Genomic DNA, 48,055 nt, shown 5'->3' on the forward strand with positions numbered 1-48,055 from the left:
AACACGGGTTCGAATCCCGTACGGGTCATAAAAAAAAGAGTCAGCATATTGCTGACTCTTTTTTATTTTGTGGAATCCTCCTTTATCAACTGATTTTCCTGAAATAAATAAAGGGATTTAGGAAAAGCTATGGTATGTATAAAAAGGAGGAGACAAAAATGACACGAGTGAGAGACTTTATGAGTACTGATGTTGTACATTGTACACCGCTAGACAATGTATATGAGGCTGCTGTAAAGATGAAAGAAGAATCGATTGGATTGATTCCGGTTGTTGAAAATGAGCAAGTTGTTGGTCTTGTTACGGATCGAGATTTAGTTGTTCGAGGGATTGCTGAGAAACATCCTGGATCTAATAAAATTACAAATGTAATGACAACAAACATTGTTTCAGTTTCTCCAGATGAACCTATTGAAAAGGCTACAGAGTTAATGGCACAGTATCAAATTAGACGATTGCCAGTAGTTGAGAGTGGTCAACTCGTTGGGATGTTAGCACTAGGAGATTTAGCTATAAAAGAATCGGCAGATGATCAAGCGGGATTTGCTTTAAGTGAAATATCAGAGCATACGGAATGAAGTGAGACTTTAATTAGTGGAATAAGTTACGTATAAAAATCAGATACATTATTCTAGTATATATGGTTAAGCTAATATGTTAGCATGATGTATCTGAGCCATTATATAATAAGTATACAGTTAGTAATTTCAACAGTTTATTTAAATTTGTCATTCCTAATTTTAAATAAGAGAAAAAATGATATACTGATAGATATAAGTATTATGATAGATTTCGAATATAACAATATTTATTGTTAATGATGTAATAATGGATTAATATTTCCTATGTAGACAAAAGGGAAGGGGAATTATATGAGGGCTATACAGCGCGATCCAAATTGGAATTTGGTTACAGATACATATATAGAACCAAATAATTTCGCTGAATTATTTTCTTTACTTGTACCTTGTCATCCGAAAGGTGAAGGGAAAGAAAGAACTATATTAGTGTGGAAAGAAAAAGAATTTTATAAAGAAGAAAATTTAGCGGCATTTATCGTATATGGAATGGATAAAGCAAAAAATTTACCACAGTTTCATAAAGATGAAATTCCAACTTTATTACGTATTCTTCGTTTATGCCAAGAGATTGGCTGGTATGAAGAAGCAAATACTTTTATGGTAACTCAAGGCCTAGCTGAGTTTGTTCACACTTCATTGGAATATGAAACGTGGGATCTTTTGACACAAGCGGTTGCTTTAAACTATTTAATTATTAAATATCGTATTGGTGAATTAACTGATGAGGATGTAGCAATTTGGGATAGAGTTAAATTTAATGAGAAATGTATAACGGACTGTAAACATTTATTATCCCATAAAGAAGTATTAGAATTTACATTCTTTTATATGTGTAAGAGAGCTAAATCTCTATCAAAAGAGCAATTAAATAGTGATATGATGAGTCTAGCAATGTATTGTAATACTTTTGTATATGACTTATATACACATGACTTATTACGAAAATATCGTAAGTGTACAGACTTCCTATCATACTATGGACCTAGTCAAGCGGTGTTAGCTTGTCAAAGAGCTGTACTTTCTCAAATTTCAGATCGATTAGACCCACTCAAGACTACTCATGTAGATGATTATTTATATGTAATGAAAGATATGATGGAGCACATGACGATAGGAATAATGGATCGATATGATCATTTCATCGGAAAACTATTATCATATGTGCCATTTTTCGAAATGATTCAAGTTCCACAACATGCGTATTATTGTGAAGAATTATTGTATATTTGTAAGGGCATTGAATATAAAGAAGAAATATTACGCAATTATATATTTATACAATTACATGATTGTTTACCATCATTCTTTAAACTATTTCTTAAAAATAAGCGTTATGCAACAATTCATGATATTCTGTTCTATTGGTGTGATGATGAACAAAGAATGAGCTTAGAGAAAAAATATAATCTTAGCTTTATTTATGAAAAATATGCTTGCGGATAAAGAGCATTTTCTATATAAATTAAAAAGGATCTCAAGTTTATGTGAGATCCTTTTTTTATTAGTAAAGCAAGGAGAACGCAATTAAGACGAGAAATAACATTCCATAAAGGAGAAATTGTGCCGTATTACTTCCTTGTATACCAAAAAAAGTATTTATTTTTGTGTATAAATTCAATATATATTTTATCGGATTATCTTTGAAAGATCGGTACACAGTGTCTCCTCTTTCTAAGCTTCTTGTTCGTGTTTTTTGGTATTAGGGACATGAATGTATCTAGCTATGAATAATAAAACAGCCATAAAGAATACAGGAAATACGGTAGATAAATAAAAACCATTACTAATAATATTTGTTATTAGGGCACTTAATAGAAAGATGGCATTATATATATGAGCAATTTTTTGTTTTAGTTGTACTTGAAAGGATTCCATCATAATTTCTAAAGTAACAAAAGCAATGATAATAGATAAAAATACAGTGTTTGTATTGTAAATGATTAAACAACAGATTAAACCTAAAAAGGCGAAGTATTCAATTAAGAGAGGTATATTGATATTGCGTTGCATACAATTTACCTAACTAAATATGGCAGTGGGTTTACTGCATTTGTTTTTTCAAAATTCCATTCTCCATTGTGTAATTCAAAATGAAGATGTTGCCCGTATGAATGACCTGTGTTTCCCATATGACCTACTAATTGTCCAGCTTGTACTTGATCACCAGCTTGTACAGTGCGATCTTTCATGTGTGCATAGACTGTTGTATATAATTTCCCGTTTATTTGATGGGCGATGAACACAACATTGCCATAGCTAGCTGAATAATATGATTTCACAACTTTACCTGCAGCTGCCGCCTGGATTGAGACATTACCTTGAGCCGCAATATCTATACCATAATGCATTTGTTCCCAACGTATATCAAAGGTTGAGCTAATTCTTCCTTGAGTAGGGAATTTGAAAACTGCTGGAATGGAAGTAGGTTGAGCCGTTTGAGCTTGTGATTGCATTTGATTTTGCACCACATAATGTTTTGCCACGTATCCGTATCCTGTGCCAAAACGAATTTTATACCAAGTTCCTACAGTTTCCACTACTTGTATATGTGTACCATTTTGTAATGAACCAAGTAGTGCACCACTTGTACTAGCGTTGCCACGTACATTAAGTTTAGGTGTTGCAACTGTGTATTTCGTATTAGTTTGAACTGTGATGCCTTTTACTAAAGGCTGTGAACCATTAGATACGAATGCTTTTTGTACGTAACCTGTTTTGCCATTATGTAAAATTTTATACCACTCGCCTTGTTCTTCTTGAATGGTAACGAATTTCCCATTTGGTAATACATCTAAAATTGAAGATTCTAAATTAGGTTCAGAACGAACGTTTAATGCATTGGCATTAACGATGTATTGATTATTAGATTGAAGTTTGTTTTTTAGTAGAATAGCATCTTTTTGTACGTAACCTACTTTATTATTAACAGATACTTTATACCAGCCATTAGTTGTTTCAAGTATGTTTACCTTCGTATTAAAGCGAATTGTATCAATTGATGAGCTATTTGCGTTATCTTTTGTATGTAAGGCTACTTGATCGACTTTGACATATCCAGTTTTCACATTAGATAATTGTTCAGCGTTGGCTGTTTGTACATTTGTTTCTCCCATAGAAGGAAGTAAAGAGGCAATTGCGACAGTAGTTGCTGTTAAAGCAGTAGCTTTCATATTCATATAATAGAGACCTCCTCTAGTTGTATAGTTGTAATTTTATTATAGTATAAAGATATAATATAGTGGGTGTATTCACATAAATGTAATATGAAATCAATATAAAAATAAATTTTTTGAGGATAATGATTCCTTTTTATCCAATTAATTAGGATAATAATTTCTAAGATAGAATATAAGTATTATATAGTTTTGTTATTTTGTTGACAATTGGGAAAATTAAAACAGTTGATGATGTCTTATTACGATGTTATACTGACAGTGTTAATTTCATAGTTTGCTAGGAGAGCTGGTGTTGCCAGCTGAGAGTAGGCCGTAAGCCTTTGATCCTTTTCATTACCTGATCTAGATTATGCTAGCGTAGGGAAGCAATTCGGACACTAATAATGAGTCCCCGTTTCTTTGCGTATAGAAACGGGGCTTTTTTGTTTGAAAATTTCATATTGAAACCACTAGGGGTGCTTGTTGTGCTGAGAGAGGAATAATCCTTAACCCTTACAGACCTGATCTAGGTAATACTAGCGAAGGGAAGTGGAACAACGAATAAATTATAATTTTATTTGCTGTAACCACTTCTTATTTAGAAGTGGTTTTTTATTTAGATATATAAATTGAAAGGGGATAGAGAAATGAAATTTTGCGATAGATTATTAGAAACTGTACAACCAGTTTGGGAGATGAGTCATAATCACCCGTTTGTAGTAGGTATGGGAGATGGCACGTTAGAAAAAGATAAGTTTCAGTATTATATTATTCAAGATTATTTATATTTGTTAGATTATGCAAAGCTATATGCGATTGGTGTTGTAAAAGCAACGAATCCACAAGTAATGGGGAAATTTGCTGAACAAATTGATGGCATATTAAATGGAGAAATGACGATCCATAAACAATATGCAAAAAGACTTGGTATTTCTATAGAGGAGATAGAATCTGCAAAACCATCTGCTAAAAATTTAGCCTATACAAATTACATGATGTCTGTATCTCAAAATGGCACACTTGCGGAATTAATAGCAGCACTTCTTCCATGTATGTGGAGTTACTGGGAAATTGGAAAGCGTTTAAACGATATTCCTGGAGCAAGAGATCATGAGTTCTTTGGTGAGTGGATTCAAGGATATAGTTCAGAAGAATACGGTAGCCTTTGTATTTGGTTAATAGATTTATTAAATGAAATGGCAGTTGGAAAGTCTGACAAAGAGTTAGATCGATTAGAGGAGATATTTCTATATTCCAGTCGATTTGAATATTTATTCTGGGATATGTCCTATCGTAAGGAGATGTGGGGATTTGAGGAGCAAGAACATACTACAGTTTCATAATGTTTCTTTTCATTATGATGAGAAAACAATCATCAATGAATTAAATGCTTCTATACAAGATAAAGAGTTTGTAAGTATTATCGGACCGAGTGGATGCGGGAAAAGTACTTTATTTCGCCTTATTACAGGTTTAGAAGAGGTGAGTACTGGACAGATAGAGCTGACAGAAACAAAGAGCCATCCTGTAGGCTATATGCCCCAAAAAGATATGCTCCTGCCATGGAGAACGATTATTGAGAATGCTGCCCTGCCGCTAGAGTGCCAAGGTGTACAGAAGAAAGAAGCGCAAATAAAGGCAAAGGAACTGTTACATAAATTTGGTTTACAAGGGTATGAGACAAAATATCCGAAAGATTTATCTGGTGGTATGAGGCAACGCGTATCTTTCATTCGAACTTTATTAACAGGCGGGGAGATATTGTTGTTAGATGAACCGTTTAGCGCGTTGGACGCTTTAACGAAGGCATCTTTGCAAGAATGGCTGTTTGAACAATGGAAAGAGTGGGAAAAAACAATTTTATTTATCACTCATGATGTGGAAGAAGCGTTGTTTCTTTCTAATCGAATTTTAGTAGTAGAACAGCAACCGATAACTACTTTAACCGAGAGGGTTGTACCACTTGATTGTAATCGAACAAGAAAAGATTTATATAAGCCTGAAGTGTTAGCGCTTAAAGATGAGCTTCTTAGTATGTTACAAAGGCAGGTACTCGTATGATGAACCGGTTGAAGGAGCTATTACCTGCCCTTACACTTACTAGTATTTTACTTGCCTTTTGGGAAGTAGGCGCAAGAATCGTAGACGAAATGTACATTTTACCGTCACCGTCTGCAATTGTGATGAAGATATGGAAACTAAAAGATATATTATTTACGGTTCATTTGCCGGCAACCTTATCCGTCGTTTTAATAGGGGTGGCTATTTCTATCGTACTTGGGGTAGGGCTAGCGATGTTAATGAATGCGAGTAATTGGATGGAGAGAGCATTTTATCCACTATTAGTTGCCTCACAAACGATTCCGATTACAGCGCTTGCTCCGCTCTTCGTTTTATGGTTTGGATATACGATTTGGAGTAAGGTTGTTGTTACTGTTTTAATTACGTTTTTCCCAATTGCGGTCAATACGTATGATGGACTACGCAGTACGAAAAAAGAATGGGAGGAGCTATTAGTTACGTATGGGGCAACGAAAAAAGATGTTTTTCTTAAATTAAAATTGCCGTCTGCTCTTCCTTATTTTTTCTCAGCTTTAAAAATTGCAGTTCCGCTTAGTGTAATTGGGGCAGCAATTGGTGAATGGCTCGGTGCACAAGCTGGGCTAGGGTATTTCAGTAAAAGAATGATGACGCAGTTAGACGGCGCAGGTGTATTTGCACCCATTGTATTGTTATCATTATTAGCTATTTTCTTCGTCATACTTATTTCGATTTTAGAAAAGAAATTTATTAGTTGGAGGAAGCATGCATGAAATTTTTAAAACGCATCTTTGTGTTGACATTATTAGTTGCAATGATTACTGGATGTTCTAGTAATTCAGCGTCAGATAAGGGGAAAAAGGAAAAAGAAATAACGGTCATGCTTGATTGGTACCCAAATGCGGTACATAGCTTTATTTATGCAGCAATTGAAAAAGGCTATTTTAAAGAAGAAGGAGTAAAGGTGAATATAAAATTCCCTTCTAATCCGACTGATCCATTAACTTTAGCAGCTGCAGGAAAAGTAACGGTTGGCTTATATTATCAGCCAGATGTTGTCATGGCAAAAGCAAATGAACAAATTCCAGTGAAATCAATTGGAGCTGTCGTACGTTCACCATTAAATCATGTTGTATCGCTGAAATCAGCAGGCATTCAATCGCCAAAAGATTTAGAGGGGAAAACAGTTGGCTATTCTGGAACACCTTTAAGTGAGATGTATTTAAAAACGATGGTAAAAGAAGCTGGTGGTAATCCAGATACAGTGAAAGTAGTCGATGTTGGCTTTGATTTAGTACCGGCATTAATTACGAAAAAAGTGGATGCGGTAACAGGGGCATACATTAACCATGAAGTACCTGTTATGCGTCATGAAGGTCATGAACCAGCGTACTTTAACCCAGCAGATTACGGTGTACCGAATTACCATGAGCTTGTATTTGTAACAGGTGATAAAACGTTGAAAAAAGATAAAGAAGCGTTACAAGCCTTCTTACGTGGTACGAAAAAAGGCTATGATTTCATGAAGAAAAATCCAGATGAAGCATTAAATATTTTATTAAACCATCAAGAAAAAGAAAACTTCCCGCTTGTACCAGAAGTTGAAAAAGAGAGCATGAAAATTTTATTAGAGAAGATGGAAACGAAAGATGAGCCATTCTTATCGGATTCAAAAGAGTCATGGGAGAAACAAAATAAATGGCTGAAAGATAAAGGAATGACGAAAAAAATCGTTCCGGCCGATGAGTTATTCGAAAATATTTTAAAGTAGGCGAATGAATATGAAAAATGAGCTTCATGTAATCTCAAATGGTCACATGTCATTCGAAGAGTTAGTGAATGTAGCGATGCAAATTGAAAGTGAGGTTGACTATTTGCATATTCGTGAGCGTGAGAAAAGTACGAAGGATTTGTATGAAGGTGTGGAAAGTCTTTTGAAGAAAGGCTTTCCGGCATCAAAAATAGTGATAAATGATCGAATTGATATCGCTATTTTATTAAACATTCCACGCGTGCAGCTCGGATATCGAAGCGCAAATGTAAGGTCAGTGAAAGAAAAGTTTTCTTATTTGCATGTCGGCTATTCTGTACATTCTTTAGAAGAGGCGATCGATGCATTTAAGAATGGAGCGGATTCACTCGTCTATGGTCATGTATTTCCGACAGATTGTAAAAAAGGTGTACCAGCGAGAGGGCTTGAAGAGCTTTCAGACATTGCAAAGTGTTTATCCATACCGATTACAGCAATTGGAGGAATCACCACGGAAAACACTAGGGATGTTCTTGCTAACGGTGTCAGTGGTATTGCTGTTATGTCTGGGATTATAAGTAGTAGTAACCCGTATAGCAAAGCGAAATCTTATAAGGAATCAATAAGAAAGTGGGTGGAAAAACATGTGTAAGAAGTATGATGTAGCAATAATTGGCGGTGGTGTAATTGGTAGTTCAGTTGCACACTTTCTAGCAGAAAGAGGGCATAAAGTAGCGATTATAGAGAAGCAAAGAATCGCATCTGAAGCTTCGAAAGCAGCTGCTGGTTTACTCGGGGTTCAGGCAGAATGGGATGCATATGACCCGTTATTTGAACTTGCTAGAGAAAGCCGTGCTATATTTCCACAACTTGCAGCAGTTTTACGTGAAAAAACAGGCATCGATATTGGGTATGAAGAGAAAGGCATTTATCGCATTGCCCAAAATGAAGATGAGAAGGTAAGAATTCTTCACATTATGGATTGGCAGCAGAAAACAGGTGAAGATTCTTATTTTCTAACGGGAGACCTTTTACGAGAGAAAGAGCCGTTTCTATCGGAGTCAATTATAGGTGCTGTATATTATCCAAAAGACGGTCATGTTATTGCACCGGAGCTTACGAAAGCATTCGCACATTCCGCATCATTCTCGGGTGCTGATATATATGAACAGACAGAAGTGTTCGATATTCGTATTGAAAATAATAAAGTGACTGGGATTGTTACAAGCGAAGGTATTATCGCGTGCGAGAAGGTTGTGATTGCGGGTGGTTCATGGAGCACGAAGTTACTAGGTTATTTTCACCGCGAATGGGGTACATATCCAGTTAAAGGAGAAGTAGTAGCGGTAAGAAGTAGAAAACCACTTTTAAAGGCGCCTATTTTCCAAGAAAGATTTTACATTGCCCCAAAGCGTGGTGGACGTTACGTAATTGGAGCAACGATGAAGCCTCATACGTTTAATAAAACAGTGCAACCAGAAAGTATTACTTCTATATTAGAGCGTGCTTATACAATATTGCCAGCTTTAAAAGAAGCAGAGTGGGAAAGCACATGGGCAGGATTAAGGCCACAATCAAATCACGAAGCTCCTTATATGGGAGAGCATGAAGAAATAAAAGGTTTATATGCTTGTACTGGACATTATCGAAATGGCATTTTATTAAGCCCGGTTTCTGGTCAGTATATAGCTGATTTAATAGAAGGAAAGCAGGAGAATCATTTGCTAGATTCATTGCTTTCTAAACCGGTTTAGAAAGGGGATGGAAGTTTGAATTTAAAAATTAATGGTAATCAAATGAAAGTGCCAGAGAGTGTAAAAACAGTAGCTGAGCTACTTACACATTTAGAATTAGATAACAGAATTGTAGTAGTAGAGCGTAATAAAGATATTTTACAAAAAGATGATCATGCAGATACATCTGTTTTTGATGGAGACCAAATTGAGATTGTAACTTTCGTAGGAGGCGGTTGATTATGTTAAACATTGGACCATTTTCATTTCATTCTAGACTTTTATTAGGAACAGGAAAATTCCCTGATTTTGATGTACAGCAAAAGGCAATCGATGTATCTGAGGCTGAGGTTTTAACGTTCGCAGTACGTCGTATGGATATATTTGATGCAAAGCAGCCTAATTTATTAGAGAAACTTGATGTGAAAAAATATAAGTTATTACCGAATACAGCTGGAGCAAAAAATGCTGAAGAAGCTGTTCGTATTGCAAAATTAGCAAAAGCTTCGGGGCTTTGCGATATGATCAAAGTGGAAGTTATTGGTGATGATAGAACGTTATTACCTGATCCAGTAGAAACGTTAAAGGCATCTGAAATGTTACTAGAAGAAGGATTTATCGTTCTTCCGTATACATCTGATGATGTTGTATTAGCACGTAAATTACAGGAACTAGGTGTGCATGCAATTATGCCAGGAGCATCACCAATCGGTTCAGGACTTGGTATTGTAAATCCGTTAAATTTAAGTTTCATTATTGAACAAGCGACAGTGCCAGTTATCGTTGACGCTGGTATCGGTAGCCCGACTGATGCGGCATTTGCGATGGAATTAGGAGCGGATGGTGTGTTATTAAATACTGCTGTATCGGGAGCAAAAGATCCAATAAAAATGGCACAAGCAATGAAATTAAGTATTGAAGCAGGACGATTAGGATTTGAAGCAGGTCGTATTGCACGTAAACGTTGTGCAACAGCAAGCAGTCCTTTAGAAGGAATGAGCGTAGTTGAATAATCGATATTCTCGCCAAGAATTATTTTCTCCAATTGGAGAAGAGGGGCAACGAAAGATAAGAGAAAAGCATGTACTCATTATCGGTGCAGGTGCATTAGGTAGTGCAAATGCAGAGATGTTTGTAAGAGCAGGTGTTGGCACAGTAACGATTGTTGACCGAGATTATGTCGATTGGAGTAATTTACAAAGGCAACAATTGTACGCAGAGAGTGATGTGGAAAATAATCTTCCAAAGGCTGTAGCGGCCAAAAAACGTCTAGCAGAGATCAATCGTGAAGTAAGAGTAGAGGCTCTCGTTCAAGATGTAACAGCTGAGGAATTAGAAGAGCTTGTTACAAACGTAGATGTAATGATTGATGCAACTGATAATTTCGAAACACGTTTTATTGTGAATGATATAGCGCAAAAACATTCTATTCCATGGATTTACGGAGCATGTGTAGGGAGTTACGGCCTTTCTTACACAATTCTTCCTAGTAAAACGCCATGTTTATCTTGTTTATTACAATCGATTCCGCTGGGCGGGGCGACATGTGATACAGCGGGCATTATATCACCTGCTGTATCTCTCGTCGTTTCTCATCAAGTAACGGAAGCTCTTAAATTGTTAGTGGAAGATTATGAATCACTTCGAGATGGACTTGTGTCGTTTGATGTGTGGAAGAATGAATATTCATGTATGAATGTGCAAAAGCTTCGTAAGCATAATTGTCCTTCGTGCGGAGAGAATGCGATATACCCGTATTTAAATAAAGAAAATACATCGAAAACAGCAGTTTTATGCGGGAGAAATACAGTTCAAATTAGACCACCTCATAAAGAAGAAATGGATTTTGAACGATACAAAGAGCTACTGAATGATCGTGTGCATGATTTAAATGTAAATCCATATTTATTATCATTTTCTGTGGAAGAAAAGAGATTAGTTGCTTTTAAAGATGGTCGTGTACTTGTACATGGAACGAAAGATATAAGCGAAGCAAAAACAATTTATCATCGCTATTTTGGATAGAAAAGGATGAGTGGGATGAAAGTAAATAAAGCTTTAACAATTGCAGGATCTGATAGTGGCGGCGGTGCCGGCATTCAAGCAGATTTAAAAACATTCCAAGAGCTTGGTGTGTATGGGATGACGGCTATTACGGCAATTACTGCTCAAAACACGCTTGGCGTTCAAGGGGTATATCCAGTTTCGTTAGAAGGTATTACGGAACAGTTGAATTCAATTGGTACGGATTTAACACCAGATGCTGTGAAACTAGGAATGTTATTTAGCAGTGAAATTATTCAAATTGTAGCAGAACATATTAATAAATTTGGCTGGAATAATATTGTACTAGATCCTGTTATGATTGCTAAGGGCGGTGCATCATTATTACAACAAGAAGCAGTACAAGCATTAAAAGAATATTTATTACCAGTAGCAACTGTTGTAACACCGAATGTTCCTGAAGCAGAAGTGTTAACTGGAATGGAGATTCATAATATTGAAGATAGTAAGGAAGCTGCGAAAGTACTGCATGAATTGGGTGCAAAATATGTGCTTATGAAGGGCGGACATGCAGAGTATCAAGGTAATGAAGTAGTTGATTTACTCTTTAATGGTGAGCAGTTTATCGAATTTAAAAGTGAAAGAATTCCTTCAAAGCAAACGCATGGAAGCGGGTGTACATTTGCTTCAGCGGTTACAGCAGGGCTTGCTAAAGGATACTCAATTGAAGAGGCAGTTCAAGAAGCAAAACAATTTATTAGTATAGCAATTGAAGAGCCGCTGCATATTGGAAGTGGTCATGGACCGACGAATCATTTTGCATATAAAGTGAATAAAACGCGTGTATAAGTAAGTGGAAAGTCAGTTTTGTAACTGGCTTTTTTTCTGTTTACTTTTTCCAAATACAGGAGTAATATATCAGCCAGAATATATTTTTTGTAATACGCTGAGTCCAATTATATGGAGCGGAGGAACCAATTTGTGCAGTGTCACTAGGGGTGAATCTTTCAGTTTTGAAAGTAGGGCTACTCTCAAAGTCCGAATCCGACAGCTAACTTCGTAAGCGTCTTGAGAGAGGACGGTGCCATGATGGATACATCACTTCATCGATCTGATTAGTATAGGGGAATATCAATCTATGTTTGAGTTCTTTTATGCTAAGGAGGATGAGGTATATGGAATTAACACTTATTTGTGTTGGGGAAGAAAGCAAGGTAAATAGTTTAAGAGATTTAGTAGCATTTCAACATGAGTTAATTATTTTTACAGCAAATGAAGAGATAGCTGCTGAAGTTAGGAATTGTGGGTTTGATTGGACTTATAGCTGTAGTAAGGCACAAGATTTTACTAGTATTTGTGAGTGTATTAAGAAGGTGATTTTACTAGGGGATGAGCTTCCAATCATTAGTTTCTTCACAGAACACATTCGCTTTTCTTTTCAAGCACCTATTACTGTTGTTACAAAGAATAAACGATATCCAACGAGGCTCTATGAAACAATTGGAGCTACATTTGTCGTGTTTACGAATTGTGATAATATTTCTTTTTTATTTTTTGAATAGGGCGGGGGAAAAAGATGAAGGTGTTGTTACTAGGAGATATAGCGAATCGTTGGGCGGTATCAGTAGAGCGAGTTCAAGAATTGGTGGTGCTTGATCCCATTTTTCCAAGGCCCTATATCATATTGCCATCGAAAGACGCTTTATATTTAAAAACAGATGTTATCGAATATGAGCAGCTACATGCAGAATTGTCACAAGTTTATATTCGTGGGAGAAATTTGCGCGCGTTTTTGCGTGGAGAATAAATAGTGAAAAAAAAGAGCGAATGCTAAGTGCAACAAGCTATGCACTTCATGTCATTCGCTCTTTTTGTTTCGTATTTAAAAGATCATTTCTGTGAAAAAGAAAGAAAAGACGAGAAAACAGATGAAATAATATTAATAACACTCAATGTAAGCGTTTAAATAGATGGATATTTTCTTATTTTCATTAATTTGACTCTTTACAAGTTAAATATAGAGGAGTATATTTACTCTCATAAATCATTCATAAAATTTCCAAAAAAACCTAAAATCGCTGAGTTCCAGAAATGGAGCGGGGGAACCAATTTTGTGCATCGTCACTTGGGGTGAATCTTTCAGTTTTGAAAGTAGGGCTACTCTTTAGGCCCGAATCCGACAGCTAACCTCGTAAGCGTTTAGAGAGGAGGTTTACTTTGTGTTGTTCATTTCGAACACTAAGTAGAGCTTAGTGTTCTTTTTTTGATAATTTAATGTCAAATTTTTACAGAAAAGAGGGGTAGCTATGTTAGATGTTGTAATGATCGGGATTTTTGTTGTGTTAGTCGCATCGATGGTAAGTCTTGCAAGTTGGTCAGATAAAGTTGTGAAAGAAGGGAAGCAATCATGACGGTTGCCTTATCGGTTATTGTTGCAGCAATTACTGTGTACTTAGTGTATGCATTATTAAATCCAGAAAAGTTTTAATTAGGGGGAATCATTCATTATGATTTGGGTCGCAGTTGTTATTACCATGCTGTTGTTTATTCTTGTGGCAAAGCCAATGGGGATTTATTTAGAGAAAGCCTTTCAAGGTAGTAAAAAGTTAGATAAAGTATTCGGGCCTTTTGAAAAACTTATTTTTAAAATTACGGGTGTAAAAGAATACAATCAAACGTGGAAACAGTACGCATTGTCATTAGTTTTATTAAATGGATTTATGATTGTTGTCGTATATTTCATTTTCAGACTACAAGGAGTATTGCCATTAAATCCAGCGCATATTGAAGGGATGGAGCCTACGCTTGCTTTTAATACAGCAATTAGTTTTATGGCTGATACAAACTTACAGCATTATAGCGGTGAAAATGGTTTATCTTATTTATCACAATTAATCGGAATTACATTTTTAATGTTTGCAGCACCAGCAACGACTTTAGCACTTGTAATGGCGTTTATAAGAGGGCTTGCTGGGAAGGAACTCGGTAACTTTTTCGTTGATTTTACGAGAGCTTTAACGAGAGTATTTCTTCCTACTGCGTTTGTTGCAGCGCTAATCTTTGTCGCACTTGGTGTACCACAAACGTTAGACGGGGCAGTTACAGCACAAACAATTGATGGGGCAAAGCAAAGTATATTACGTGGGCCTGTTGCATCATTCGTGTCCATTAAGGAACTCGGAAATAACGGCGGTGGATTTTTCGGAGCAAACTCTACACATCCTTTCGAAAATCCAGGGCAAATGAGTAATATTTTACAAATGATGCTTATGATGTTATTGCCAACAGCACTACCATTTATGTACGGACGAATGGTAGGAAATAAAAAACAAGGTCGTATCCTTTTCGTATCACTATTCATGGTGTTTTTACTAGGATTTATAACGATTACTACATCTGAATTACATGGGAATCCAGCGTTAAATGGAATGGGCATCGAACATGTACAAGGGAGTACAGAAGGAAAAGAAGTACGATTTGGAACAGTATTTTCTTCCCTATACGCAACAGTGACGACAGCTGCTGAAACAGGAGCCGTTAATACGATGCATGATACGTTAACACCAATTGGCGGGTTAGTACCACTCGTAAATATGATGTTAAACACAGTGTATGGCGGCGTTGGGGCAGGTTTTGTGAACATTATTATGTATGCGATTATCGCAGTCTTTATATCTGGATTGATGGTTGGACGGACACCAGAGTTTTTAGGTAAGAAAATTGAAGGTAAGGAAATGAAATTAATTGCGGTAACGATACTATTTCATCCACTGCTTATTTTAGGGTTTTCAGCATTAGCTCTTTCAACAAGTTTAGGAACGGATGCCATTTCTCATTCTGGTTTCCACGGTTTAACGCAAGTGGTATATGAGTATACATCGTCAGCTGCGAATAACGGATCTGGATTTGAAGGGTTAGCGGATAATACACCGTTTTGGAATATTACAACTGGCTTAGTTATGTTTTTAGGGCGCTATTTCAGTTTAATTACGATGCTAGCTGTTGCAGCTTCATTGAAAGAAAAGACGGTAGTACCAGAAACAGTCGGAACGTTCCGTACGGATAATAGTTTATTTGGCGGCATTTTCATCGGAACAATTGTAATTGTCGGTGCATTAACATTCTTCCCGATGTTAGTACTCGGCCCAATTGCAGAATTTCTTACATTGAAGTAATGGAGGGTAAATGATGAGACCGGTAGTAGTAAAAGAAAAGAGAGTAAATGATTCACAAATACATGCTGTAGAAGATGAAGTTAGACAAGCGAAAACGATGGATCGTGATATCGTGAAACATGCGATGAAACAATCCTTTGCGAAATTGAATCCGAAAGTCATGATAAAGAATCCGATTATGTTTGTTGTAGAAATTGGATTTATCATTACGTTCATTTTATCGTTTCTTCCAAGTCGTTCTAGTAGTGTACCAGGATGGTTTAATATAACAGTTTCTCTCATTCTATTATTTACAGTTTTATTTGCTAACTTTGCAGAAGCGTTAGCGGAAGGACGGGGGAAAGCTCAAGCCGATTCTTTAAAACAGTCGAAGAAAGATGTGTTTGCAAATGTTGTAAAAGAAAATGGAGACATTGTTCAAGTTTCAGCAACTGATCTGAGAAAAGATGACGTTGTTATTGTAAAACAAGGAGAAATGATTCCGAGTGATGGGGAAGTAATTAAAGGATTAGCGTCTGTTGATGAATCTGCGATTACAGGGGAATCAGCTCCTGTAATAAAAGAAGCGGGCGGCGATTTTTGTTCCGTAACAGGCGGGACGATGGTCGTAAGTGATGAGATTACAATTGTCATTACGAGTAATCCTGGTGAATCATTTATTGATAAAATGATTTCGTTAGTAGAAGGAGCTGCTCGTCAAAAAACGCCGAATGAGATTGCTTTAAATACAGTATTAACGAGTTTAACGCTTATTTTCTTAATCGTTGTTGTGACGTTGCCGATTTTTACAAACTATTTAGGGTTTCAAATTGATACAGCTGTACTTGTAGCGTTGTTAGTTTGTTTAATTCCAACGACAATTGGTGGTTTATTATCAGCAATTGGTATTGCCGGGATGGATCGCGTGACAAAGTTCAATGTGTTAGCGATGTCGGGTAAAGCAGTAGAAGCTGCGGGTGATATTAATACAATCATTTTAGATAAAACAGGTACGATTACTTTCGGGAACCGAATGGCTCATACATTGCTTCCTGTAGGAAATGAAACGATTGAGCAAGTAGGAAAATGGGCTGCGATTAGTTCAGTTTTAGATGAAACACCAGAAGGTCGATCGGTTATAGAATATGTAAAAATGAAATCTATATCATATAATCGAGAAATTGCAGAACAAGGTGAGTTTGTTCCGTTTAAAGCAGAAACGAGAATGAGTGGTGTCGATTTACAGGACGGAACGAAAGTGAGAAAAGGTGCTGTAGGTAGCGTAATTGAATGGGTTAGGTCACAAGGTGGAACGATTCCGAAAGATGTAAATCAAAAAGCAGATTCCATTTCCAAAGAGGGCGGGACACCACTTGTAGTTGCAGTGAATAATCGTATTTACGGTTTAATTTATTTAAAGGATACAGTAAAGCCAGGTATGCGTGAGCGTTTTGAGCAATTGCGTCAAATGGGGATTAAAACGGTTATGTGTACAGGTGATAACCCGTTAACAGCAGCAACGATTGCAAAAGAAGCAGGGGTAGATGAGTTTGTTGCTGAGTGTAAGCCAGAGGATAAAATTGCGGTTATTAAAGCAGAGCAAGATAAAGGGAAACTTGTAGCGATGACGGGTGATGGTACAAATGATGCGCCGGCATTAGCGCAGGCTGACGTTGGATTAGCGATGAATAGTGGTACGACAGCTGCGAAAGAAGCAGCGAATATGATTGATTTAGATTCGAACCCGACAAAAATTATTGAGGTTGTAGGGATTGGTAAGCAATTGTTAATGACGCGTGGTGCGTTAACGACGTTTAGTATTGCGAATGATATCGCAAAATATTTTGCAATCATTCCAGCAATGTTTACACTTGCGATTCCGCAAATGGAAGCATTAAACATTATGAAACTAACATCACCACTGTCAGCGATTTTATCAGCATTAATATTTAATGCAGTTATTATTCCATTACTCATTCCATTAGCGATGAAAGGTATCGCATATAAACCGATGAGTTCGAATGCACTACTTAGCCGAAACCTACTTATTTATGGACTTGGCGGGGTTATTGTACCGTTCATTGGAATTAAAGTAATTGATATAATTGTCGGCTTGTTCATATAAGGGAGAGGGGAAAAAGATGGCGAAGAAACAAAGTATACTATCACCGATTGTCCGTATTACTTTTACATTTTTAGTGTTGTGCGGCCTTGTATACCCGCTTATTGTAACTGGTATTGCACAAGCGGTAATGAAGGATAATGCGGATGGAAGTCTAATATATAATGATAAAAATGAAGTGATTGGTTCTAAATTAATCGGTCAAAATTTCACAGATCCACGTTATTTTCATGGGCGTGTTTCTAGTATTGAATATAAGGCAGAAGCATCTGGTTCAAATAACTATGCACCGTCTAATCCAGATTTAGAGAAACGAGTAGAGAAAAGTATTGAAGAGTGGAAGAAACAAAATCGGGCTGTTCCGGTAACAGAAGTGCCGATTGATCTAGTGACGAATTCAGGTTCAGGGCTAGATCCTGATATTAGTCCGCAGGCAGCTTCTGTGCAGGTGGATCGTATCTCTAAATTAACGAATATTCCGAAAGAAAAGCTAAATCAGTTGATTAAAAATCAAACAGAAGGTGCTGCACTTGGCTTATTTGGAGAGAACCGCGTAAACGTTTTAAAGTTAAATTTAGAATTGCAGAAACTACTGAAATAGTAACAGTGCTACCTCAATCTAACGGATTGAGGTAGTGTTGTTTCGAAAGAAAGGTTGTGAGTGTGTTGTATGCGGATGACTATAAACCAACGTTTCAAAGGCGAACACCAGAAGAATATTTAGAATATATTCGTCAGCAAAACCGCGGGAAGTTAAAGCTATACGTAGGAGCGGCTCCAGGAGTAGGGAAAAGTTATAAAATGCTACTTGATGCTAGAGAGATGAAAAAGGACGGTATGGATATTGTAATTGGTTTAATTGAAACGCATGGAAGAAAAGAGACAGAAGACGCAATTGCTGATTTAGAAAAGGTTCCTTTAAAAGAAATAGATTATAAAGAGAAAGTGTTTTATGAACTCGATGTAGAAGGAATTATAAAACGTGCACCCGGGGTAGTTGTTGTGGATGAACTTGCGCATAGTAATATTCCTGGATCTAAAAATAAGAAACGTTATATGGATGTACAGGAATTACTAGACGCTGGTATATCCGTATTATCAGCGTTTAATATTCAACATTTAGAAAGCGTACATGACATTGTAGCTCAAATTACAAATGTTAAAGTGCGAGAACGTATTCCAGATTTTATTTTACAAAAAGCAAATGAAATTCAGCTCGTTGATGCAACCCCAGAAGTATTAAGGAAGAGATTAATAGACGGGAAGATATATAAGGAAGAAAAAATAGAGCAAAGCTTACAAAATTTCTTCACGCTTAATAATTTAGGGGCACTAAGAGAATTATCACTTCGGGAAGTTGCCGATGATATGGACGAGAAAATTAGCCAAACTGTTATAGAACCGATTGGTGTGAAAGAAAAAATTCTCGTTTGTGTACAATACAGTTCAACAGCAGAGAAGTTAATACGAAGAGGTTGGCGTATGGCGGATCGGTTAAATGCTGAATTGTATGTATTAAATGTTGAAAGGGAAAATATAGAGTCCCTTTCAGCAGGGAAAAAGCAAACGATTGAAGAGTGGAAGTTGCTAACGAATCAATTTGATGCGAGTTTTGTTTTAGAAGAGGCAAAAGGAAGAAAGCCAGCGGATGTTATTATTGAAGTCGCGAAAAGGCTACAAGTAACGCAAATTTTACTCGGACAATCAGCAAGAACAAGATGGGAAGAAATTCGAAAAGGTTCAATTGTAAATGAAATTATGAGGCAAACGAAGTATATTGATATTCATATTGTTGCGGATCAAAGAGTTTAGAATAGAGACCATTTGTAGGTCTCTATTTTGCTTTTTGTGTGGCAGCGAAGCGTAGCAGTTTCATCGCATATAAGATTATGAGTAGAAACATAATTGCACCTATGAAGAAAATCCAAAAGTAATTTTGATTAAATAAAAGAAATCCACCTACAAGTGGTCCTGTTCCCATACCGAGATAGCGAATAAAGTTGTACATACCGATAGCAGTTGCGCGTTCTTGTACGAATTCTTCTGTTAATAAAGTAGTGTGAGTTGGCATAGAAAGTCCCATACTAAAACCATATAAAGATGTAACGATAATGATGAATGAGATATTGATGCTATATGTGAAAGAGAATAAAGTGACACATATAATATTGAAGAAACTAGTGATGAATAAAGCTTGCTTTGTTGTGAGGCGTTTTTGCAAAAGCTTGTAGCAATAACTTCCTAACATAATAGAAAGGGACATCGGTACAAATATAAGACCAATTTCACTTGCAGTTAAGTGAAATAAATTTGTTAAAATGCTCGGTAAAAAAATGAGGAAGCAAAAGTAAATACAAAATTGAATAAAGCCAATAAGAGTAATAGAAAATCCAGTTTGATTTTTTAAGATAAACCAGTAATTCTTTTTTGCTTGCGGTTGCTTAATTACAGTGGGGTTTGTTTCTGGAAGTAGTGAAATGTTTATAATTAATAAGAGAATGCCAAGTGTAGATAAAAACAAAAATACGTATAAATGGCCATTTATATTGCCGAGATAACCACCTATAAGAGGGCCAATTGCAGGTGCGAGAGCAAGTAACATTTGATACAGGCTCATCGCTTCTCCGCGTTCTTTTCCTTCAAATAAATCACCGATAATCGTTGCTGCAACTACAGGTATAGCCGCTATTCCTATTGCTTGAACAGCTCTAAAAAATAGAAATAAATAAACGTTCGCCGAAAAAGCACATCCGATTGAACCAATTGTACTAATGATTAAACTAGGGATAAGGATAGATTTTCTCCCTTTTGTATCAATTAAAGGTCCATATATGAGCTGCATAATTGCAAGAACGAATGTGAATAGTGAAACTGTTAAATTTACTAGATAAAGAGAAGTGTGAAAAGAAGCTTGAATCATAGGCAAGATAGGTGTGTAAATATTTTGAGCGAAGGAACCGAGTAAGGCACTCATACAGACAACGTATAAAATGAAATGTAGTTTGGATTTTTTCATTATGTTAACCTCCTTGTAATTTAGTTTCCTCGGAAACTAAATTCATTTTAACATGTTTTTCTCACTTGTAAATATGAAAAAAAAAATTTAAAATGGTATATAGTTAAATTGTTTCTTTGGAAACTTAGGGGGCGAACGGATTGGATTATGCAACGAAACAAATGGAAATACTTTCGGACATTCGTACACTTTTGCATAAAAAAGAAGAACATTTGAAAGGGCAAAACGAGAAGTTTCTTCGTGAGACAGGTATAAGTGGTATGTCTTTATCTGAACTACATGTGATCGAGTGTATCGGAAAAAATGCTCTGATGAATGTAACTGCTATTACGACAGAAATGGGAATGACGAAGGGTGCAATCTCTAAAATTTGTACAAAGTTGTTTCAAAAGCAATTCGTTGAGAAGATGCAAATGTTAGATAATCAAAAAGAAATTTTCTTTCGCTTAACGGAAAGCGGAAATGAAATATATAAAGCTCATGATAAATTGCATAAACAAGCTGAAGAAAAGTGGCTACTATTGTTAGATGGATATACGGAAGAAGAGCAAGATTTTATTCAAAGGTTTATAAAGGATGTCTCCAAACATTTTGAAATATAATTGGAAGAAAAAACTCCTTTATTTCAAGCCTTTTGAATATAATTTCTAAAAAAACTCATATATAATAGAGAAAGATACTTAACATGGTGAATAATTAAAGAGTCAATATATAAAGAGGAGAGAATAACATGCTTGAAAATACGGGGTTAGTATTAGAAGGCGGCGGTATGCGTGGTGTATATACGGGCGGGATATTAGAATACTTTATGGAACAAGATTTATATTTTCCATATGTAATTGGTGTATCAGCTGGTGCTTGTCATGCAGCGTCGTATCTTTCCAGACAAAGAAATAGAAATAAAACGGTCAATATTGATTATGCATCACACCCACAATATTTATCGTATAAAAATTTATGGAGAAAACGCCAATTGTTTGATATGGAGTTCATTTTTCATGAAATTCCAGAAAAACATGTCCCGTTTGATTTTGAAACATATTTTAATAGCCCAGAGCGTTTCCTTGTAGGAACAACAGATTGTGAAACAGGACAGTCTGTTTATTTTGAAAAAGAAGGAACGAATGATGATGCACTAAATTTATTACAAGCATCTAGTTCATTACCTTTCATTGCACCTGTAGTAAATTACCGTGGTAAGCAGTTATTAGATGGTGGGATTTCTGATCCAATTCCAGTTCGTAAAGCACAGGAAGATGGGTTTAAAAAATCAGTCGTTATTTTAACGAGAAATCATGGTTACGCGAAGAAAAAGTCAAAGTTTGGATGGGTGGCAGCGAAAGCATATAAAAAATATCCGAACCTTGTGAACACGATGTTGAATCGTTATGAAGTATATAATGAAACACTTCACTACATTGAAAAAGAAGAGCAAGCCGGGAATTTATTTGTTATTCGCCCAGAAGTGCCGCTTCAAGTAGATCGTATGGAAAAAGATACAGCAAAACTACAAAATCTATATGAGCAAGGCTATGAAGATGCAAAGAGACAGTTTGCAGATTTACAGTCGTTTTTACAAAAATAAGTATTAGACTGCGGGGAAGAGTTTCTCCGCAGTCTTTTTTGTATTGCTTGCTTATCCGTTATTTTTTAAAAATGTATGAATGTTTAAGTGTTTAAAGAGTTTGTAAAACATATGGGTGTCTTATTGAGGAGAATTTACTTGAAAGGTATTATGACGATGTAGCGCTACAAAAAAACTATTTAATTTACGAGGTGATTGTTAATGAAGGGAAAGTTTTTTTCGATTACGACTTTAGTATTATTAGCAACATCAATCTCAACAAGTGCATTTTATCCAACTTTAAGTGGCCACAAAAGCGGTAACTTACTATCTTACAGAGCTCAAACGACTACGAATCAAAACGCATCCCGCTGTTCAGTAGCGATTTCTTTTATTAATTCAAAAGGAAGTTATTCATATATTGAAAGTGCTTCGGATAAATTAGGATCACATGAATCGGGAAGAGCATTAAATGCCACTGTTAGTAATGGCGCATATAACGCCTTTGGTGCAAAGGGGCTGTATTCTGAGCATTATGCTAATGAGAATAATGACTATCAAGAAGATACACACAAAGGTACTTTTGATAGTAACGGTAACTTACGATTACAGTGGTAAAAAATATTAAATAGTTGTCTTTATAAATATTTGGATAAGGAGAAGGGGATGTGCATCATCTCCTTCTTATCTAAAAGGAGCAGAGACATGTATTTAGCTTTTAAAAATATAAAAAACAACAAACGGTTTTCAGTCATTCTTCTTATGTCATTTTTTATTTCGTTTCTTTCTATATCAGTAGCTGCGCTTTTAACAGAATCTAAACGAAATTTCATAACTGCTTTTCAAATCGGCTTTCCAGAAAAGAATCAAACATTAACTGTTCCGATAGCGAATACAACTGAATTGGAAGCGATAATTCCTGTCATACAAGATGTTTTTGTAAAAAGTGATATTTACGTAGAGCATTTAAAAGCATTAAATAGTTCAGGTGCAATAAAAATTGTAGCTGTGAATTTAAAAGATGATTATTATTGGAAGCCATATATTTCTGAAGGACAATATTTTTATCGTGAAAATGTAAACGATATGGTTGTTGGCGATCAAACGAATGTAGAGGACTTATATGAATTTGATGATACATATAAAAAAATAGGAACTATATCGAGAAAAGACAGTGACGTCGGTGTATCAGACATATACATCCCACTTCAAAATTTACCTACTATATCTAAAAAAGGTATTATCGCGAGTAAACAATTACAATTAACAGTTGTTAATCCTACATCATCTATTCATAACGAAATAAAAAAATTTATGGGTAGGAGTAAAGAAATGCTTTCGGGAGATGTTCAAATACTGAATGAACGAGATCTTCAGGAACTACATGTGACACATATAGATCCAGCAAATAAGTATTATTATAAATTTATTCTTGTTGCAATTGTTTCTGGCATTTCTGCGGTTTTATTTTGGATTTATAAAAAAGAAAGAGAGATTTCATTAAAAAAAGCAGTAGGTGCTTCTAATATATCTATTTACTGCGAACTATATATTCAAATTTTGTTTATTTCTCTAGTAGCGATGTTCTCAGTTTTTTTTACGCTAGAAGTATTTTCGGGAACAATTCATACGTATTTTCAGACATACTTATTAAAACCGTTAACACTATATGTATTGATATATAATGTTGTTTTTATAATTTTTCTTACAATATTTGTTACTGTAATTCCAATCAAGCACATCATAAATATATATCCTTCAAAACATTTAAGAACGTAGGTGGTCGTCATGTTTTTTATATTTGATTCTATACGATCTATGAAAAAACGGTTGTTACCAAGTTTAATTATAGTAATGTCTTTAATTATTGCATTTTCTTCATCTATAGAATTTATTAGTAATCTGTCGGGATATCGAAAAATGATGACGGTAGCAAATCATTTTTCGACTCATAAAAATTTCTATGAACTTTATGCGACGCAAGATATAACATTGTTTAGCGAAGAAAAAGCGAGAAATGATTATCAACAATTCATTCAAGGGTTATCTAATACGATACCAATAACAAATACAACAAATTATTTGCTCCGTAACTATTCACTTAGCTTAAAAAAAGAAAATGGAACGATAAAGACTCTTATTATTGATAAAGATATTAATAAGTACTTTCATATCCGCCTTTCACAAGGAAGGTATTTTGAGGAATCGGAATTTCATAAATCAGTATTTGATATTAGACCTGTTATATTAGGGGCTAATTATAAAGAAAAGGTATCTATTGGTGAGGTTATACCATCTGGAAAAATGAAGCTAAAAGTAATTGGCTTTTTAGAAAAAAATTCACCATTTACATATCCTCGGAGCGGTGAAATATCGGATAATCGTATTACATTATTAGATGACATGGCAATTTTACCAATTGGAACGGAAGAAATAGAGTTCTATAGTGTAGAACTGTTATACAATGGGTTAATTATAGAAACAAATGAGAAGATAAATATAAATGAATTTCAAAAGAAAGTATTAAAGGTAACAGAAGGTAAGGGTTATTCGTATTATGTTACAAATCCGAATAAATTGTTAAAAAATGAAAAACAAGGTATTGATAATATGTCATACCCCTTATTATTAAGCGGTACAGTCTTATTTTTTTCATTTCTATCTATCGTATTAACATCAATGGCCGCACTTTATATGGAGCGTAAAAATATTTCTATTAAATCAGCGTTAGGTGCAAGTACTTTTCAAATATGTCTTCCATTTATTATTGAGTATATGGTGTTATTCATTTTATCGATATGTATAGGAATTACATATTTTCAATGGGAGAATAGCGGAGTAATTGAAATTCAAAAAGAACTAGAAAAGAGTACCATATCTTTTTTTGGAACGTTACAAGTCTCTATAGAATCATTGGTTGTTATAGGTGCTCTATCAATTGCAATGATCCTCGTTATATATGCAATCATTTATTTCAATGTGCTAAAAATAAAAAATACATATATGAAAGAGGTGTTATAGATGATTCAGCTTGCAAATGTGACTAAGGGATACGGAAAGAGTAATTTTAGTGCTTTAAAAGATATTAATCTTACAATAGAAAAAGGTGAAATGATAGCTATTATGGGACCATCTGGTTCGGGGAAATCTACTCTCCTTAACATTATTGGCTTAATCGATAGCCCCTCTGCTGGAAAGTATTTTTTAGATGGAATGGATACGAGTACATTAAAGGCCAACTATCATAAGTATAGAAACACGGAAGTGGGATTTGTGTTTCAGAACTTTTCGCTATTAGATGATTATACAGTTGTTGAAAATGTAATGCTTCCGCTTGTATATAGAAGAATTACTCATAAGAAACGTATGCAAATATCAAAAGAAATGCTGAAAATGGTAGGGCTTGAGAGGCATATTAACAAATATCCTTACGAGTTATCAGGTGGAGAACAGCAAAGAACAGCAATAGCAAGGGCTTTAGCACAAGATACTAAAATTATCCTCGCTGATGAACCAACCGGTGCTCTTGATCAAGAAAACGGAAAGAAAATTATGAGCATCTTAAAAGAGATCCATAAACAAGGGAAAACGGTGCTCGTTGTAACACACGATCAAAAGATAGCTGCATACTGCCAGAGGACAATACGTTTGCTCGATGGGTGTATGGTATAATATGGATAAAAGTATGTGAAGAGGTGATACATATGGAAAATGTATATAAAGGTCTTAGGCATACTGGATTTACTATGATGTTTATTTTTTGTGGCGTATTTTTATTGCGCTGGTTCATTCATGATGAAATGCTATTGGATCAGCTTATTGGTTTTAGTGTAGGGATGGTAATGGTTATTTCGTCAGTATTCATTCAAAAGTATAGTAAAGAATTACAAGTAAATGAGAAGTGTTAAAAGTAGTTCGTTTGATTGTTGCAAAAGGAAAATAGAGCATCGAAATTCGATGCTCTATTTTTTTATACATAAAAAAAATCCCTCTTTATGAGGGATTTTAATGTGGTAAGAAAATCAATTGATAAGCGAACAAGATTCCGAATACATACACAAGTGGGTGAACAGAACGGAATTTACCTTTTGCCACTTTCATAAGTGGGTATGAAATAAATCCAAGTGCGATACCTGTTGCGATACTTGATGTAAGTGGCATGCTTAAGATTACTAAGAATGCTGGGAATGCTTCATCAAATGCGTCCCAATCGATGTGGCGAACTGATCCCATCATAAGACTACCAACGATAATTAATGATGGTGCAGTAATAGCTGATACGCCAGAAACAGCACTTACTAATGGTCCGAAGAATGCTGCTAGTGCAAATAGAACAGCTACTGTAACAGTTGTTAAACCAGTACGACCACCAGCTGCAACACCAGCAGATGATTCAATGTACGCTGTTGATGGTGTTGTTCCGAACATAGAACCGATTGTTGCTGAGAATGAGTCAGATAGAAGAGCTCGTCCAGCTTTTGGAAGCTTTCCATCTTTCATAAATCCACCTTGTTGAGCAACTCCAAGTAATGTACCTGTTGTATCGAATAGTGTAACAAGGAAGAATGAAAATACAACGCCGTACAATCCGTAGTTAATTACATCAGATACAGCAGTAATTGGATTGGAAACGATGATTCCTTCTGGTAATCCAGGCATTGATGTAACGCCGTTTGAGAACGATAATTGTCCTGTGAAGTAAGCGATAATACCAGTTAATAGCATTCCGATAAATAGTGCACCATTTACATTTAAAGACATAAGGACAATTGTAATTCCAAGTCCAGCTAATGCTAGTAGTACTGGAGCAGAGTGAAGATCACCAAGTCCAACTAAGTTTGCTTCATTTTTTGTAACGATACCTGTTAAACGTAAACCGATAAAGGCGATGAAAAGACCGATACCAGCAGTAATTGCATGTTTTAAGTTTTCAGGAATTGCTTCCATTAATTTTGTACGGAAAGATGTGAATGATAACAAAATTAAAATCATACCTGCTACGAATACAGCAGAGAATGCAATTGCGAAAGTCATGCCTTCATGAGCTTTTACAACAGAGTAAGAGAAGTAAGCATTTAATCCCATACCTGGTGCGATTGCGATTGGTAAGTTTGTAAAGATTGCCATAAATAATGTTCCGACAACAGCAGCGATAATTGTTGCTGTAAATGCTTGTTCAAATGGAACACCTGCATCCCCAAGGATGACAGGGTTTACGACAATGATATATGCCATTGTTAAGAAGGTAATAATACCTGCCATAATTTCAGTTTTAATAGAAGTTTTATGTTTTGAAAGGTTAAACATATAAACATCCTTTCTGTTTACGAATAATTTTCACAACAGTTATATATAATATTCGTTTTTTAACTATTTTGCAATAGTTTTGCATAAAAAGTTTACAACAATTCATATTTTGTGTCTTAAATTCGAATATTAATCGTAAAACGATGTGTGAATTTCAGTTTTTATTGTGCGCATATTATAAGGAAAAGGAGTTGAAAGAAGATATGCCACAGCAAAAAAACTTTGTAACAATGCCGGCGCAACATCAAAATAAACAACCTGGTATTGAATCGTTAATGAATCCTCTACCACAGTTCGAAGACCCAAATTATAAAGGAAGCGAAAAGTTAAAAGGAAAAAATATATTAATTACAGGAGGAGATAGTGGGATTGGACGCGCTGTTTCCATCGCTTTTGCGAAAGAGGGAGCAAATATTGCGATTGCGTATTTAGATGAGGAGGAAGATGCAAATGAGACGAAACAATATGTTGAGAAAGAGGGGGGGAAATGTGTATTGTTGCCGGGTGATTTAAGTAATGAACAGCATTGTAAAGATATTGTAGAAGAGACCGTTCGGCAGCTAGGTAGTTTGAATGTTTTAGTAAATAATGTCGCGCAGCAATATCCGCAGCAAGGGCTAGAGTATATTACAGCAGAACAGCTAGAAAAGACATTTCGTATTAATATTTTTTCTTATTTTCACGTTACAAAAGCAGCACTTTCTCATTTAAAGCAAGGGGACGTCATTATAAATACGGCGTCTATCGTTGCGTATGAAGGAAATGAAATGTTAATTGATTATTCCGCAACGAAAGGAGCCATCGTAGCTTTTACAAGATCGCTTTCTCAATCGTTAGTGCAAAAAGGGATTCGTGTAAATGGTGTTGCACCGGGACCAATTTGGACACCACTTATCCCATCGAGTTTTGATGAGAAGAAAGTCTCTCAGTTTGGAAGCAATGTCCCGATGCAAAGACCTGGTCAACCATATGAATTAGCACCAGCATACGTATACTTAGCATCTGGCGATTCATCCTACGTTACCGGGCAAATGATACATGTAAATGGGGGCGTTATTGTAAATGGATAGTTTTCATTTATAAGAGCAAAGTAAAGTTAATTCCACTTATTATAGTGAGCGCTAGGGGGGATATAGATGAAAAAGTTATGTTTTGTCATACTATTATTTTTCATCCTACCGGTTAGTGCTTTTGCTGATACAGATCATTTAATATTAGTGAATCTTACGACAAACCAGTTGTCTTTTTTTGAAAATGGAAATTATACAAAAACATTCCCCGTAACAACTGGAAGAGATCGTACACCTACGCCTGAAGGTAGTTTTTGTATTATAACTAAATTTAAAAACAAAGAATACCATCGAAAGAAAATACCTGGTGGTGCACCAAATAATCCTCTCGGTACGCGCTGGTTAGGTTTGGATAAAAAGGAGTACGCGATTCATGGAACAAATCGGGAATGGACGATTGGAAGCCGAGAGTCGAATGGTTGTATTCGCATGCATGACAGGGATATACAATGGTTATATGATAGGGTGCAATTACAGACGAAAGTAATTATTTCTCGTTTTCATACGAGTCCTGAATATGAAGCAAATAAGCTTGGTTACCGCGTTGTAAGCTGGAATGGTCGTAAAGTAAATGAAGAGCAAATTGGCGTGCTTACGTTAGTAGACCGTGCCGATATATATTGGCAAGAACCAAATGGGCAGTTAACGAAAGTGAAAACGGTATTGCCAAACGAAAGATATACAGTGTATTCAAAACGAAAAGATGGAATATATTATATAGGAAACAATTTGTATATTATAGATGAAGCAGGAGAAAAAATTCGTTATGAGCAAATTCCTTCTTCGGTTTTAAGTAATATATATAAACGGAAATATAAAATTCCGTAATGGCTACCGTATTATAGACGGTAGCTTATTTCTACTTTGAGTTTAACTGCAACTATTGTATTTTGCTGAATATAATACAGTACAGATAGGGGGCGGTTCCATTATGAAAAGTGAATTTGCTTTTAAAGTTTTCTTAGTGACGACCTGTTTATTTATCGTGTATTTGTATGCATTTCTCGTCTTTTCTTTTTATGTTCCATATGTTGATTTAATATTGTTCTTCGGATTTATTTGGGCATTTGTGAAAGCAAGAGAAGGAGAGAAGAGTATATATCGGCGCATTACTTTATGTGGGACAGTTGTTCTCGTTATTTTGTACTTTTTTATGATGCATGATTTTTGGAGAGGAATGTAAAAAAGCATACGGTTAATCGTATGCTTTTTATGTTTAATATTTTGGCTTAAATGTGTGACAACAAGTTTCTACACTTGTTGCTACAGAACTTTCTAGTGTCTCGTTTGTTAAAACTGCACTTGTATACGATTCATTTTCAGTTTGACCCGTTTCATCCGCATCTGGCTGAACGATAATCGCACTTGCTTGACAAAAGTTACCTTGTCCCCAAAATGAGCAATTGGAAACAGAGCATCTTACTTCTGGCATAAAACCCCCTCCTTATACATTAGTTTGGGATTTTACGCCCATTTCATGTGTAGAAGGAGTTTCCTTTTCTCGTTATTTTTTCGTTTGCTCAAGCCATTCTTTTAATTTGTCTTTCGGTTGTTCGCCACTAATACGGTTTACTTCTTTGCCATCTTTAAAGTGAATGATTGTTGGAGTTCCTTTAATTTTATATTCATCCCAAGGAACATCTAATTTTTCAATATCCATAACTTTCATATCAACGTTCAAGTCTTTAGCCATTGGTACTACGACAGGAGATAGTTTTTGACAATGAACGCAAGATGTTTGATAAAAGTATACTGTTTCTTCTTTTTTCTCTTTTAAATTCTTTTGAAGGTCTGAAAGAGAGATTTTATTTGTATAGTAGTCAGGGCCATTTGTCTTACTATCAGTAGCGTTATCAATCTTTTGGCTAGTAGCATTTTTTTCTTCCATTTGTGTGACAGCGAAAATGGCTGCAAACAAGGCGATAATAATACCACCAAATATAAGCATTTTTTTCATTGTTTCATCTCCTTATTTGTTTTTTATTACAATAAAACTACATACCGCGATTGTAATAAAGCCGATAAGTGCTAAAAACGGGATTGTAATAAAACCAAACCAGTTTATAAATTCTCCGGTGCAGGGTACACGGCCGCAAGCTGCTCCAGCTGCTGAAAATGCTGGGACTTTTTGAATTGCATAGTGATATAAAGAAATACAAGCACCAATACTTGCAATTGGTAAAGAATAACTTGCGATGCGATAATCTTTCTTTGCTACAGCGATACCAAGCCATAAAACGAATGGATACATAAAAATACGTTGATACCAACAAAGTACACAAGGCTCAAATTTCATGATTTCGGAAAAATAAAGACTTCCTAGTGTAGCGATAAAAGAAGCTCCCCATGCGGTAAGTAAAGCATATTCTTGCTTTTTTTCTCGTCCCATATTTTATACCTCTCTTATAATAGTTACATACTAAATTATAGTATGAAGTGGTACAGAAAAGAAAGAAAAAATATGTTTATCAATAAAAGTTTTATAAGGGGAAACTTTTATTGATATAAACATTTTAAAAAGCGCTATTCTCATAAAGAGAATAGCGCTATATTTTACATTTGAATTTGCTCTACTTCTTCTATATGTGACTTTTGGGATGCATGGTCAATATATTGAAATAGGAGCTGCAATTGTTTATCAACTTCTGGCATTTCTTTACTGTATTGATAAGCGTGTAAAAAATGTTCAATACGCTTAGAAAATAGTTGATCGTTCGTTTGAACCATAAGAACGAGTAATTTATCCCAATTACAGCTATATGTGTAATAGAGAGCTTTGTCATAGTCGTTATATGTTTGCACTGTGTACCCTCCTTACTGAGGAGTTATATATAGTGTGTGAAAAGCAAGGAGAAATACACTTGAAAGAATTTGTTAAGAAAAAAAGTGAATGAAAAGAAAAAACGAGGTATTTCCTCGTTTTTAAGCTTTTGGCATTGGCGTAGGTGTTGGCTTACCGTACCCCTCTTTGTATTTATTGTCGATATAGTTGCGAATTTCCAGCGTTGATTTTCCTTTTTGTTTCATGGAAGCAGATTCAACAGCTATTTCTAGGCAATTGACACAAGTCGTTGCGTGGGAATCCCAAACAACTTCACCATTCTTTTTCATTTCACGAATAAAGCAATTTTTATTATTTTTATGTCCTACACTTTCACCGCAACCGCAGTAACATGGAATCCAATCTAATAGCTCTGCATTTTGCCCAGCGACAGTGTAGATATCTTTCATTTGTGGATCAAGCTTGTCTAAGAAGGTAGGAAGTGTGTCGACTCCTTTTGTTTTTTCCTGAATGTCAGCTTGCTGAGTATGCGATGCGTGGTCATGTTCTTCCTTTGATTCAGATGATTTTTTTTCATTTGTACTAGTAGCTCCGCAACCAGCAAGAATTAAACTCAGTACTGCAAGTAAAGAAAATACATATTTCTTCATACGCTTGTCCCCTTTACAAATGTATTAATCAAATTGTATCAGAGATTATGGTGTATCGGTTGAAGATTTTTTCGACTGATTTTTGAAACGCCATCGTAGTGAATGAAATAGAAATAAAATTGGGATATAGGCGTATACGATATATAAACCAGCTTGAGATAGCACCGTATTTAATGTATTGATACTTTCACGATTTGTGAAGAACAAAGAAGCTATAAAGACCATGAAAATAAAAAGCGGTAATGTAAATTTAAATGAAATATGGAATGAACGCTTCATCGTTTGACATGATGACCAAATGGTTAAGCAAAGATTTGGCAAAATAATTAAAAACCAAACGAAAATAATAATGTATTCAAAGCGTTGAATGAAAGGAACTTTAATAATTTTTAACATTGTTAAAGTAGGCCAAATCGTGTGATTTAATTGCCCCTCGCTGTAATACATAAAAGATACGATGGCTAAAATCACATAAATTAAAGTACTAAAAGCAGTTCCGGCATGGGCCCATTTTTTTAAGGATTTTCCTTTTTCGATAAATGGATAGAAGATTAGGATTGTTTCAAAACCAAGAAATTCTAAAGCAGAATGTTTTGCTGATATAAGCATGTCAAGAGGTGAATGTGTAAAGATAGGTAAAATATTACGGAAATGTGCATATTTCATTGGATAAATTAAAAAAAATACAACGAAAATAGGAAGCACAATACCCCAAAAGCATATCCCTGTCACAGAGCGGAATCCGCCTTTTATAATATAGTAAGTCACTAATAAAAACATAAGGGTAAGTTTCCATAATTTAATAGTAGGGAAAATCCAAACTTGTATTACTTCCATATATGTACGAAGAACAGTAAGGCAGAATAATAAGCAATAAAGAGTAAAAATTACGGAAAATATAGAACCAATCCATTTTCCAAAGGTCGTTGTATGAATGCTAATTAAATCTCCATCTTTTTCTAACATTTTTAGCATGCAAAAAAGTACAATATGAGTTGCAATCCCCGCAATAATAAGAGAAATCCAGGCATCATAACCAGCATTTTTTAAAATTACACGTTGATATCCGAGAACTCCTATACCGATCTGAAGAGAATGCAATAAAATAAATGCAAAATATGGAGAGACAGTTTTTGTTTTATTTATTGTATTCATTGCTTATTTCACCTCACTATTCCCCGATTCCAGATTGTACAATATTAATATCTAAATTTATATCCACAGCTACATTCGGATACATATTTCTAATTTGGTTTATATTCCATTTTCTCGTATGACTTCTAATTTCATCGCGTATTCCTAAAGGATCAATTCTCTTTTCTTGAAATTGTTTTATTAATTTTTCACAGTCTTGTTCAACATTTCGTTCGATTTGTTTTTTTATATAATTGATATTTGTTTTTTTTCTTAAATCAATCCAATTAGGAGAGTTTTTAATTAATCCATTTAGTTTTAAATAAATTTTTACTTTTGGTATGTCACCAGTTTGATCTATATCATACTTACTTTCCCCAGCTAAGTTTTGTATGACAACCATGCCTTTATGTTTATCCTTTTTTATCGCTGCTTCGTAACGCCCATTTTTTGTAGGATTAATAAGCAATTTTGCTAAAACAGAATGTCTTTTATCTGTATACATAACGACTTTATCACCTTTTAAAAAAGCAAGTCCTTTAACAGCGATGGAATGATTATCGCTCATTTTAATATAAGGGACATAAGCATCACATACAGAAGAGTAGTAATTATATAAAAAAATGTTTAATGAGGTTTGTGGAATGTTCTCATTTCGTATATTTTGTTCAAGTAAATCAGCAATATATAATGAACCATTTTTTTTTCCATAATTTAAAAGCTCTTCAGCTGATCCATCTACAATTGCTAGTTGTATATCACGCCCGATATTTGGATCACGTTGTAAGTTAGTAATAATTTCTCCCATTCCTCGTTCTCCTAGATCCTTCCCAAATAGGACGACACGCATTTGACCTACAACAACATTGTGAGGAGATTTCGCATTTAATCGTGAAGCGATTGTCTCAAGTGAACGGGCAGATGTGGATTGAGTTTCTGGTTTAGACTTTACACCATGTGTGTACTCTGGGAATAAAATCGTCCCTTGGAATCTTTTGTTTTTTGTGATATCAAATCCAGCTACATGAATAATACGCTGCGTATCCACTATATACGTTTGTGTACAACCAGTTTGTAGAACAAGGAAGATAATGATAAGGTGCAATAAAATCTTTTTCATTCATTATCACCATCACGTTTTTGCTTCGATTTGTTTGGATTATAGCGCCATTTTGATTTTGGTCTAAGGAAAGAAGGCCTTTGTGCCGTTTGGCTAAATGGTAATCGAAGAAAGCCTTCTGCTGTACCTAAACCACGAAATGGATATAAAGGTAATAAATAAGGTGATCCAAGTGATTTTAATTTAATTAAATGAGCTAAAATGAATACAAACCCGACAATAAGACCTAATCCGCCAAATGCACCAGCTAAAAGAATGAGCGGAAATCGTAACAACCGAATAGTAGAAGACATTTTTACAGTCGGTGTTGTGAAAGATGCAAGAGCGGATAAAGCAACTGCAATTAATAAAATCGTACTTGTTAAAGCGGCTTCAACAGATGCTTGCCCAATTACAATCCCGCCAACAATACCAATTGTTTGTCCGACTTTTGTCGGTAAACGTGCTCCCGCTTCACGAAGCAATTCGATTGTAATTTCTAAAAAGAGTGCTTCTAGAATAGGCGGGAAGGGTACGTTAGCTCTCGAAAAAATAATAGGTCCTAGTAAATCAGCAGGAATCATTTGATAATGATATGTCAAAGCTGCTGTATAAATAGCGGAGGAAAAAAGAGAAAATATAGCTCCGAAAAAACGAATGATACGAAAGAAAGAACCAATCATCCAGGGTAAATAATAATCTTCTGGCGAAATAAAAAAATCTAGTAACGTTGTCGGTCCTAATAAAGCATATGGAGAGCCATCTGTTAAAATTAAAACTTCCCCGTTAATTAATGAGAATACTGCTCGATCTAATCGTTCTGTAGGTAATAGAACAGGGAACGGTGAATTGCTATTATCACTAATAAATTGCTCAATCATAGTCGAATCAAATGGAACATCAAAGTCAATGTCTTCTAGTCGTTGTATTGCAGTGTTGATAAATTGTTCATTTGTAACCCCTTCAATATAAGCAACTGCTACTTTCGTTTTTGACATAGATCCAACGATAACTTCTTTGAAAATGAGTTGCTCCGTTACAATATTCCGGCGCAATAAGTGTATATTTGTATCAAGGTTTTCAACGAAACCGATTTTAGGTCCAATTACGCTATACTCATTTTCTGTATCGTTATATAATCGTGTTCCTAAAACAGTACTTTCGGCACGAATTAAAGCATATTGATCGGGATTCGAATTGCTTTTTAAGCGTACTAAAATATATCCACCTAATAATTTCTCACGAATATCATCAATAGAGGGAGAGGTAATAATATCTTCAATGGAGACAATATTACATAGGTCAGAGATATTTTGAATATGTTCTGATTCCTTTTTCATAGGAGTTAAAATAAACTGTTTAATAATAAGTGCTTCCACGACAGATTTATAATAAAACAAACATAACGTTTCATCTTCAAGTACGTTATAAGATACAAAATCGCTAGATTCTTTCATGGTATGTATAAATTCTGGAATAGAACAAAGTGTTTTTGCCGTAGTCTTTTTGGATTTTTCAGATGAGAAACCGAACATTTTTACCCCCCCTGACATATAGCATTTACTTATGTTAGTTTTTGGGAAAGGCGGGAATTTATACTTGAAAATTGAAAGTTCATAAAGAAAAGGAAGGGTATTGGGAATCCCTTCCTTTTTTGGCGTATTAATTTGTTTTCTTTTCCTTAATAGACTTCACTAATTTAATCATTTCTGCTCGCATATCTTCTTTTTTTACATTTAATTTTTCTGCAATTTGTTTAATGTCCATTCCGTCTTTTTTCATTTTTAGTACATCATCAAGAGGAGTGTTACTTTTTTGAGAGATGATTGTTAATACCGTGAGCTGACGTAATCCGATATTATAATCTTTCATTTTTTGTTTTAGGCCGTCTGGTGTAGATTTTTGCATATTTGCTAATTCTTGCAGCAGTGCTTTTTTCGTCTCTTTATTCATATGATGCTTTTTTAATTTACTTGGATCTACACCGAAATGCTGGGCTGTTTTCTCCCAAGATTTATTTTTCTTATAGTAAGCTAAAACGTCTTTTATTTCTTTTTTACCGATTCTTGCAATGTGAGCAGCTTTCCAAATTTCATGTTTGTTATAGCCGAGTTTTTCGAGCGACTGCATTTCTTCTTTTGAAATAGGCTTATGATGGTGCAATGTTATTTCTTTTGGCGTGGCAGCGAAAGTAGGGAAGACGGTTGCTCCGAATAATAATGTTGCCATAGTCATACTTACTGCGATTTTTTTGTACATATAAACTCCTCCTAGATGGATAATGTGGAAAACTGTACACATATCATTTCCATAAAATGTGAAATACTTGTGAACAAGTTAAGTTTTTTTATTCACAGTATAAAATGACGTTTTTGGAAGTTTTCCAACATAAAACATTGATTAATAGTAAAAAACTAAGGTATAATCGAAATTGAAAATCAATATCAATAACAAATGTATACATATAGATGAAAATAAGGGAGAGAAAAATATGACTACATATACTTCCATCGCAAATGTGATTAAAGAAAGACGTTCTGTACGTACATTTACAGATAAAGCTGTAGATAAAGAGTTATTAATTGAACTATTAAACGACGCAACATGGGCACCGAATCATAAACACCGTGAACCATGGAATTGTAAATTATACATTGGAGAAGGCCGCAAAAAATTAGTAGATGCAGTATTAAACTCTTTCACAGAAGAAGAAAGAGCGAAACGCGGCAAAATTTTATCAGATCGTTTCTTAAGCACGCCGGCACAAATTGTTGTTTATATTAATGAAGATCTACGTCAAATTCAACGCGACGAAGATTACGCTGCAACATGTGCATTTATGCAAAACTTCCAACTGCTTGCTTGGGAACGTGGCTTAGGTTGCGTTTGGAAATCAGGCGGATTAAACTACAATCCATTATTTATAGAAGGACTTGGTTTAACAAGAGGTCAACGCATCGTTGGAATTCTTCACCTTGGCTATTTCGATAAAGCACCAGAAGGAAAAGCTCGTACACCGATTACTGAGAAGATGGAGATTATTGAAGGTTAATAGATGAGACATTCTCGTTTTTATGAGGATGTCTTTTTATTATGCAATCAATCCTCATGAAAGCTTGTTCCTCATCATACACTTTCTTAAGGGAAAGTGTAAGGAGGGAAAATAATGAGAGCAAGTGAAGATAAAGCGCTGCAATATGCGATTGCGGAAATTACGGAAATTGCGACTGGATTTGGGCTTGATTTTTATCCGATGCGTTATGAAGTATGTCCAGCGGAAATTATTTATACATTTGGTGCATATGGGATGCCGACGAGGTTTTCGCATTGGAGTTTTGGAAAGCAATTTTTCAGAATGAAATTACAATACGATTTAGGACTTAGTAAAATTTATGAACTCGTTATTAACTCTAATCCATGTTACGCCTTTTTATTAGATACGAATTCTTTAATTCAAAATAAATTAATCGTGGCGCACGTTTTAGCGCACTGTGATTTCTTCAAAAATAATATTCGTTTCTCTAATACGAAACGCGATATGGTGGAGAGTATGGCAGCGACAGCAGATCGTGTGAAGGCGTATGAACATAAGTATGGAAGAGAAGAGGTAGAAACGTTCTTGGATGCAGTACTTGCCATTCAAGAACATATTGATCCATCGCTTATGCGTCCGAAACTTGCTTGGAGTATTGGAGATTTAGAAGAGGATGTAGAAAAGAAAAAGATATCACAGTACGATGATTTATGGAATTTAGATGATCGAAACAAAAAGAGGGAACGACCTAATATGCATAAAAAGAAGAAAATCCCACCGCAGCCAGAAAAAGATTTACTCCTCTTTATTGAAGAATATAGCCGTGAGCTAGAAGAGTGGCAGCGCGATATATTAACGATGATGCGCGAGGAAATGTTATATTTCTGGCCGCAGCTTGAAACGAAGATCATGAACGAAGGTTGGGCTTCGTACTGGCATCAACGCATACTCCGTGAAATGGACTTAACATCTTCTGAAGCGATTGAATTCGCAAAGCTTAATGCAGGTGTAGTTCAGCCATCAAAAACAAGTATTAACCCATACTACCTCGGTATTAAAATGTTCGAAGATATTGAAGAGCGCTACAACAATCCGACAGAAGAAATGAAACGAAGAGGCGTTAAACCAGGATCTGGTCGTGACAAAATCTTTGAAGTACGCGAAATCGAATGGGATGTATCGTTCTTAAGAAACTATTTAAATAAAGATCTCGTAATGAGAGAAGATATGTACTTATTCCAGCGCCAAGGAAAAGAATATAAAGTAATAGATAAAGAGTGGGAACATGTACGTGATCAGCTCGTAAATATGCGAACAAATGGCGGCTTCCCGTACTTAGTAGTAGAAGATGGAGACTACTTAAAGAATGGGGAATTGTACATTAAACATAGCTATGAAGGAATTGAACTAGATTTAAAATACTTAGAAAAAGTATTACCGTATCTTCATCAGCTATGGGGAAGAACGGTGCATATGGAGTCCATTGTGGAGAGTAAGGGCGTTGTGTTTTCTTATGATGGGAAGATGGTACATCGGAAGTATGTGTGATGAAAAGAACGGACATAGAATGCTATGTCCGTTCTTTTTTATTTGGAACAAGGTTAAATATGCTATTCTTGAAAAAGGGAGTTACATAGAGAAATGGAGCGATTCAAATGAGCAAAATAGGGGTATGCAAGGTAGATATTACGCCGCCTGTCGGTATTGATTTTGTCGGATACCATAGAGAGACAGGAATAAATAATATTGAAGAGCGTATTTACGGGACGGTCTTTGTATTTGAAAAAAATGAAATGAAAACGGTGTTTATAAGTGTTGATAATATTGGGATGTTAGTAGAAGATACGAATGTTATTCGTGAGCGAGTAGCTAGTAGGCTTCATGTGCCATTTGAGCGAATAACAGTTGTTTATACACATACACACTCTGGTCCAGAAACAGTCGGTGAGCAACCTTTAGTAAAGTCGTATAAAACGATTTTAGTAAATAATGTAGTGCAAGGTGCGGTTACTGCGGATAACAACTTGAAGCTCTGTGAAGTTGGCTGGGGTGTTACGACAGGTGATATTGGGGTCAACCGAAGAGAGAGAACATCTGATGGAAGAGCAAAGATGGGAACAAATATAGAGGGTGTTGTAGATAAACGAATTGGTATGTTAGCCATAAGAAATGCTGAAACGAAGGAGCTATCTGGGATTGTAGTATTTTGTACGGCTCATCCGAATGTTTTAAAAGGTGATAGTGATGTGTTATCAGCGGATTATCCTGGAATGACGAGAGAGGTTCTTGAGAAGATAGTAAACTGTCCTGTTATTATTGTGCAAGGGGCTGCTGGTAATGTAAATGCGAAGTATCGCGGTTCAAGAGAAGCATTAAAGAAAATGGCTTACACACTTAGTGGACATGTATTAACGATGTTGCCAACAGTTACATACAGCCCAATTGTAAATTTAAGAACGATTTCGAGTACGATGCAAATGAAGTTGAAAGATATTCCTGAAATGAATGAGATACGAAGCATGGCTCGATCGGCCGAGAAGCAGTGGGGGATGAATACGGATGAATGGCTTACTATCATTTTAGAGAAATATAAGCAAGGTATTCGGCAGTTACGTATTGATTTAGAAGTTCAACTGTTTCAGGTTAATGATGGTATGTTCTCTGGTATACCGATGGAACCTTTTTCAGAAACTGCGTTAGAAATGAAAGAGAGTCTTCAAAATGAACTAGCTTTCTTTGGTGGATATACGAATGGATATATTGGTTATTTACCTACAAAGGAAGAGTTTGTATATGGTGGATATGAAGTTGAATTAAACCCTGTTGTATATGGGCCTGTTACGAATTTATTGATGCCACCGGAGGAAAATACTGCGGAGCTGATTGTGAAGAAGGTTACGGATTTATGTAATAAAGTGAACCTTTAATGAGACAGATTTTTGAACGCAAAGTAAAGAATATGACTCATTGTTTGATTTTGTTAAAGTCAATTAATTAATAATGATTATCATTATTAATTACATTGACTTCTAAAAAAAGAAAAACTAGAATTTATAAAGGGATCTTCAATTGTTCGCTATCATTTATATAGGAGGTAAGTTATGTTGTATAGCTTTATTTCTATAAGATGTAGGTTGGCTCTTTATAGTTTTGGTGTTCTTTTTATCTTTTTTTGTATAGTATTTTTGGTGAATCAGAAGGTGTATGCAGAAGATGTACCATGGACATCAGTTTCAAATGAAGAAGAACGTGTACTTTTTCAAGAACAATCTTTTTATAGTAATGATCGAAGAGGAGAAGATCTCATTTCTCCTTCATTTGAAGGGCGTAAACATGGTGGGGAAGATTGGGGATACTTATTACGAGGCAGTAATTTTAATTATCCATCTAATATCCTTACACATTCTGTAATAGGAAGAGATGATCGAATTAGAGTTATTGATACGACTTTGTATCCTTATCGGACTATAGTGCATTTAGTAATTCAGTTTAATGGACAAGAGGTTTATGGGTGTACAGGAGCATTGATTAGTAAAGATACAGTGCTTACAGCTGGACACTGTATTTACGATAAAAAGCTTGGTGGATGGGCAACAAATGTTATTGCGACTCCTGGTCGAAATGGAAACCAGGCACCGTATCTACCCTTTAGTTGGAAAAAACTCTATTCAGTAAGTGGATGGACTGACGACGGAGATTCAGAATTTGATTATGGAGCTATTAAGCTAGATGGATCTCCTGGGGATTATACGGGTTGGTTAGGATATAGAACTACTAATGTAGAATCACCAAAAGGTTTACTTGCGGTAGTCCCAGGGTATCCATGTGATAAATTAGGAAATGAAACATATACTATGTGGACAGATTATGGGCCAATTGAAGGCACAAGTCCTAGAATTTTAACGTATAGGATGGACACTTATGGATGTCAAAGTGGAGCACCTGTGTATCATGACTACTCTCGTACGGGTGCAACAGTAATAGCTGTCCATACAGCAGGAAGTAATTCTTGGAATTTCGGAAATCGGGTAACAGACAATGTTTTTAATAATCTTAAAAAATGGTCTGAATAAATATAGTAAGCTTATATGGATTTTATGTTGTGTACTGGTCATAACTATAATTTCTGGTTCTATAGCAAATAATGAGGAGAATGGTAGTAAGGTTGTTCATTCCGTAACTTTTCATGTTAAAAATAAAGAGAAACAGTCGGTAAAAGATTTTGAAATTATACTTATGAAAGATGCATCACCTGAGCCCAGTAAAGAAATTGGGATTTCCATAGGGAGAACGGATGAAGAAGGAAAAGTTATTTGGAGGAATGTGAGGAAGGGAAATTATATCATATTTTTGCCAAATGGTGAGACGCAAATAGTTAGAGTTAATGCTAGAGATGAAACGAGAGTAATAAATATATTATTGTAGAAAACGAATCCATTTTGAAAAAGAATAATCAAAATGGATTCTTTTTTTATGGAGTTTTTGTTTACCAAACAGGGCGTATATTTGATGATAATTTTCCTGTATTTTTTTTAGTAACGAATGTTGTTAAATCTTCTTTAAGCATTTGCATTCGTTCTGCACCTATGTTTTCAATCCATCGCTGTTCTATTTCAGCTATTATTTCTTCTTTTGCTTTCATTACTGACAAACCACGTTCGGTTAAAACAATGATCTTACCTCTTTTATCAGTAGGATGCGTTTTACGTGTAACGTAACCACTACTCTCAAGAGAATCTACCATTTTACTTACAGCTTGTTTGGAAATCCCTAAATACTCAGCTAGTTCTATACCAGTTGCTCCATTAGGAAGAATGCGTTTGAACATAAAACCATGTGCTGGCCTAATATCTTCAAATCCTAATTCACTTAATTTTTCATGTAGTTCAGTAATTAATGTACTGAAAGATAATGATAAAAGTGAAGTAAGGTCTAGTTCGTTAAATGTTGAATGATCCATGTATATAACCTCCGTAATTATAGTCAATTAAGTTGACTACATGTGAAACCTATTGTACTATACGGAATATAGTCAATCAAATTGACTATATTCCGTATAGTACAAATAATGATTTATATAAATAGAATCAATGGAGGTTTCACATGGTTAATATCGTTAAAATTAGAGGGAGTGTATTTGCACCATATGCATTGCTGGAACCTATTAAGGATTCTGCAACAGGAAGAGTGTTTGAATATGCTGGAGATGCACGTGAGTTTACACCATACGCTGTGAACACAAAGCGTTCAAGATTAGAACAAGAAGTGAATATTGATTTTTATAAAAAAGAAATTTTCACATATGCAGATGCTTGTATCGTCACTGTGAAGATTACAAATCCAGATGGCTCAATTGAGTATCAAAAAGGAGAAACAAGTACAGAAAACATTGTATGTACTAATATCGTATGGGGCGAGGATGAAGTTTCATTTGAAATGAGAGCAAGTGCAAGTAATCCGTTAAATGCGGCAGCACCTGCAGCTGATTATTTGTTGGCTATACGAGTTAATAAAAATGGTACTGTGCATGTTGAAGGTGTACATGATGGTTTCCCTTGCTATGAATTTTATAAACAAGTAGATTTTGGTTCGTTTGAATTAATATATACACATGATTTTAGAGAAACAAATGATACTCCAGCAGCACTAGCTGGAGAGATGGAATATAACTTTAAAATGACAGTCTAAACGTAAATATACCACTATTTTTTAGAAGGAAGTAGAAAAGTAAAAAAGAAATCTATTGGTTTTAGGATTGAAATTATGGTTTGTTTTATTTAATAGTATTCAGTATCTAAAATAAAATTATAGAGGTGTTTCTTATGACTAATATCGTAAAAATTAGAGCCAGTGTCTTTATTCCAATTTCTTGGACAGAAGCTAAGAAGGATATGGAAACAGGAAAAATAATTCAATTCGAAGGTGATTCGCGTGAATTTACACCACATGCGGTAAATACGATGCGCTCTAGAGTTGAGCAAGAGGTAGTAGTTGATTTCTATAAAGAAGAAGTGTTTTCATATGCGAACACGGGTATTACGACCGAGAAGGTTACAAGTCCAGATGGTTCTGTGAGTAAAAGAACAGGGAAAGCAAGTACAGAAAATATTGTGTGTACTAATATCACATGGAATTCTGACGGTGTGCAATTCAAAATGAGTGCGAGTGCAAGTAATCCATTAAATGTATATGCACCTCCTGTGGATTATGTATTACATGTATGTGTGAAAAAGGACGGCAGTATTGATGTTCAAGGAGAGCATGATGGTTTCCCTTGTTTTGAATTTTATAAGCAAGTAGATTTCGGTTCATTTGAAAAAATATATACACATGATTTTAGAGAAACTGGTGATACCGCGGCAGCGCTAGGCGGGAACATGGATTATAGTTTTACAAAGAGATTATAGGAAGTATGGCAATGGAACGATGGGTTGCTTCATTTGTAAAGAACTTGGAGATGTCTAAGTTCTTTTTTATTTGTTTCGAATTTGTGAAAGAAAGACATATTGATTGAAATTAAATTTTTTATACTCTATCATATACCCATGTGGGTATATGATTCGTGTATGTGATACATGAGGGAATTCAATAATAAATAATATGGAGGTTTGAAATATGTCTAGAAAAATAGTTGTAGTAGGCGGAGTTGCGGGCGGAGCATCAGTGGCTGCAAGGCTTCGTCGTTTAAGTGAAGAAGATGAAATTATTATGGTGGAGCGTGGTGAGTATATTTCATTTGCAAATTGTGGCTTACCATACTATATTGGCGGTGTCATTACAGAAAGAGAAAAGTTATTAGTACAAACTGTTGAAAGGATGTCAAAGCGTTTTAATTTAGATATACGTGTATTGAGTGAAGTGGTAAAGATAAATAAAGAAGAGAAAACAATTACGATAAAGAATGTAACTACAAATGAAACATATAACGAGGAATATGATACTTTAATTCTTTCACCAGGGGCAAAACCAATTGTTCCACCTATTCCAGGTATTGAAGAAGCGAAGGCGTTGTTTACGTTACGAAATGTACCTGATACAGATCGTATTAAAGCGTACATTGATGAGAAGAAACCACATCATGCGACGGTTATTGGTGGCGGATTTATTGGAGTAGAAATGGTTGAAAACTTAAGAGAACGAGGAATTGATGTTACTCTTGTAGAGATGGCAAATCAAGTAATGCCACCAATTGATTATGAAATGGCAGCATATGTGCATGAGCATATGAAAAAGCGCAATGTTGAGCTTGTTTTAGAAGATGGTGTAGATGCATTAGAAGAGCACGGGACTGTTGTACGTTTAAAAAGTGGTTCAATCATAAAGACAGATATGATTATTTTAGCAATTGGTGTGCAACCAGAGAGCAGTTTAGCGAAGGATGCAGAGTTAGCACTAGGAGTTAGAGGAACGATAAAGGTAGATGAGAGTTTTCAAACGTCGGACCCGCACATATATGCAATTGGTGATGCGATTGAAGTAAAGGATTTTGTTACAGAAACAGAAACGATGATTCCGTTAGCGTGGCCAGCTAATCGTCAAGGTCGCATGTTAGCAGATATTATTCATGGTCATACAGATTCTTTATATAAAGGTACGCTGGGAACTTCTGTAGCTAAAGTTTTTGATTTAACAGTTGCTGCGACGGGAGTAAATGAGAAAATATTAAAACGATTAAATATACCCTATGAGGTAGTACATGTACAGGCAAATTCGCATGCGGGATATTATCCGAATGCGACGCCAGTGTTAATAAAATTAATTTTTAATAAAGAAAGCGGAAAAATTTATGGGGCGCAGGCGTTAGGGCGTGACGGTGTAGATAAGCGTATTGATGTTATTGCAACGGCAATGAAGGCAAACTTAACCGTAATTGATTTGCCAGATTTAGAATTATCATATGCCCCGCCTTATTCTTCTGCAAAAGACCCAGTAAACATGGTGGGGTATGCGGCAAGTAATATAGTAGATGGTTTTGTGGACACAGTACAATGGCATGAGGTAGATCGTATTGTTGAAAATGGTGGATATCTTATTGATGTTCGAGAGCCTAATGAACTCAAACAAGGAATGATTAAAGGTTCTATTAATATCCCCTTAGATGAGTTACGTGATCGTTTGGATGAAGTACCGGTAGATAAAGAAATATATATTACCTGTCAACTTGGTATGAGAGGTTATGTCGCAGCGCGCATGTTAATGGAAAAAGGATATAAGGTAAAGAATGTAGATGGTGGCTTTAAATTGTATGGGACAGTATTACCAGAACGTGTTGCGTATTAATATTTTTTCATCTTCCACTTCAAAATTTAGTGGAAGATGAAAGCTTACGTATTAAGGTTTCACTTTTTGTTTTGTGAACATATAAGATAAACATTAAAAATAGGGGTTTACAAAATACCCTATAGGGTATAATATATTGTCATAGGTTATAAATGGTGACATAATGGTAATGAGGTGATTATACAATGGAATATAATCAAGATATGAAAAATAGATTGAAACGTATTGAAGGGCAAGTTCGTGGTGTACTTCGCATGATGGAAGAAGGAAAAGATTGCCGAGAGGTTATTACACAGTTAACGGCATCTCGTTCCGCACTTGATCGTACGATTGGACTTGTTGTGGGAACAAATTTAGAGCAATGTTTGCGTGAGCAGTTTGAAAGCGGTAATGGTTCAAATGAAGAGTTAATTAAAGAAGCTGTTCAATTACTTGTAAAAAGCCGATAATCTGTCAAACATAAGTGTTGACAGATTTTCAAAAACATTTTTATATACCCCTACAGGTATGTGTATATAAATTATGGAGGAATCGACTATGAGTATAAAAGTGGATATGAGTTTAGATTGTAAAGGTTTGGCCTGTCCGATGCCGATTGTGAAGACGAAGAAGGCGATGGAAGGTTTGACATCAGGGCAAGTGATTGAAGTTCAGGCAACAGATAAAGGGTCTACTGTAGATATACAAAGTTGGGCGAGTAAAGTAGGTCATCAGTACATCGGGACGAAACACGAAGGTGATCTATTGATGCATTACGTTAGAAAAGCACACGAGCATGAAGTGAATGAAGTAGTGAAATATCCTCAAACAATTACGAATTCGGAATTGGAAGAGATAGTATTAAGTGGTGAAGAGTGTATTGTAGTAGATGTTCGTGAAGCGGCGGAATTCGCTTTTGGTCATATTCCATCGGCTGTTTCCGTGCCGTTAGGAGAATTAGACAGTGCAGCGTTAGATCAGAAGACGCAAATTTATGTTGTTTGCCGAACTGGTAACCGTAGTGATGTAGCTTGCCACATGTTGAAAGAGAAAGGTTATGCAAATGTGAAAAATGTCATTCCAGGCATGTTAGAGTGGCAAGGCAATGTGGAAAAATAAAATTTTTTAAATAAAAATATACCTATGGGGGTAATGAGATGAACGTTAAACCGTTACAAGCAAAAGATGTTGCAGAGAAAGTTTTATTCGGAAAGTTATTTATTTTAGATGTTCGTAATGAGGCGGATTATGAAGATTGGAAAATTGAAGGAAAAGAAGTTACTTCAATGAATGTGCCGTACTTTGATTTATTAGAGGGTGTAGATCATATTGTAAGTGAACTACCTAAAGATAAAGATGTTTTAGTAGTATGCGCAAAAGAAGGGTCTTCTATATTTGTGGCAGAGCAATTAACAGAGGCTGGATTAGAAAATGTTTATTATTTATCTGGTGGTATGAAGGCTTGGAGTGAATATATAAAGCCTATAAAAGTTGGAGATTTAAAAGATGGCGGAAGTATGTATCAATTTAACCGTCTTGGAAAAGGTTGCTTATCTTATATGGTCGTTTCAAACGGTGAAGCAGCAGTTATTGATGCAGTAAGAACAGTTGAAGCGTACGAAGAGTTTGCGAAAGAGCATGGTGTTACGATTACGAATGTAATGGATACACATTTACATGCAGACCATATTTCTGGCGGACGTAAGTTAGCGGAAAAAGTAGGTGGTACGTATTGGTTGCCGCCAAAAGATGCGGAGGAAGTTGTGTTCTCATATAAACCACTTGTTGAAGGATCTGTTATTACGGTGGGGGGGACTAAAATTGAAATTGACGCATTATACTCACCAGGGCATACGATTGGAAGTACGTCATTTATTGTAGATGATTCCTATTTATTATCAGGCGATATTTTATTTGTAGATTCAATTGGGCGTCCAGACCTTGCTGGGAAAGCTGAAGATTGGGTAAGTGATTTACGTACTACTTTGTATAGCCGATATAAAGAAATATCTCAAAACTTAGTTGTGTTACCGGCTCATTATTCAAAAATAAGTGAAATGGACGAGAGTGGCATTGTTAGTGCTAAATTAAAAGATTTATTTGCGTATAATGCAGGATTAAATATTGAGGATGAGGGAGAGTTTCGTAAAGTTGTAACAGAGAATTTACCACCTCAACCGAATGCATATCAAGAGATTCGTCAAACAAATATGGGGCGATTAAATCCAAGTCAAGACGAAGAGCATGAAATGGAGATTGGTCCAAACCGTTGTGCTGTTCATAATTAATTCGGTTTCAAATGAAATAAAAATAGGAGGTATATAAGATGAAAGTGAAAGAAGTATTAGATGTAAAAGGATTAGCATGTCCAATGCCAATTGTGAAAACAAAGAAGGCGATGGAAGCATTACAATCGGGGGAAGTGTTAGAAGTACACTTAACAGATAAAGGTGCGATTAAAGATATTCCAGCATGGTCACAAAAAGGCGGTCATGAAGTGTTAAAGCATACAGAAGAAGACGGCGAATTAAAGTTCTGGATTAAGAAAGCTTAATTATAAAAATAGGAGGCATATAAGATGAAAGTGAAAGAAGTATTAGA

General features: G+C 35.4%; 56 protein-coding genes and 4 riboswitches. Of the genes, 42 read left to right on the forward strand and 14 right to left on the reverse strand.

Annotation, left to right across the window (positions count from 1 at the left end):
- Window positions 1-158: 158 nt before the first annotated feature.
- On the forward strand, window positions 159-578 hold the full coding sequence (locus tag GFJ36_RS03150) for a CBS domain-containing protein (RefSeq protein ID WP_087985846.1): 420 nt from the start codon (window positions 159-161) through the stop codon (window positions 576-578).
- A gap of 294 nt (window positions 579-872) precedes the next feature.
- On the forward strand, window positions 873-2,024 hold the full coding sequence (locus tag GFJ36_RS03155; protein ID WP_088061960.1) for a DUF3965 domain-containing protein: 1,152 nt from the start codon (window positions 873-875) through the stop codon (window positions 2,022-2,024).
- A gap of 228 nt (window positions 2,025-2,252) precedes the next feature.
- On the opposite strand, the gene GFJ36_RS03160 is transcribed toward GFJ36_RS03155, so the two are convergent.
- Together GFJ36_RS03160 and GFJ36_RS03165 are read right to left on the reverse strand one after the other, a co-directional pair.
- Window positions 2,253-2,591, reverse strand: a complete 339-nt coding sequence (locus tag GFJ36_RS03160) for a hypothetical protein (protein ID WP_088061961.1) — start codon at window positions 2,589-2,591, stop codon at window positions 2,253-2,255.
- Window positions 2,592-2,596: 5 nt separating this feature from the next.
- Complete coding sequence (locus GFJ36_RS03165; protein WP_097890217.1) at window positions 2,597-3,757, reverse strand: SH3 domain-containing protein; 1,161 nt, start codon at window positions 3,755-3,757, stop codon at window positions 2,597-2,599.
- Between the two features lie 269 nt (window positions 3,758-4,026).
- Window positions 4,027-4,138: riboswitch (TPP riboswitch) on the forward strand.
- A gap of 60 nt (window positions 4,139-4,198) precedes the next feature.
- A riboswitch (TPP riboswitch) is annotated at window positions 4,199-4,301 on the forward strand.
- An 82-nt stretch (window positions 4,302-4,383) separates the two neighbouring features.
- Here GFJ36_RS03165 and tenA point away from each other — a divergent pair.
- The 18 genes from tenA (at window position 4,384) to kdpDN (ending at window position 19,351) form a co-directional block, all read left to right on the forward strand.
- Window positions 4,384-5,079: a thiaminase II gene (gene tenA, locus GFJ36_RS03170; RefSeq protein ID WP_000666832.1), complete on the forward strand. Its 696-nt coding sequence runs from the start codon at window positions 4,384-4,386 to the stop codon at window positions 5,077-5,079.
- Window positions 5,048-5,797, forward strand: coding sequence for an ABC transporter ATP-binding protein (locus tag GFJ36_RS03175; protein WP_088608403.1), 750 nt, complete (start codon window positions 5,048-5,050; stop codon window positions 5,795-5,797). Before tenA ends, GFJ36_RS03175 begins: the two co-directional genes overlap by 32 nt.
- A complete protein-coding gene (locus tag GFJ36_RS03180) occupies window positions 5,797-6,549 on the forward strand; it encodes an ABC transporter permease (RefSeq protein ID WP_097890218.1) in 753 nt (250 codons plus the stop codon). The genes GFJ36_RS03175 and GFJ36_RS03180 overlap by 1 nt, the downstream gene beginning before the upstream one ends.
- On the forward strand, window positions 6,546-7,547 hold the full coding sequence (locus GFJ36_RS03185; protein ID WP_088608404.1) for an ABC transporter substrate-binding protein: 1,002 nt from the start codon (window positions 6,546-6,548) through the stop codon (window positions 7,545-7,547). The genes GFJ36_RS03180 and GFJ36_RS03185 overlap by 4 nt, the downstream gene beginning before the upstream one ends.
- Window positions 7,548-7,557: 10 nt before the next feature.
- Entirely contained in the window at window positions 7,558-8,178 is a 621-nt protein-coding gene (tenI, locus tag GFJ36_RS03190; protein WP_157349454.1) for a thiazole tautomerase TenI, read from the forward strand.
- A complete protein-coding gene (gene thiO, locus GFJ36_RS03195) occupies window positions 8,171-9,280 on the forward strand; it encodes a glycine oxidase ThiO (RefSeq protein ID WP_097890216.1) in 1,110 nt (369 codons plus the stop codon). The genes tenI and thiO overlap by 8 nt, the downstream gene beginning before the upstream one ends.
- Window positions 9,281-9,295: 15 nt before the next feature.
- The gene (thiS, locus tag GFJ36_RS03200) at window positions 9,296-9,499 is read left to right on the forward strand and encodes a sulfur carrier protein ThiS (RefSeq protein ID WP_001049513.1); all 204 of its coding nucleotides are present in this window, start codon (window positions 9,296-9,298) and stop codon (window positions 9,497-9,499) included.
- A gap of 2 nt (window positions 9,500-9,501) precedes the next feature.
- Window positions 9,502-10,272, forward strand: coding sequence for a thiazole synthase (gene thiG / locus GFJ36_RS03205; protein WP_097890215.1), 771 nt, complete (start codon window positions 9,502-9,504; stop codon window positions 10,270-10,272).
- Window positions 10,265-11,284: a thiazole biosynthesis adenylyltransferase ThiF gene (gene thiF / locus GFJ36_RS03210; protein WP_087985837.1), complete on the forward strand. Its 1,020-nt coding sequence runs from the start codon at window positions 10,265-10,267 to the stop codon at window positions 11,282-11,284. The genes thiG and thiF overlap by 8 nt, the downstream gene beginning before the upstream one ends.
- Window positions 11,285-11,290: 6 nt before the next feature.
- Window positions 11,291-12,112, forward strand: a complete 822-nt coding sequence (thiD, locus tag GFJ36_RS03215; protein ID WP_002006945.1) for a bifunctional hydroxymethylpyrimidine kinase/phosphomethylpyrimidine kinase — start codon at window positions 11,291-11,293, stop codon at window positions 12,110-12,112.
- Window positions 12,113-12,197: 85 nt separating this feature from the next.
- Window positions 12,198-12,345: riboswitch (cyclic di-AMP (ydaO/yuaA leader) on the forward strand.
- A gap of 93 nt (window positions 12,346-12,438) precedes the next feature.
- Window positions 12,439-12,825, forward strand: coding sequence for a hypothetical protein (locus GFJ36_RS03220; RefSeq protein ID WP_000424084.1), 387 nt, complete (start codon window positions 12,439-12,441; stop codon window positions 12,823-12,825).
- 14 nt (window positions 12,826-12,839) lie between these two features.
- The gene (locus GFJ36_RS03225; RefSeq protein WP_000866315.1) at window positions 12,840-13,070 is read left to right on the forward strand and encodes a hypothetical protein; all 231 of its coding nucleotides are present in this window, start codon (window positions 12,840-12,842) and stop codon (window positions 13,068-13,070) included.
- Window positions 13,071-13,329: 259 nt separating this feature from the next.
- A riboswitch (cyclic di-AMP (ydaO/yuaA leader) is annotated at window positions 13,330-13,475 on the forward strand.
- Window positions 13,476-13,569: 94 nt separating this feature from the next.
- Window positions 13,570-13,674 (forward strand): SipW-dependent-type signal peptide-containing protein, encoded by a 105-nt coding sequence (locus GFJ36_RS03230; RefSeq protein WP_000887892.1) that lies wholly within the window; start codon window positions 13,570-13,572, stop codon window positions 13,672-13,674.
- A complete protein-coding gene (gene kdpF / locus GFJ36_RS03235; RefSeq protein ID WP_000214976.1) occupies window positions 13,671-13,751 on the forward strand; it encodes a K(+)-transporting ATPase subunit F in 81 nt (26 codons plus the stop codon). The genes GFJ36_RS03230 and kdpF overlap by 4 nt, the downstream gene beginning before the upstream one ends.
- Before the next feature lie 19 nt (window positions 13,752-13,770).
- A complete protein-coding gene (gene kdpA / locus GFJ36_RS03240) occupies window positions 13,771-15,438 on the forward strand; it encodes a potassium-transporting ATPase subunit KdpA (protein WP_087985836.1) in 1,668 nt (555 codons plus the stop codon).
- A 13-nt stretch (window positions 15,439-15,451) separates the two neighbouring features.
- Window positions 15,452-17,542 carry a potassium-transporting ATPase subunit KdpB gene (gene kdpB / locus GFJ36_RS03245; protein ID WP_137036139.1) on the forward strand — a complete coding sequence of 697 codons (2,091 nt, stop codon included), beginning with the start codon at window positions 15,452-15,454 and terminating at the stop codon, window positions 17,540-17,542.
- Window positions 17,543-17,558: 16 nt separating this feature from the next.
- Window positions 17,559-18,140 (forward strand): K(+)-transporting ATPase subunit C, encoded by a 582-nt coding sequence (gene kdpC / locus GFJ36_RS03250; protein WP_087985834.1) that lies wholly within the window; start codon window positions 17,559-17,561, stop codon window positions 18,138-18,140.
- A gap of 56 nt (window positions 18,141-18,196) precedes the next feature.
- Window positions 18,197-19,351, forward strand: a complete 1,155-nt coding sequence (kdpDN, locus tag GFJ36_RS03255; RefSeq protein WP_087985833.1) for a KdpD-like non-kinase potassium sensor — start codon at window positions 18,197-18,199, stop codon at window positions 19,349-19,351.
- 22 nt (window positions 19,352-19,373) lie between these two features.
- On the opposite strand, the gene GFJ36_RS03260 is transcribed toward kdpDN, so the two are convergent.
- Entirely contained in the window at window positions 19,374-20,555 is a 1,182-nt protein-coding gene (locus GFJ36_RS03260) for an MFS transporter (protein WP_097890214.1), read from the reverse strand.
- A gap of 140 nt (window positions 20,556-20,695) precedes the next feature.
- Between GFJ36_RS03260 and GFJ36_RS03265 the strand changes: the two genes are divergently transcribed.
- The 7 genes from GFJ36_RS03265 to GFJ36_RS03295 all read left to right on the forward strand — a co-directional run bounded on the left by GFJ36_RS03265 (window position 20,696) and on the right by GFJ36_RS03295 (window position 26,027).
- Window positions 20,696-21,157 carry a MarR family transcriptional regulator gene (locus GFJ36_RS03265; protein WP_087985831.1) on the forward strand — a complete coding sequence of 154 codons (462 nt, stop codon included), beginning with the start codon at window positions 20,696-20,698 and terminating at the stop codon, window positions 21,155-21,157.
- Between the two features lie 128 nt (window positions 21,158-21,285).
- The gene (locus GFJ36_RS03270) at window positions 21,286-22,140 is read left to right on the forward strand and encodes a patatin-like phospholipase family protein (RefSeq protein ID WP_087985830.1); all 855 of its coding nucleotides are present in this window, start codon (window positions 21,286-21,288) and stop codon (window positions 22,138-22,140) included.
- 201 nt (window positions 22,141-22,341) lie between these two features.
- Window positions 22,342-22,737: a hypothetical protein gene (locus GFJ36_RS03275; RefSeq protein ID WP_137012262.1), complete on the forward strand. Its 396-nt coding sequence runs from the start codon at window positions 22,342-22,344 to the stop codon at window positions 22,735-22,737.
- Window positions 22,738-22,824: 87 nt separating this feature from the next.
- Entirely contained in the window at window positions 22,825-23,898 is a 1,074-nt protein-coding gene (locus GFJ36_RS03280; protein ID WP_087985828.1) for an ABC transporter permease, read from the forward strand.
- A 9-nt stretch (window positions 23,899-23,907) separates the two neighbouring features.
- Entirely contained in the window at window positions 23,908-25,140 is a 1,233-nt protein-coding gene (locus GFJ36_RS03285) for an ABC transporter permease (protein ID WP_141542709.1), read from the forward strand.
- A complete protein-coding gene (locus tag GFJ36_RS03290) occupies window positions 25,141-25,791 on the forward strand; it encodes an ABC transporter ATP-binding protein (RefSeq protein ID WP_000615296.1) in 651 nt (216 codons plus the stop codon).
- A 32-nt stretch (window positions 25,792-25,823) separates the two neighbouring features.
- Complete coding sequence (locus GFJ36_RS03295; RefSeq protein ID WP_087985826.1) at window positions 25,824-26,027, forward strand: hypothetical protein; 204 nt, start codon at window positions 25,824-25,826, stop codon at window positions 26,025-26,027.
- 97 nt (window positions 26,028-26,124) lie between these two features.
- Here the strand turns inward: GFJ36_RS03295 and GFJ36_RS03300 are convergent, their stop codons facing one another.
- On the reverse strand, window positions 26,125-27,426 hold the full coding sequence (locus GFJ36_RS03300) for an NCS2 family permease (RefSeq protein WP_097890211.1): 1,302 nt from the start codon (window positions 27,424-27,426) through the stop codon (window positions 26,125-26,127).
- 203 nt (window positions 27,427-27,629) lie between these two features.
- Between GFJ36_RS03300 and GFJ36_RS03305 the strand changes: the two genes are divergently transcribed.
- The 3 genes from GFJ36_RS03305 (at window position 27,630) to GFJ36_RS03315 (ending at window position 29,679) form a co-directional block, all read left to right on the forward strand.
- Window positions 27,630-28,496: an SDR family oxidoreductase gene (locus tag GFJ36_RS03305; protein ID WP_097890210.1), complete on the forward strand. Its 867-nt coding sequence runs from the start codon at window positions 27,630-27,632 to the stop codon at window positions 28,494-28,496.
- A gap of 66 nt (window positions 28,497-28,562) precedes the next feature.
- Complete coding sequence (locus GFJ36_RS03310; protein ID WP_000732020.1) at window positions 28,563-29,324, forward strand: L,D-transpeptidase; 762 nt, start codon at window positions 28,563-28,565, stop codon at window positions 29,322-29,324.
- Between the two features lie 103 nt (window positions 29,325-29,427).
- On the forward strand, window positions 29,428-29,679 hold the full coding sequence (locus GFJ36_RS03315; protein ID WP_000834197.1) for a hypothetical protein: 252 nt from the start codon (window positions 29,428-29,430) through the stop codon (window positions 29,677-29,679).
- A 33-nt stretch (window positions 29,680-29,712) separates the two neighbouring features.
- Here the strand turns inward: GFJ36_RS03315 and GFJ36_RS03320 are convergent, their stop codons facing one another.
- From GFJ36_RS03320 to GFJ36_RS03360, 9 genes are all read right to left on the reverse strand, one after another.
- Window positions 29,713-29,928, reverse strand: coding sequence for a DUF1540 domain-containing protein (locus GFJ36_RS03320; protein ID WP_001115486.1), 216 nt, complete (start codon window positions 29,926-29,928; stop codon window positions 29,713-29,715).
- A gap of 72 nt (window positions 29,929-30,000) precedes the next feature.
- On the reverse strand, window positions 30,001-30,453 hold the full coding sequence (locus GFJ36_RS03325; RefSeq protein WP_000738442.1) for a thioredoxin family protein: 453 nt from the start codon (window positions 30,451-30,453) through the stop codon (window positions 30,001-30,003).
- A gap of 12 nt (window positions 30,454-30,465) precedes the next feature.
- Entirely contained in the window at window positions 30,466-30,885 is a 420-nt protein-coding gene (locus GFJ36_RS03330; protein ID WP_000532264.1) for a disulfide formation protein C, read from the reverse strand.
- A gap of 164 nt (window positions 30,886-31,049) precedes the next feature.
- On the reverse strand, window positions 31,050-31,298 hold the full coding sequence (locus GFJ36_RS03335) for a YhdB family protein (protein WP_001195461.1): 249 nt from the start codon (window positions 31,296-31,298) through the stop codon (window positions 31,050-31,052).
- A gap of 120 nt (window positions 31,299-31,418) precedes the next feature.
- On the reverse strand, window positions 31,419-31,928 hold the full coding sequence (locus GFJ36_RS03340; protein ID WP_048545771.1) for a PCYCGC domain-containing protein: 510 nt from the start codon (window positions 31,926-31,928) through the stop codon (window positions 31,419-31,421).
- Between the two features lie 45 nt (window positions 31,929-31,973).
- Window positions 31,974-33,083 (reverse strand): GerAB/ArcD/ProY family transporter, encoded by a 1,110-nt coding sequence (locus tag GFJ36_RS03345; RefSeq protein WP_098147987.1) that lies wholly within the window; start codon window positions 33,081-33,083, stop codon window positions 31,974-31,976.
- Between the two features lie 16 nt (window positions 33,084-33,099).
- On the reverse strand, window positions 33,100-34,182 hold the full coding sequence (locus GFJ36_RS03350) for a Ger(x)C family spore germination protein (RefSeq protein WP_000722251.1): 1,083 nt from the start codon (window positions 34,180-34,182) through the stop codon (window positions 33,100-33,102).
- Window positions 34,179-35,696 carry a spore germination protein gene (locus tag GFJ36_RS03355; RefSeq protein WP_098147989.1) on the reverse strand — a complete coding sequence of 506 codons (1,518 nt, stop codon included), beginning with the start codon at window positions 35,694-35,696 and terminating at the stop codon, window positions 34,179-34,181. Before GFJ36_RS03355 ends, GFJ36_RS03350 begins: the two co-directional genes overlap by 4 nt.
- A gap of 127 nt (window positions 35,697-35,823) precedes the next feature.
- Entirely contained in the window at window positions 35,824-36,420 is a 597-nt protein-coding gene (locus GFJ36_RS03360) for a hypothetical protein (RefSeq protein WP_142287521.1), read from the reverse strand.
- 232 nt (window positions 36,421-36,652) lie between these two features.
- On the opposite strand from GFJ36_RS03360, the gene GFJ36_RS03365 reads away from it, so the two are divergent.
- The 5 genes from GFJ36_RS03365 to GFJ36_RS03385 all read left to right on the forward strand — a co-directional run bounded on the left by GFJ36_RS03365 (window position 36,653) and on the right by GFJ36_RS03385 (window position 41,620).
- Complete coding sequence (locus tag GFJ36_RS03365; protein WP_157349455.1) at window positions 36,653-37,213, forward strand: nitroreductase family protein; 561 nt, start codon at window positions 36,653-36,655, stop codon at window positions 37,211-37,213.
- Window positions 37,214-37,327: 114 nt separating this feature from the next.
- Window positions 37,328-38,743 (forward strand): stage V sporulation protein SpoVR, encoded by a 1,416-nt coding sequence (gene spoVR / locus GFJ36_RS03370; RefSeq protein WP_001202729.1) that lies wholly within the window; start codon window positions 37,328-37,330, stop codon window positions 38,741-38,743.
- A gap of 107 nt (window positions 38,744-38,850) precedes the next feature.
- Window positions 38,851-40,122, forward strand: a complete 1,272-nt coding sequence (locus GFJ36_RS03375; protein ID WP_097890204.1) for a neutral/alkaline non-lysosomal ceramidase N-terminal domain-containing protein — start codon at window positions 38,851-38,853, stop codon at window positions 40,120-40,122.
- Between the two features lie 174 nt (window positions 40,123-40,296).
- Window positions 40,297-41,268 (forward strand): trypsin-like serine peptidase, encoded by a 972-nt coding sequence (locus tag GFJ36_RS03380; protein ID WP_137036149.1) that lies wholly within the window; start codon window positions 40,297-40,299, stop codon window positions 41,266-41,268.
- Entirely contained in the window at window positions 41,234-41,620 is a 387-nt protein-coding gene (locus GFJ36_RS03385; RefSeq protein ID WP_097890203.1) for a DUF2606 family protein, read from the forward strand. The genes GFJ36_RS03380 and GFJ36_RS03385 overlap by 35 nt, the downstream gene beginning before the upstream one ends.
- 61 nt (window positions 41,621-41,681) lie before the next feature.
- Here the strand turns inward: GFJ36_RS03385 and GFJ36_RS03390 are convergent, their stop codons facing one another.
- Window positions 41,682-42,155: a MarR family winged helix-turn-helix transcriptional regulator gene (locus GFJ36_RS03390; protein ID WP_060487586.1), complete on the reverse strand. Its 474-nt coding sequence runs from the start codon at window positions 42,153-42,155 to the stop codon at window positions 41,682-41,684.
- A 143-nt stretch (window positions 42,156-42,298) separates the two neighbouring features.
- Here GFJ36_RS03390 and GFJ36_RS03395 point away from each other — a divergent pair, with 143 nt between their 5' ends.
- From GFJ36_RS03395 to GFJ36_RS03425, 7 genes are all read left to right on the forward strand, one after another.
- Window positions 42,299-42,883, forward strand: coding sequence for a DUF3238 domain-containing protein (locus GFJ36_RS03395; RefSeq protein ID WP_097890202.1), 585 nt, complete (start codon window positions 42,299-42,301; stop codon window positions 42,881-42,883).
- Between the two features lie 134 nt (window positions 42,884-43,017).
- Window positions 43,018-43,602, forward strand: a complete 585-nt coding sequence (locus GFJ36_RS03400; protein ID WP_087985809.1) for a DUF3238 domain-containing protein — start codon at window positions 43,018-43,020, stop codon at window positions 43,600-43,602.
- A 208-nt stretch (window positions 43,603-43,810) separates the two neighbouring features.
- Window positions 43,811-45,475: a CoA-disulfide reductase gene (cdr, locus tag GFJ36_RS03405; RefSeq protein WP_097890201.1), complete on the forward strand. Its 1,665-nt coding sequence runs from the start codon at window positions 43,811-43,813 to the stop codon at window positions 45,473-45,475.
- Window positions 45,476-45,660: 185 nt separating this feature from the next.
- Entirely contained in the window at window positions 45,661-45,924 is a 264-nt protein-coding gene (locus GFJ36_RS03410; protein WP_000456206.1) for a metal-sensitive transcriptional regulator, read from the forward strand.
- Window positions 45,925-45,997: 73 nt separating this feature from the next.
- A complete protein-coding gene (locus GFJ36_RS03415) occupies window positions 45,998-46,573 on the forward strand; it encodes a sulfurtransferase TusA family protein (protein ID WP_170969746.1) in 576 nt (191 codons plus the stop codon).
- 38 nt (window positions 46,574-46,611) lie between these two features.
- The gene (locus tag GFJ36_RS03420) at window positions 46,612-47,742 is read left to right on the forward strand and encodes an MBL fold metallo-hydrolase (RefSeq protein ID WP_087985806.1); all 1,131 of its coding nucleotides are present in this window, start codon (window positions 46,612-46,614) and stop codon (window positions 47,740-47,742) included.
- A 38-nt stretch (window positions 47,743-47,780) separates the two neighbouring features.
- Window positions 47,781-48,008 (forward strand): sulfurtransferase TusA family protein, encoded by a 228-nt coding sequence (locus GFJ36_RS03425; protein ID WP_044796320.1) that lies wholly within the window; start codon window positions 47,781-47,783, stop codon window positions 48,006-48,008.
- Window positions 48,009-48,055: the final 47 nt, after the last annotated feature.

This window comes from Bacillus sp. EE-W1 (genome assembly GCF_009760835.1).
In the GTDB taxonomy this organism is placed as follows: Bacteria; Bacillota; Bacilli; order Bacillales; family Bacillaceae_G; genus Bacillus_A; species Bacillus_A wiedmannii.

Excerpts from the sequence above, each read along its gene's own strand:
- GFJ36_RS03325 (WP_000738442.1), bottom strand. The coding sequence starts at position 30,453 with ATGAAAAAAATGCTTATATTTGGTGGTATTATTATCGCCTTGTTTGCA.
- GFJ36_RS03375 (WP_097890204.1), top strand. The coding sequence starts at position 38,851 with ATGAGCAAAATAGGGGTATGCAAGGTAGATATTACGCCGCCTGTCGGT.
- GFJ36_RS03160 (WP_088061961.1), bottom strand. The coding sequence starts at position 2,591 with ATGCAACGCAATATCAATATACCTCTCTTAATTGAATACTTCGCCTTT.
- GFJ36_RS03180 (WP_097890218.1), top strand. The coding sequence starts at position 5,797 with ATGAACCGGTTGAAGGAGCTATTACCTGCCCTTACACTTACTAGTATT.
- thiG (WP_097890215.1), top strand. The coding sequence starts at position 9,502 with ATGTTAAACATTGGACCATTTTCATTTCATTCTAGACTTTTATTAGGA.
- GFJ36_RS03290 (WP_000615296.1), top strand. The coding sequence starts at position 25,141 with ATGATTCAGCTTGCAAATGTGACTAAGGGATACGGAAAGAGTAATTTT.
- spoVR (WP_001202729.1), top strand. The coding sequence starts at position 37,328 with ATGAGAGCAAGTGAAGATAAAGCGCTGCAATATGCGATTGCGGAAATT.
- GFJ36_RS03295 (WP_087985826.1), top strand. The coding sequence starts at position 25,824 with ATGGAAAATGTATATAAAGGTCTTAGGCATACTGGATTTACTATGATG.
- kdpF (WP_000214976.1), top strand. The coding sequence starts at position 13,671 with ATGACGGTTGCCTTATCGGTTATTGTTGCAGCAATTACTGTGTACTTA.
- GFJ36_RS03230 (WP_000887892.1), top strand. The coding sequence starts at position 13,570 with ATGTTAGATGTTGTAATGATCGGGATTTTTGTTGTGTTAGTCGCATCG.
- GFJ36_RS03285 (WP_141542709.1), top strand. The coding sequence starts at position 23,908 with ATGTTTTTTATATTTGATTCTATACGATCTATGAAAAAACGGTTGTTA.
- kdpC (WP_087985834.1), top strand. The coding sequence starts at position 17,559 with ATGGCGAAGAAACAAAGTATACTATCACCGATTGTCCGTATTACTTTT.
- GFJ36_RS03300 (WP_097890211.1), bottom strand. The coding sequence starts at position 27,426 with ATGTTTAACCTTTCAAAACATAAAACTTCTATTAAAACTGAAATTATG.
- GFJ36_RS03305 (WP_097890210.1), top strand. The coding sequence starts at position 27,630 with ATGCCACAGCAAAAAAACTTTGTAACAATGCCGGCGCAACATCAAAAT.
- GFJ36_RS03155 (WP_088061960.1), top strand. The coding sequence starts at position 873 with ATGAGGGCTATACAGCGCGATCCAAATTGGAATTTGGTTACAGATACA.
- GFJ36_RS03345 (WP_098147987.1), bottom strand. The coding sequence starts at position 33,083 with ATGAATACAATAAATAAAACAAAAACTGTCTCTCCATATTTTGCATTT.
- GFJ36_RS03315 (WP_000834197.1), top strand. The coding sequence starts at position 29,428 with ATGAAAAGTGAATTTGCTTTTAAAGTTTTCTTAGTGACGACCTGTTTA.
- tenA (WP_000666832.1), top strand. The coding sequence starts at position 4,384 with ATGAAATTTTGCGATAGATTATTAGAAACTGTACAACCAGTTTGGGAG.
- GFJ36_RS03340 (WP_048545771.1), bottom strand. The coding sequence starts at position 31,928 with ATGAAGAAATATGTATTTTCTTTACTTGCAGTACTGAGTTTAATTCTT.
- GFJ36_RS03150 (WP_087985846.1), top strand. The coding sequence starts at position 159 with ATGACACGAGTGAGAGACTTTATGAGTACTGATGTTGTACATTGTACA.
- thiO (WP_097890216.1), top strand. The coding sequence starts at position 8,171 with ATGTGTAAGAAGTATGATGTAGCAATAATTGGCGGTGGTGTAATTGGT.
- thiD (WP_002006945.1), top strand. The coding sequence starts at position 11,291 with ATGAGTGGGATGAAAGTAAATAAAGCTTTAACAATTGCAGGATCTGAT.
- GFJ36_RS03415 (WP_170969746.1), top strand. The coding sequence starts at position 45,998 with ATGGAGGAATCGACTATGAGTATAAAAGTGGATATGAGTTTAGATTGT.
- GFJ36_RS03225 (WP_000866315.1), top strand. The coding sequence starts at position 12,840 with ATGAAGGTGTTGTTACTAGGAGATATAGCGAATCGTTGGGCGGTATCA.
- GFJ36_RS03310 (WP_000732020.1), top strand. The coding sequence starts at position 28,563 with ATGAAAAAGTTATGTTTTGTCATACTATTATTTTTCATCCTACCGGTT.
- tenI (WP_157349454.1), top strand. The coding sequence starts at position 7,558 with ATGAAAAATGAGCTTCATGTAATCTCAAATGGTCACATGTCATTCGAA.
- GFJ36_RS03320 (WP_001115486.1), bottom strand. The coding sequence starts at position 29,928 with ATGCCAGAAGTAAGATGCTCTGTTTCCAATTGCTCATTTTGGGGACAA.
- GFJ36_RS03270 (WP_087985830.1), top strand. The coding sequence starts at position 21,286 with ATGCTTGAAAATACGGGGTTAGTATTAGAAGGCGGCGGTATGCGTGGT.
- GFJ36_RS03165 (WP_097890217.1), bottom strand. The coding sequence starts at position 3,757 with ATGAATATGAAAGCTACTGCTTTAACAGCAACTACTGTCGCAATTGCC.
- GFJ36_RS03425 (WP_044796320.1), top strand. The coding sequence starts at position 47,781 with ATGAAAGTGAAAGAAGTATTAGATGTAAAAGGATTAGCATGTCCAATG.
- GFJ36_RS03400 (WP_087985809.1), top strand. The coding sequence starts at position 43,018 with ATGACTAATATCGTAAAAATTAGAGCCAGTGTCTTTATTCCAATTTCT.
- kdpA (WP_087985836.1), top strand. The coding sequence starts at position 13,771 with ATGATTTGGGTCGCAGTTGTTATTACCATGCTGTTGTTTATTCTTGTG.
- GFJ36_RS03280 (WP_087985828.1), top strand. The coding sequence starts at position 22,825 with ATGTATTTAGCTTTTAAAAATATAAAAAACAACAAACGGTTTTCAGTC.
- GFJ36_RS03420 (WP_087985806.1), top strand. The coding sequence starts at position 46,612 with ATGAACGTTAAACCGTTACAAGCAAAAGATGTTGCAGAGAAAGTTTTA.
- GFJ36_RS03360 (WP_142287521.1), bottom strand. The coding sequence starts at position 36,420 with ATGTACAAAAAAATCGCAGTAAGTATGACTATGGCAACATTATTATTC.
- GFJ36_RS03355 (WP_098147989.1), bottom strand. The coding sequence starts at position 35,696 with ATGTTCGGTTTCTCATCTGAAAAATCCAAAAAGACTACGGCAAAAACA.
- GFJ36_RS03330 (WP_000532264.1), bottom strand. The coding sequence starts at position 30,885 with ATGGGACGAGAAAAAAAGCAAGAATATGCTTTACTTACCGCATGGGGA.
- GFJ36_RS03385 (WP_097890203.1), top strand. The coding sequence starts at position 41,234 with ATGTTTTTAATAATCTTAAAAAATGGTCTGAATAAATATAGTAAGCTT.
- kdpB (WP_137036139.1), top strand. The coding sequence starts at position 15,452 with ATGAGACCGGTAGTAGTAAAAGAAAAGAGAGTAAATGATTCACAAATA.
- GFJ36_RS03380 (WP_137036149.1), top strand. The coding sequence starts at position 40,297 with ATGTTGTATAGCTTTATTTCTATAAGATGTAGGTTGGCTCTTTATAGT.
- GFJ36_RS03365 (WP_157349455.1), top strand. The coding sequence starts at position 36,653 with ATGACTACATATACTTCCATCGCAAATGTGATTAAAGAAAGACGTTCT.
- GFJ36_RS03275 (WP_137012262.1), top strand. The coding sequence starts at position 22,342 with ATGAAGGGAAAGTTTTTTTCGATTACGACTTTAGTATTATTAGCAACA.
- GFJ36_RS03185 (WP_088608404.1), top strand. The coding sequence starts at position 6,546 with ATGAAATTTTTAAAACGCATCTTTGTGTTGACATTATTAGTTGCAATG.
- GFJ36_RS03410 (WP_000456206.1), top strand. The coding sequence starts at position 45,661 with ATGGAATATAATCAAGATATGAAAAATAGATTGAAACGTATTGAAGGG.
- GFJ36_RS03390 (WP_060487586.1), bottom strand. The coding sequence starts at position 42,155 with ATGGATCATTCAACATTTAACGAACTAGACCTTACTTCACTTTTATCA.
- GFJ36_RS03220 (WP_000424084.1), top strand. The coding sequence starts at position 12,439 with ATGGAATTAACACTTATTTGTGTTGGGGAAGAAAGCAAGGTAAATAGT.
- GFJ36_RS03350 (WP_000722251.1), bottom strand. The coding sequence starts at position 34,182 with ATGAAAAAGATTTTATTGCACCTTATCATTATCTTCCTTGTTCTACAA.
- cdr (WP_097890201.1), top strand. The coding sequence starts at position 43,811 with ATGTCTAGAAAAATAGTTGTAGTAGGCGGAGTTGCGGGCGGAGCATCA.
- GFJ36_RS03260 (WP_097890214.1), bottom strand. The coding sequence starts at position 20,555 with ATGAAAAAATCCAAACTACATTTCATTTTATACGTTGTCTGTATGAGT.
- GFJ36_RS03395 (WP_097890202.1), top strand. The coding sequence starts at position 42,299 with ATGGTTAATATCGTTAAAATTAGAGGGAGTGTATTTGCACCATATGCA.